This window comes from Pyxidicoccus caerfyrddinensis (assembly GCF_010894405.1).
GTDB lineage: Bacteria > Myxococcota > Myxococcia > Myxococcales > Myxococcaceae > Myxococcus > Myxococcus caerfyrddinensis.
Window position 1 is genome coordinate 1 of sequence record NZ_JAAIYA010000017.1, and the last position, 56,885, is coordinate 56,885.

Below are 56,885 nucleotides of genomic sequence, written 5' to 3' on the forward strand. Positions count from 1 at the left end.
CAGGGCTCGCTTCTTCTTCTGGTTCTTGCGCACACAAGGCCGAACGGAGCGGGTTCCTGCCGCTTCCCCGCTCGTCCTGCGCCTGCCTGCCCTCCGGGCCGATCGAGAATCACGCCCCGTCGTTTAGGTCCACGAAGAAGCTCCGGGCGGCCGCGAAGTCCTTCCCGGACGGGATGAATGGCTTGAGGGCGGTGATGGTCATGGCGCCCGGAACATAGAACCACTCCTGTCGCGATAGCATCTGGAGCCATGACTGCTCTCGCCACCAGCTCGGACTCACTCGCGCGCAAGGCCCTCGTCTCCGGCGGCGTCGCGATGGGGATGTTCGTGCTTGGATGGGTGTGGGTCTTCATTGCGATGGCCATTGATCTTGGCGATGCAGGGACGTTCCGGCCACTCGTACTCATCGCGACCATCCAGATGGTCGCGGGCTTCCGGGGCCTCATCCACATCGTGAAGGCGCGCAGCCAGGAAGCGCTGGGACTCGGGCCGGCCATCCTATGGGCGCTCGCCTCGCTCTTCTTCGGGCTGCTCGGGCTGACAGGTGTTCCGTTGTTCCTGCTGCTTCAGGGTGCAGTGAAAGTGGCCTTCAAGGGCTGAGAGTGCCCCTCCTCGCCCGTTGAAAGACGCTCTTCTCGGTGCCAGCCGTAAGGCGCGGCTGGTGCTTTCCGGCAATCCGATACCGAGCTGACGGCAGCGCCACGACTTCCTCTCGCCGAGTCAGGCCCGGCGGCAGCCTATGCAGAAGCAAGCAGCCTGCCTGATTACGACCAACTTGGTGTCTCAACAATCCGGCGTGGTACACCTGAGGGCTCGCGAGAGACGCTCAGCCAATCATCAGTACTAGCGATTCGCCTCCGCTGCCTGGGAAGACGGTGGTGAAGCCGTAACGAACTTGGAGGCTCTCAGACTGCCAGCGCAGCGCAGAGAGCGAAGCGGAGTTGAAGTGGAGCCTGACATCGCGCCTCTCATAGATGATCCGGGCGATAGCTTGGGCATCCGGGTGACGGAATCTCTTGCCGTCCGTGGAGATGAGGAAGTTGCTGCACTCCACTAAGTTGAGCCAATCGCGGGTGACGTTGCGCTTGCTGCCGTGGTGGGGCAGTTTAACTGCGCCAACAGGCAACCTGCGCAGTCCGCGCTCCCGAAGCAGCCGTTGGATCGTCGTGGCAAGAACGTTCGGCCAAGCATCTGCCGCAAGAAGGCACGCATGCGGCCCAACCTCAGCGAGCAATGCGATGCTGCTTCCATTCGCAGGTGCATCGTCACGATGCTCCGGCTCTGATGCCAAGGCCTTCACGTCCAGTCCGCCCAACAGATCCAGTTGCTCCCCTCCGGGCGAGACGGGCTGAGCTAGTTCTTCCTCTGCAGAACGAACCTCCCGCGCCCAGACAAGCGCCATCTTCTGAAGCGTGGCTGGCGTGGGCGACAGCACCGTCAGCGCTAGCCCCCCTTGCAGCTCGATGCGGGGCAGCACACCCACGTCCAGCGCGACGATGGGGCCACGATGGAACGCCTCATTCCAGCGCCCTGCCTTGGCGAGCACCGCCAGCGCCGCACCCTGTGCGGGGCCGAGCAAATCATCGTTGGCCCGCCCTTCTCGAGCGAAAGTGGCCACTCCCGCCGAGCCGAGGGCATCAGCCAGAAAGGGCTTCATGTGAAGAAACCCATTGAACCAAAGATCGTCATAGGTGACGCCCAGTGTGGTGTCCCTGAGCAACTCTAGAATGCCACCCATGTGGTCCACATCCACATGGGTGACGACAATCAAGTCAAAGTGCGGCCGTATCTCTCGGGAGAAACGAGCGCGGAGTGCTGGGTACGAAGCGGGAGTACCCCCATCGATGAGGATGCGCTGGGACCGCCCATCATGCAGATGCTCAAGAATCAGGCAGTCCCCGCATCCGGCGGGCAACATCTCCAGTTTCAGCATCGACGTCCTCCCTCGGCCCCGTAGGCGCAACCAGGAACCAGTCTACGTCCCCATATACGACGAGGCCGAGCATGAGCGGATCTCCTCCAGCGAAGAGTTTGCGCCGCAACCGAATAAATGCATCGCCCACGTTCACGGCCCCACTGCGCACCAACTCCCCCAGCCCAGTGAGCAACTCTGCGGTAGTGGGGCCGGCATGCCGTCCCAGCATGTCTGCGATGCTGCTGACCACCACGGCTGTGCCGCGGCCAGCCGACAGGAACTGGCCCACGACACTCTGGAACTTCACCGCTGGCAGTACGGGGCTGCATCCCAGCAACAGCACGAGGACGCCGCCACTGGAGTCCCGCTGCCGCACGTGGCGCTCGTGGAGGCGCGAGACCGCGAGCGCCTCGTCCGCTATCTCTATGGTGGGAACATCCGTGCTCTCCTCTATGCCCGCGTGGACGATGAGCACCAGAAGAGATGGTGCGTCCTGCTGGATCGCCTTCGCCCACTCCTTCCACCCCTTCACCTCCTGTGTGCAATCGGGCCACAGTGCTTGGAGCGTATGTCGCACCTTGTCCATGCTACCAACGTCGTGGCTGTCCACCAGGTGGCTGGCTCCAACGAGCCCCTTTAGCAAAAGCGGGATGGTCCGCCGTTCACGACTGGGCATGGACCTCAGCCCCACATCACCGCGCGCCTGCTCGGGGTCGACTACGCGCTGCCGCTCAAGGACGCGGGTGAGTCCCCAGAATCCAGCAGGGCATACGTAGTCTTCGGCCAGTTCCTCGTCCAAGTGACACGCGTGGTCACACCTACCGGTCTCAAGAGCCTGTCGAGCGTTGGGACAAAGTTGAGCCTTGGTATGTGGCGCGGGGAACTCATAGAAGAACTCAACGGGAAGGAAGGTACCCCTTCTGGCCTCCAGGAGTTGGATCCGCTTCCCCTGACGCAGACCGGGGCCAACCCCAGGTTGTTCGACCACCATTCTCCAGAGCAGCGCCCCTTGATTTGCCAGCGTCACCAGGAGAGTGACGAGGCGCACATCGTCTAGGCTTCCGGGACGGTCAGCACTCAGAGTCAGCTCATCCAGCCGGGCGCGGAGTTGACGGATGGACTCATCTAGGTCTGGTTGGTCGATATTGATCCAGCGTGCCTTTTCGTTTTCCACCACCATGGTACCCGCGACACCCGCTGCATCATGATTGAGCACCAGCGCAGCATCGAAGTGCGTCCGCTCATCCAGTGCATCGCTCGGAGAAACAGGTGGCAGCTCCATGTCCTGTTCCACGCCACGCCACACTCGCGCACGCGCTTCCACGGATGGCACAACAGGGGCAGAGACCAAAGCTGTCTGGAGGACTCGATTGCGGTATAAGACCGTAATACGCGCGGAGAAGCGCTCAGCGGACGGCCCTAATCCCACCAGCGCAGGTGTGGAGAACGTGAAAGAGCATGGAGCGCTATCCCCCTCGGTGGGGAAATGGATGCGAGCCAACTGCGGCGGCGGTGGCTTACGACCACCGGAGATGTCCGCGAAGACGACGGTGAGTTCATTACCGCCAGGAGATGAGGGCAGGTCTGTTTCAGGGAATGGCTTCCACACGAAGCGCGAGCCGAAATGCACCGGCCCAATGTGAACCTCCAATCGGTAGGTGTGGTCGGCCAGCAGTGCACCGGGCTCGTGCACAACATCCCCCTCGTCGGTGGAGAAAATGTTCGCTTGAAGATACCGAGGCAGTGGCTTTCGAGGCGGCTTCGGATCCAGCGCGGGGGGAATGCCGGGCGCCTGCGACTTCGGCACGTCCAAGCGCTCCTCCGCAGAACGTACGGCCCAGCGCAACTGCGCGAGTGCCGCTCCCAGCCCAGGCTGACTCCCGACGCTTTGCTCCGACAAGAACCGCTGGAGGGCAACCGCTAACGCAGGGGCGCTCAACTGCGAGCTTTCCACACCCAGAGAATGAGCCAGCGGGGCCGGAACCACGACGTCGACCAACTCGAAGCGGTCCCGCAACATTTCGGAAAACCGAAGGAGCTCGATGGCAGCGCCTTGGTCATCCCATGCCGCCAGCTTCGCCTTCGTGAGGAAACTCCAAGAAGAGAGCAGGAACGGCACGGCGAGCGAACGACTCGCAAGCAGGGCCGCCTCATCGAGTGCACGACCACTGCTCAGCGTGGCGAGTAGCGCGAGCCAGTAATCCTCACGCCTCTTCATGGGGGTGCGGACCACTAACACCGCGTCCGTGTCCAGCCGGTAGCGGAGTTTGAGCCCCAATGCCATCGCTTCCACCGCACTCTTGCGTTCTGAAACGAAGGCGATAGCGATGGCGCTAGACGGCATCTCCCGGGCTTGGGTCCCTGGCGTACCTGGTACGAAGGAGATGTCAGGGGGAACCAAGAGCACATGGCCGACGGCCGAGTTCTCTAAGGAAAGCCCGCGCACCAGCGCATCACCACCTGACACGTTCTCCCTTACAATCTCGATGAGGTGTCGTTCCGAGGACTGCGCCACTATCTCCAACGGCCACGCGAAGGGGCGCTCTATCCGCGGTTCACCAGCTTGAATATAAACGGACGCCGCTCCTACGGACGGGTCAGCAAGCAGTTCTGCGAAGTAGGCCAGCACCTCTGGGTTCTCATCGTCTTGAGCAATTACAATCCGGGGAGGACCGAGCTCTGAAACCAGATTCGCCCAGTTGGCAGCGAGTCCGTCCATCCACATGGGCCAGAATGCATAGAATTGCTCAAGCGTTGCACGGTCTCGCGAGGAGAACCCGAACCGGAGCGGCTCATCCGGAATAAGCCCACTGAAAGTGAGGCGCTCCCCAGGGTAAATGCGCTCAATACCCATTTCAGGGTGCGAGGCAAGCACTCCCAGCATGGCGAATGCAGGCGCAGTGCTTCGCCCGCTGCCCCCTCGCTCAAAGCGTTCGAAGAAGTGCTTGTTCACGTCGAATACATTCTCCTAGCCCCGCTTCAGGCGGCAGCCACAAGGCTGATCTTATCCCACCGAAACGGGCCAGGGCGTCATGTCCGCCCCTATTCGTCGCTCACAGCCGCTGCGGAAACGTCGACTGGGACACGCCCATCTCGGCGAGCGACTCTCGGACGAGCGCGACCTGAAGCTGATTGCCCCGCACCACCGAGAGCGCAGCAAGCCGCAGGATGGGATGGAACTGCGGCGCTACAGGCGGAGCTCGGAGGTGGAGCGCTTCTTCGCCTCGCTCCATTGCTTCCGGCGCCTCGTCATCCGCTACGAGCGCAAGGCCGAGAACTTCCTCGGCATCCTCCGCCTTCTTGCTCCCCATTCTCCTCCGCCAATTCTGAGATGGGCTCTACTTTCGCTTTTGAGCCTTGGCCTGCTGTCGCTCCGTGTAAACGGGGGTCTCGAACCTAAACTCCCATTCCGATCTATCAACCCCCACCTGTCGCTGAGTAAAACTAAGACTTGCGCCGTGATGTCGTGCAATTAATCCAGCAAGGTACAAGCCCTGACCTGATCCATCTGCAGATGCGGCGGCCATCTGCCCCCTCCCTCGCTGTCTAATCATTCGGGCCTCTTCGGCCTTACTGCTCGGAGGGCCAATGCTGGACACGCTGAATCCAACAGACGGAAGATTGTTCATGGCTCCCTCAAAGACCCGAACCTCAACCATCGTCTCCGGGGGCCCATACTTGATTGCATTATCGATCAAAACGCTTGGAATAATATAAAATGTTCGGTCGTCGGCTTTGATCGCAGAGAATGATTTTCCGGTCAACAGGAAACCAATCCTCCGTTCGTCAGCCCTGGGTTTGTATACGTGGCAAATCTTGTCAACAAGCTGATATAAGACAAACCCCCTCAGTGGCGCCTTTTCCAACAGGGATGGATTTGCAAGCAGGTCGAGCGCATCCATATGGAGTGACATCATCTCCGATGCCTTCTCGGCCCGCACGATGTCGCCCTGAAGAACAGGACGTCCCTCCTTGAGCGCCATCACAGATCGCTCCATTATTACCTTCACGGTCTGATTGAGACGCCTCACCTCGTGCAGCGCCTCGATATAGCTATTCCCCCCTTTTCTTGAAATCCTTACGAGCTGATTTGCGGCATCCGAGAAGCGTCTGATTTTCTCCTCAAGCAACTTCGCCGAGATGTTGGACGCGGGGGCATCCTTCTTGAGCTTCCTATACCCCTCTGCTTCGGGGGTGAGCAACGCAGTCAGTGCAATTTCGCAATCCCCGATCTGTGTCCTTTGGGTTAAAAAACCGTATGGGCATGTGCGCGTTCCTGTCTCCTTCGACGCTGCAAGGGACTTGTAGTGCTCTTGGCATTTCCCAAGAGGGAAGACTTTCCTGCAGTACGGCGGAGCCGGAACTAAGGCTCCATCGACCGGGAGTTGAACATCGGAGAGTCTGACTACTGGGTATGGGCTCAGTGTCAGAAGGAGGTCTTCGAAATTATCAGGATTCATATGGATGACGACGTTGACGCAACAACCAGATCAACCGCCTTACTCGCAAGGGACTCTACCGTCGAAGTGCCAGCTGTCGCAGCGAGCGACCGCACGGCTTCCAGTAGCTGCCCGCTCTTCTTGGGATGGTCCGCCGCTCGCAGGATAAGTCGGCCTATTCGCTTTGCGCTTTCCGATTCCGGCTCAATTCCCAGTGTTGTGCAAATGGCCTTGAAGTACGTTGCTGGCGTTAGTGACTGAGATAGATGGGTTTCGATTTGTTCCATCATCTCGCGAATGCCAGCATCCTTCCGAATTACGCCATCGCTCAACCTGAAGAAGTCGGCCTTCGATGCGTCAAATGTTCGTGATGAAAAGGCAAGAATCTTAAGCGCTGGATTCACGCGCTTCAGATGTCTCAGAACATCCAGTCCCTCATCGTGTCCGAAACTCCGCCCAATTCCTCCATAATCAAGCAGCAGGACATCGTAGAATCCCGTCTCCAGTCGCCCAAAGTTGCTATCGGACGTCGACACCCAGTGCTCGACAGCCAGCCCCTGTCGCTTGAGATCTGCTATCATTTCAGGCACTTCGTCGTCCAGAATAACAACCCTCCCTCGCCTTAGCACTTCGGATCGAGGTAGTTCTGTCGACATCTGCTCGAGCGAGAATCTCTTCTCGAAAAGCCAATCGAACATGAAGGCCTGCGCAATCTTGATAAGTATCAGTGTCAATCCCAAGACCCGTTCCTGCCCGAATCTCTGTCCAAAGTCGCCGCAGTCGTAGCGAGAGCCCAGCACTGAGCATCTCTTTTCCAGCCGTACGCATGCCCCAGACAGATCGAAAAGCGTTTGCGTCTCTCACTGCGAACTCTGCGCTCGCACTCTGCTTCTCGGCGATCCATTGCCCCTGACACTTACCCGCATGAGCGTGCTCGGGCGCATCATGGCGGACACCATGCTGCGCTCGCGCGACCACGAGCACGTGATGGTGAAGTTCATCGAGTTGCCCGAACCGGACGGCTCGCGTCCCTGGGCGCTCGTCCTCCACGAGTTCTCCAACTCCATCCCGCTGCCATACAAGATTGCCCGGCGGCTCACCGCGGGGCAGGTCGAAGTCGCGAAGGGATTGCTCAGGAACTTGTCCAACTAGCAGCTCGCCGAGGACGTCGGCCTGTCTCTGCACACGGTGAAGACGCACGTGCGCGACATCTACAAACGGTTGATGTGCGATGGCCGGGTCGACTTCCTCCACTAGGCCGCCCGCATCCTCAAGCCCATCTGAGCGGCCACGAGCGGGTCTGGCCCCTTCGTAGTTCCAGACCCGCTCGCGGCGCCCAGCAGTCGCACCCCTCGTCTGTACCGGCGCTCCGCCACCCTTGTGCTCGGGCCCGTGACGGCGCCCTCCCTCGAGCTGAACCCGGGTGATGAACCGCACGGCGCGTCCTCCACAGTCGGTGCAACTGTTCGAATGGGAGAATGAACTTCGGGTGCCGGGCTGTCCCTACCCCCGGGGAGGTATGGCTCCCCTCACCCCTCGCGGAATAAGACTGGGTACAGCGCCCGCGTGGGACGGGCCAACAGCAGCACGGCGGCCTGGTCCTCTCGGTCCGTCAGCGCCCGCAGCACCGCGGTCTGCTTTGCCACAGGTCCCCATCCACGTCCCCGAGGCTGCGCAGGAACGTCACCGCCTTGCGGATGTTCGGGATGGCGTCCACCTCAATCAGCCGCTCCACCGCCCTGCCCGCCCGCGTCACCGACAGGTACTCGATACTCCAGCACGTACGCCGTGTCCGGCAACGCCGGCGGCACTCCCGCCCTCGACGTGAAGACGCTTCAGCCCGTGTACGCGCACGGACCTCTCCTGTTCCGGGCGTCTTCAGGTCCCAGGTATTGCGAGTTGAAGGTGAAGGGGAAGTCGCAGCGCGTCAGGCAGCGCGGGAGGCGCGGGAGTCCAGCGCCTCGAACCGCGCGAGCGTACTGGCCGGAATCTCATCCAGCGCGGCCATCAGCGGCAGGGTGAAGCGGCGGAAGCCTGCCTCATAAATGGGCTCGGAGATGAACCTCGCCCCCATCTTCCTCGCGAACAGCGAGGGCGCTCGGGGCATTCGCAACCCGTCCAGCTGCCCCTGCCTCGCGCGCGCCCGCTCCTGCGCCGTGTACAGCGGGTCACTCGGAATCACGGGTGACTCCCCTGGCGCCGACACCTTCACCTTCCAGCGCGGGCTCAGCCAGCCCCGGTGCGCCGCCACCTGGTACACGAGGCGCGCGTCCTCCTCCGAGTCCGTGTCCAGGTTCGCCGCCGCAATCCAGTGCGTCACCCCGCGCCGCCGGCTCTCCTCGTAGATGCCCGCGTGCAACCTCGCCACCGCTTCCGAGTGGCGCCACCGCTCGAGCACACAGAAGCGCGCCGTCTCCGCGAACAGCCGGCTCTCAGCCACGACACCCGACAGGTCCAGCTTCTGCTCCAGCTCGATGCCCAGCCGCCCCCCGGTGTCGTGCGCCACCTCCGGGTTGGGCAGCAGGATGCGCACCGTCGCCACCGGCTCGCGGTCCGCGTAGACGACCAGGTGCACCGTCGTGTCCAGCGTGTCGAAGCAGCTCACCTCGCGCCGGGACGGCGGCGCCTTTCCGGAAATCAAACGCAGCTCTCCGCCAAAGACGGCCCAGCGGACGCGCAGCGCGTCATCGAGCTCGCGCTGGGTGGTGGCGACACGGCAGTGCATGGATGTCATGGGGTCCCCTCTCGGAAGCAGTCCGGCGTTGCGCCGTCCTCCCTCATTCCTTCGTCGCGGAAACCCGAAGTGCGAGCCGCGTCCTTTTTTCATGACATGTCCACCGCGAGCGCGGAGCGTTTGTCGAACTCCACCCGGCGTCTCCGAAAGAGGCCATGGGCAATCCATGGAAATACGCACAAAGGAGGATTCCGATGTCCACTCCCGCCTGGCTCGGAGCCGCGGTGCGACGCAGCCATGGAGAGGCCTGGATGCTGGGGTACGCCTTCGCTCGCTACCGCCAGCTCGAGAGTTGCTCCGAAGAGGCGCTCGCGGCCGGGCTCGGCTGCACCCTGGAAGCGCTTCAATGGCTGTCACTGTGCCGCCGTCCGCAAGGGGAGGCCTTCACGGCGCAGGCCTCCGCCATCGCCGAGCGCTTCTCGGTGGAATTGCTGCCCCTCGTCCAGGTGCTCCGACGCGTGGAGGTCCTGGAGGCGCTGTCGGCACGGCATGACTCCGCCGGTAACAGCGGCATGCAGATGGCAGCCAGGGACAGCACTGGCGACGACGAAATTCACTGACACGGCCGGGTGACTGTGCCCTGCCTGACAGGCGTCTCGTCCCTCGGGAGGGAGGCCGCCCTGTCATTCCAGACGGAGGGGATCATTCACAACCCAGAGTGAGGCAGAATTGACATACCCCCCAAGAGGTAGGGACAGGCTGGACTGCGAAGATCAACCTCTTGCATGATCATGCGCAGGCCCCTGCGTCGAACTCCGCTGGTTGGTACCGAAGGAGCAAGCGAGATGCGACGAAAACGAGGCGGGCTGGAGTGTCGCGGAGGGGTGTGGGGATGAGCTTTCCATCACAGTCGGAGGAGGAGACGCTGCACCAGCGTCTCCTGGACGGCGACCCGGTGGCCTCCCGTGATGTCATCGAAGCCTTCGTGGACCCCATCCTCGCGGTGCTCGGCGGCAGCAGGATGACGGGTCTCCAGCGCGACGAGGCCTATGACTCCATCATCGACGTCCTCTTCGCGTATGTGCAGGACCCGAAGCGGTTCATTCCTGGCAAGGCGCGCCTGCGCAAATACCTCACGGAAGCGGCCAAGAAGAAGCTGACGGACCGGCGCCGCTCCCGCGAGTCCCGCGAGCGGCGGGAGCAGAATTTCGGGGTCGCTGTCGAACTCGAGGCGAGGTCTCCGAAGGAGGTCATGGAGACATCCGTGGAGGCTCGCGAAGCCATGGAGTTGCTCGACAAGAGTCCGTTCCAGCCGAGGGACTTCATCCTGCTCAAGCTCATCCTCGAGGGCGAGGGGTCCACCCATGCTGTGAGCGAGGCCATGGGGCTGCCCCCGATGCCCGAGGCGGAGCTTCGACAGGTGGTGAAGCGGCACAAGGACCGTCTCCTGAAGACCCTGGCGCGTACCGGGGAGGAGTGGGCCGATGTCGACCCCTGAATGGCTGGCGCGGGCCGCCCAGCGAAGCCAGTCCGAACCCCGAATGATGGGACATGTCTTCGAGCAGTACCGGCAGCTCGAAGGCCACTCCGAGGAACAGCTTGCGAAGGAGTTGGGCTGCTCGCGAGACATGCTGCGCTGGATGGCCCTGTGCCGTCGTCCCGAGGAGTCGCACTTCGAGGAGCAGGCCACCGCCATCGCCACGCGCTTCCAGGTGGAATTGCTGCCGCTCGTCCAGGTGCTCCGGCGGGTCGAGGTGATGGGGGCCATCGTCCAGCATGCGAGGGATGTGTCCGAGGTGGGCCTGCCCACGATGCAGGTGGCCGCGAGGGACGACTCCGGGGACGAAGAGACGGGCTCATGACGGCACGCTGGCTGGAGGAAGCCTCCGCGGTGTTCAGCACGGGGGCGCCTCCCAGGTTCCCCCGGAACATGGCGTTGGAGATTCAGCTGCGACTCCACATCACCGTGGTGCCACTGGAGCGCCCGACGCCCGAGAGCATGAGTCAATGGATGCAACAGCGGGGCAGGACTCGCCGGCCGGAGGAGTTCCCCCGTGACGTCCATGGCTGCATGGTGTGGGACGTGGGCAATGGCATCCTCTTCTACGACAGCCAGAGGGACGCCGCCGAGCAGCGCTTCACCCTGGCCCATGAAGCGTCGCACTTCGTGCTCGAACACCTGCTCCCGCGCCGTCGGGCCGTGGAGGTCTTCGGAGAGTCCATCCTCGCGGTGTTCGACGGAGCGCGTGAGCCGACTCCCGAGGAGCGGGTGACTGCGCTGTTCGAGCGGGTGTCCTTGAAGCCCCGCTCGAACCTCATCGGCCGCAACGCCTCCGGCTACTACCCCAATGGCGAGGTGGCGGAGGCGGAGCGGCGCGCGGACCAGCTCGCGCTGGAGCTGCTGGCTCCGGCGGCGCTCGTGCGTCCCCTGGTGGAGGGCGCGTCCGAGCTGGAGGCCTCCAGGCACGTGCAGTTCCGCTTCGGCCTGCCTGAAAAGGTGGCCTGGACGTACGTCGCGTCGCTGCGCCGCCGCCTGCGCAAGCCTCGTTTCTCCAGCCAGAGCTTCTTTGGATTGGACGGAGGGTGACCATGTCGGAAGGGGTTCCGCCAGAAGAAGCCGAAGAGGAATTGTTTGGAGACGACGAGTTCGAGGCGGCCTTCGGTGAGCAACTGGCCGTCACGCTCGACCTCAACCGGTGGTCCACGGGGCTCGACCTGGACATCGTGATGGAGCGCTTCCGTCGGGAGATTGCCAACGCGGTGACGAAGGAGGACCGGCTGCGAGGCCTCGTCCGCACCGAGCTGTTTCCGCGGCTCCCCGGGCGCAGCAACGCCTTCCCCGAGGCCGGCGTCTACCACGTCACGCCCGAGGAGCTGAGCCTCGTCCACGAGCGATTGCTCTTCCAGGGCCGCGCCGACGCCGTGGCCAGCTCGTCCGTGTCTCACGACAGCATCCCCATCGGCATCTCCCAGATTGGGGTGGCCATCGTCGGCTACGGCGGCACGTCTGGCGCCTTCTCGCAGCGCCTCTACCGCAAGGAGGTCGCCCAGCGAAGCGGGGATGGCCTCCAGGAGGCGATGGACTACATCGCCATGCGGCAGAACCGCTTCAAGGACCGGCATGACGCACAGTCCCGGCTCGCCCGCCGCGGCATCCGCGCCTACGCGGAGCGGGCCGCGCTGCTGGACAAGTCCTCGGCCGAGTGGCGCATCGGACTGAACAACCCCTGCGCCCATGAGCTGCTCACCGGCTCCGGCTACATGAGCCTCCTGCAGAAGTCCCTTGGCCTGCTCGAGCGGCTCATCCACGAGCACAAGAAGTTCGTCTTCGTCTCCAACACGCTCCAGGACCGGGGCTTCCTCACCATGGGCTTCGCGCTCGACCCGGGCGAGTTCGTCCTGCTGGAGACCCTGGAGAACGACGGGAAGCACCTCGTCGACGGCTGGCAGTACGGGGACCGGAGCAAGCGCCTGGCGAGGCACTTCGTGAGGGAGTCCTGCCCCCACGTGGTGAAGGGGCTGTTCCGCGTGTCGGACCACTCCCCTCCCCGCATGTTCTATGCGCACCGGGAGCTCGTCCATGAGGCGGTCCGCGTCGCCATGGCCGACAGCGTCCTCCGGCAGGAGCGGGGCTTCCCCATGCTCCTCGACGTCGCGGAGATGTCCTGCCGCGCCGCCTTTGGCGAGGACGGCTTCCAGGGGCTCGTCCAGGACGCCTATGCCCATGCGGGCGCGAACCTCCAGTACTTCAGCGGGCGCGGGCTGCGCCGCTAGCCGGGGAAGGTGAACGATGGCCAATGATGGCAATGGACAGAGGCCTCCAGGGATGGAGGGGCTGAACGGCGGCAGGACGACTCCGCTTCACGTGGTGAATGGCTCGCGGGGGGAGGCGCAGCGCCCGGCGACACCTCCCGCGGGCAATGGCTATCGGCCCGCCGGTGCGCCCCAGTCCAACGGCGCCAAGACGGTGCCGCCCGTGGTGGCACGCGGAACGCCCGAGGACGTCGTCCGCCCCAATCCGCCCGAAGCAAAGGCCGCGATGGACGCGCTGCGGAGCGAGGCGAAGGCGGCGGCCCGACTCGACCCCGAGCTGGAGAAGGCCGTGGGCTTCACGCACTTCGACACCCCGTCCAGCCAGGACAACCTCATCACCGTCCTGATGACCCGGGATGATTTGCACCTGCTCGCGTCGCAGACGCTGGTGCGGGTGAAGTCGCGCGAGGACGGACGCGCGTACCTCGGCGTCGTCGTGCGCGGCCCCTTCGCGGAGCCCAATGCCGTCCCGGCCAACTCCACCATGGCCATTGGCGTGGTGACGCAGGGCAAGAAGCTCTCGTACACGTTCGACTACCACGGCCGCGCGGAGGTGGAGTTGCTCGGCGAGGAAGTGGAGGGCACGTTGAAGCCGCCCCGCTTCCGGCCGCAGCCGCAGAGCCCCGTCTTCGTGCTGGATGAACAGGAGAGTGAGCGCGTGCTCGGCGTGGGCGGAGACCTGTGCCTCGGCGTCGTGGTGGGCTACGAGAACATGGAGGCCCGCCTCCATGCCCGGGACAAGGCCATCCTCCCCCGCCACACCGGCATCATCGGAACGACGGGCGGCGGCAAGTCCACCTCCGTCGCCACCCTCATCCACCGCGCCCAGGCGGCGGGCATCGCCACCATCGTCTTCGACGTGGAGGGCGAGTACACGCACGTGGACCAGCCCACGGACCATGCGGCAATGCTCGAAGCGCTCAAGCGCCGCGGGCAGAAGGCTCAGGGCGTGCGCGACTTGCACATCCACCACCTCACCGGCCGCACCAGCCGCAACCCGCGCCACCGGAACCTGCGTGAGTTCGCGCTGAACTTCTCCAGCCTCTCGCCCTACGCGCTGGCCGAAATCCTGGACATGTCGGACGCGCAGCAGGAGCGGTTCCTCAAGGCGTACGACGTCACCAAGCTGCTGCTGGAAGACTTCGGCATCTTCCCGAAGACGGACGAGGAACGGCAGCAGGCGCTCGACGTGGACGAGCTCACCACCGGCTACCCCGGGATGACCATCCAGCACGTGCTGGACGTCGTGAATGCATACATCTACAGCCTCAGCGACGAGGGCCGAGCGGAGACCAAGACCCGCGCGCGTCCTGCCAGGGGCCGGCAGGCCTCCATCCTCGACGGGCTGGACCCCGATGAGCCGCAGCAGCCCGAAGCGCCGCCCATCGGGCCCTCGCTCTTCAGCGAGTTCCGGAGCAGCCCCGGCAAGGTGATGGCGCGGGTGATGCAGCAGAGCAGCCGGCTCGAGGTGAGCTGGAAGGCACTGGCCAGCAAGCTCCACCGGCTGCGCCGGCTCAACATCTTCGACGTGGGCCGGGTGCCCGGCGTGGCCTATGCCTCCATGCTCACACCGGGGCGCGTCTCCGTCATCGACCTGTCGGACACGGATTCACCCCAGCTCAACAACCTGGTCATCGCCGACATCCTCCGCGGGCTGCAGGAGACGCAGGAGGCGCGCTACCAGAAGGCGAATGACAACGAGCAGGCCGTCACACCCGTCCTCATCATCATCGAGGAGGCGCACGAGTTCCTCTCCGCCAGCCGCATCACCCAGATGCCGGTGCTCTTCGAGCAGGTGGCCCGCATCGCCAAGCGCGGCCGCAAGCGGTGGCTCGGGCTCGTCTTCGTGACGCAGTTGCCGCAGCACCTTCCCAACGAGGTGCTCGGCCTGCTCAACAACTTCATCATCCACAAAATCACCGACAGCACCGTCATCTCCCGGATGCAGCGCACCGTGGGAAACATCGACGAGGGGCTCTGGAACCGGGTGTCGCGGCTCGCGCCGGGACAGGCGCTGGTCTCCTTCAGCAACTTCACCCGCCCGCTGATGGTGGCCGTGGACCCCGCGCCCGTGAAGCGCCTGCTCGTGGAGTAGCGGAGCCTGTACCTATCCAGCTGTTCCAGACCTGAGCGCGGCGACAGGCGCGTCCAGCACGAGGCCGGACTCCAGGCGGACCACCCGGTCCGCCAGCGCGAAGTACCGGTCGTCGTGCGAGATGACCACCAGCGCCTTGCCCGCCGCCTTCAGCTCGGGCAGCAGCTCCTTGTAGAAGACGTCCTTGAACGTCGGGTCCTGGTCCGCCGCCCACTCGTCGAAGACGTAGATGGGCCGGTCCTCCAGGTACGCCGTCAGCAGCGCCAGGCGCTTGCGCTGCCCCTGCGACAGCTCCGTGGTGGAGAGCTTTCCGTCCTCGATCTTCACCTTGCGGTCCAGGTGCAGCCGGCGCAGCAGCTCCCCTGCCCTCGTCAGCAGCTCCGGCGAGCCGAGCCCGAGGAACTGCCCGAAGAGGTGGAAGTCCGAGAACACCGTCGTGAAGTGCTGCCGGTACCGGTTGCGCTCCTCGTCGGTGATGACCTGCCCGTTCAGGCGGATTTCGCCGGACTCCGGGCGGTACAGGCCGGTGAGCAGCTTGGCCAGCGTCGTCTTCCCGCTGCCGTTGCCGCCCACCAGGAAGACGCACTCACCGGGCACCAGCGACATGGAGATGGGGCCCAGGGTGAAGCGCGTGTCCTCGTTCTCCCGGTGGTAGGCGTGCGTGACGCCCACCAGCTCCAGGCGCTGGAAGGTGCGCGGCTCCTCGACCTCGGCGATGGACTCCTCCGCCCCCTGCTGGGTGATGGACAGCCCCAGCTGCTCGATGTTCCCCGCCGCCACGCCCACGCGCAGCAGCATGTGGACGAGGTTCATCACGCTGTCCAGCGGCTGCTGGAGGTACAGCACCACCAGCGTGTAGCCGATGAGCGTGCGCTGGTCGATGCCACCATAGGCGGGGTAGGCGAAGAGCAGCAGGCCGATGAGCGAGAAGAGCAGCAGGAAGCCCCAGGCCTGTCCGTACGCCCCGAAGTCCGCGCTGCGGGTGAACAGCGCGCGGATGTCCGACGCGGTGGGCTCCAGCGCCTCTTCCAGGAAGGCCACGCGACGGCGGCGGTGGAGCTTCAGCTCCTTGATGCCGCCCGTGAGGGCGCCGAAGTGCGCGAAGAGCGTATTGACCTTCTGCCTTGCGCGGAACAGCAGCGCACGCGCGCGGCGCTGGAGCAGCATGTACATCGTCAGCCCGAGCACCAGCACCGCCACCATCCCCAGGAAGACGTACCCGGACAGCCACGCCAGGTAGACGAGGCAGCCGATGATGGTCGCCGAGTCGATGACCAGGGTGGGCATCTGCACCAGCCCCTGGCTGACGGTGATGGCGTCCTCCTGGAGCGCGGACAGCAGCCGGGGGTTGCCCACCACCTCCAGGTTGCGCAGCGGGGCGGAGAGGATGCGACGGCTGAGCCGCATGCGCAGCTCATACAGCGTGCCGCTGTTCAGCCGGACGAGCAGCATCTGCGTGGCGGTCCGGGACGCCATCGCCAGGAGCCCTACTCCCACGAAGGTGAGCACCGTGCTCCGCTGCAGCGGCCCCTCCCCGGTGAGCACATGGTTGATGAGCGCGATGAGGCGCGCGCTGCTCGCGCCAGATGTGACACCGAGCAACACCGCGAGCACGAAGAGCCCACGCGAGGCCCGCATCAGCAGGGAGATGACCTTCATCCAGAGGCACCGAGGGAGACCCGGAGCCATGTCCAGGTGCAGAGCGAGGGGCCGCCACCATAACGAGCGACACTGCCCGGGCCAAGCCCGGTGCACCTGCTCCCCGAGTTACCCGGATTGCCGCGCCGTCACCGATGGCCCGCGTCGTCGGACGACCCGGGAGGGGGTGGGGGCCGCCCCTCCCGCTTCTTGAAGCCCCACGAGGAGCTCCACATGCCCGGCCCCGTGAAGAGCACCGTGACGAGGGTCATCACCGCGGCACCGATGAGGATTTCCACCAGCATGTCCACACCCGCTCCCTTGTGGCGATGACCCGCGTCGCGCGCTGCGAAGGACTCCCCGACCCCGCTCCACCCACCGGACGCCTGGAAGCCCACCGTGCAGGCAGCCTCCGGACGGCCGGCCATCCGTCATGCCGCAACGCTCTCCCGAGCGCAACGCGCCTCCGGATGGAAGCCCTCCATTGAACCTAACGTCTCCACGAAGCGCGGGGCATGACGGTGCCGGGCGCTCCACGTCTGCGGTGCTAGGCTTCCCGCCCCCATGTCCCTCCTCCTTGCTGGCGAGCCGCTCGCGCCGGGCCGCCCCCTCCGCCCCACCCTCCGCCGTGCGGCCACGCTGCTGGGGCTCGCCCTCTGCCTGCCAGGCTGCCAGGGGCGGGAGTCACCCCGTGCGGACGACGTCTGCCCCACCGGGGACTGTGGGACGCCCATCGTCGCCGAGAACCACCTGCGCATCGCCGCCTTCAACGTGCACCGCCTCTTCGACACGGTGTGCGACTCCGGCGCGTGCGGCGGCGCCAACTACGAGGCCCTCCCCACGTCCGACGCCTTCGGCTCCCAGGCCGACCGGCTCGCCCAGGGCATCTCCCGGCTCGAGGCGGACGTGGTGCTGCTCGGCGAGGTGGAGACGCAGGCCTCACTGGACGCGCTCGAGACGCGGCTCCCCGAGTTCGGCCATGCGGTGCTGGGGGAGATCAACACCCCGGCCTCCGTGGACGTGGCCGTCCTCTCCGCCTGGCCCATCCTCCTGACGCGCGGACACCGGGAGCAGGACCTCCCCCTTCCGGGCGGCGGGACGACCCGCTTCGCGCGCGAGCTGCTGGAGGTGCACCTGGACACGCCGGGCGGGCGGACGATTGTCTTCGCCGCGCACTTCCGCTCGAAGGTGAGTGACGACCCCGCGCGCCGGCTCGCCGAGGCGGAGGCGGCCCACGACATCATCGTCGCCACGGCGCGCGAGTTCCCCGACGCCCTCGTGGTGCTCGGCGGAGACCTCAACGACGTGCCCGGCTCGCCGCCGCTCGCGGCACTTGAGGACGGCGGGGAGTTGCTCCGCGTCTCCAGCGACCGCCCGGACACCGAGACATGGACGTACGCGTACTTCGGTGACTACCAGGCCATCGACCACCTCTACCTCGCCCGGGGCGGAGGCGCGTACGTGCCCGGCTCATTCCGGGCCGCGCGCGAGGCACGGGGTGGCTACGGCGGCTCGGACCATGCCGCGGTGTACGCGGACTTCCTGACGGCCCCCTGAGCCGCTCAGGCCGGGGCGGGCACGGCCTGGATGTCCAGCTCGACGTCCACCTTCTCGCCCACGAGCCAGCCGCCGTTGTCGAGCGACTTGTTCCAGCGGATGCCGTAGTCCGAGCGGCTGATGGTGGCGCGCGCGGTGTAGATGAGCCGCGTGTTGCCCCACGGGTCCCTGGACGTGGCGGTGTGGCGCGCCTCGAACACCACGGGATGGCTCACGTTGCGGATGGTCAACTCCCCCAGAAGCCGGAAGCCGGAGCCGCCGGTGGGCTCCACCTTCGTGCTCCGGAAGGTGAGCTTCGGCGCGTTCTCCGCGTCCAGGAAGTCCGCCGAGCGCAGGTGCGTGTCCCGCTCCGGAGACCCCGTGTAGATGCTGGCCGTGTCCGCGCTCACCTCCACCTCTCCTTGCGCGGGCTGCTCGGGGTCCACCTTCAGCGTGCCGGTGATGCGCTCGAAGCGGCCATGCACGCGTGCCACCACCATGTGGCGGGCGACGAACAGGAGGGAGGAGTGAGCCGGGTCGATGTTCCAGGTGGTCACAGCGGGCATGGATGAAGGCTCGAAGAAGAGGGCTCTGGGGCCGTTGCGGGTGGCCTCATCCTAGGAACAATCCGGCACCCCGCCACTTGATGGCGCGAGGGCGATTGACGACCCGACGACGCTTCACACTGCGTGACGGCGGCCTTCACGGGCATCCGGTTTTCACGAGGCGTCTCGCGCCTCTTCAGAGGCGCGCGGCAGGCGGTCCGCGAGCAGTGGAAGCTCCACGGTGAAGGTGGCGCCCCGGCCCGGCTCGCTCACCACCGAGACGGTGCCGCCGTGGGCCAGCACCACCTGCCGGGCAATCCACAGTCCCAGGCCGAAGCCGCCGTACCTGCGCGCGGACACCGCCCGCTCGAAGCGGCCGAAGATGCGCTCGGTGTCCGCCGCGGCGATGCCGATGCCGTCGTCCTTGACGGTGATGCGCGCCAGCGCGCCGGCACGCTCCACGCGCACCTCGATGGGCGTGCCCGCGCCATACTTGATGGCGTTCTGCAGGAGGTTCGTCACCACCTGGTCCATGCGCAGCCGGTCGAAGCGGCCCGGCAGCGGCGCCTCCAGGTGCAGCGTGAGCGTGGAGGCCGCGGCGTCTACCTCGTCGCGCACCCGCGCCACCGCGTCCGCCACCAGCGCGCTCAGGTCTCCGTCGTCCAGGGTGAGCGACAGCCGCCCCGACGTGATTTGCGACACGTCCAGCAGGTTCTCCACCAGCGCCGACAGCCGGCTCACCTGCCGCCCCGCGGAGAGGATGCGGTCCCCCACGTGCGTGCGCGCCTCCGGGCTCAGGTTGCGCTCGATGAGCTCCAGCTGCAGCCGGAAGGCGGTGAGCGGCGTCTTCAGCTCGTGGCTGGCCACCGAGAGGAAGTCGTCGCGCGCCCGGACAGCCTCGCGCAGGTGCGACTCCGTCACCTCGCGCCGCGTGACTTCGCCGCGCATCCGCGCCAGCTCCAGCGCCGAGCGCGTGCGCGCCACCAGCTCGCGCGCGGAGAAGGGCTTGACGAGGTAGTCGTCCGCGCCCGCCTCCAGCCCCTCCACGCTCGCCTCCTCGCCGGCGCGCGCGGACAACATGATGACTGGGAGCGAGCGCGTGCGCGGCTCCTCGCGCAGCGCCTTGAGCAGCCCGAAGCCGCCCAGCCGGGGCATCATCACGTCCGTCAGCACCAGGTCGAAGGGCCCCTGCCGGGCAATGGCCTCCAGCGCCGCCTCGCCGTCCTCCGCCGTGACGACGTCGAACACCGTGCCGAGCACGCGCGAGAGGTACACGCGCAGGTCCGCGTTGTCGTCCACCGCCAGCACGCGCCCGCGCCGCGCTTCGCCGGACGGGACTTCGGTGCGTGGCTCCGCGCGCGCGGCCCCGCCTTCTCCCCGGTCCGGCAGCCAGCGCAGGGCCTCCTCCACGAAGGCCCCCGCGCCGGTGGCCGTCGACTTCTGGGAGCGCGCGCCGTGGACGCGGTCGGCTCGAAGGTGGGCGTGCCCCAGGGGCAGCGCCACCGTGAAGGTGGTGCCATGTCCCTCGCGGCTGTCCACGCGCACGTCGCCGCCGTGCAGCCGGGCCAGCTCACGCACCAGCGACAGGCCAATGCCGCTGCCCTCGTGGGAGCGGCTGCGCGCGCCCTTCACGCGGAAGAAGCGGTCGAACAGGTGCGGCAGGTCCGCGGCGGGAATGCCGGTGCCCGTGTCCTCCACCGTCAGCAGGACTTGCCCACCCTCCTCGCGCAGGCGCACGGTGATGCCGCCCTCGAAGGTGAACTTCAGTGCGTTGGACAGGAGGTTGAGGACGACCTTCTCCCAGAGCTCCCGGTCTACGTAAACGGGCTCGGAGACGGGCTCGGCCAGGGGCGGGCAGTCCACCGTCAGCACCAGCCCGGCGCGCTCCACGGCGGAGCGGAAGCCGCTGGCCAGGTCCGCGGTGAGCGTCGCCAGGTCCACGGGCTCGAAGCTCGCCTCCAGGCGGCCCGCCTCCAGGCGCGAGAAGTCCAGCAGCGTGTTGACCAGCCTGAGCAGCCGCAGGGCATTGCGGTGCACCAGCTCCAACTCCCGACGCTCCGTCTCACCCAGGCGCCGCGACGCGAGCAGCTCCTCCACGGGCCCCAGCATCAGCGTGAGCGGCGTGCGGAACTCGTGCGAGACGTTGCTGAAGAACGCCGTCTTCACCCGGTCCAGCTCCGCCAGCGCCTCGGCGCGCTTGCGCTCCTCCTCGTAGGCGCGCGCGTTGCGCAGCGCCACCGAGACCTGCCCCGCCACCAGCTCGAAGTACGCGCGGTAGTCCTCATCGAGCGCGCGGTTGGGGCTCGCCCCGGCCACGAGGACACCCAGCGGCGCCCCCTGCCCTTCCGAGGCCAGCGGCAGCACCAGCGCCGAGCGCACCGCGTCCCCCCAGGGGCCCCCCGTGACGGTGACGCGGCGATCGACATCCTCCACCCGCACCGTCTCGCCCGCGGCGGCCCTGGCGAGCGGCCAGGGCGCATCGCCGTCCGCCGAGAGGTCCACGGTGGCGGGACTGGCGTCGCCACCTTCCGGAAGCCCGAAGGCGCCGTGGAGGTGAAGCCGCGAGCCATCCGCCGAGCGCAGGTAGAGCAGCGCGAAGGGCACCTCCAGCGGATGTCCGGCGATGGCCGTCGCCAGGTCCCCGCACGTCCGCTCGAGGCCGCGAAGCTCCCCGGTCCTGGCGGCGAGGTCCCTGAGCAACCGCAGGCGCCGCTCCGCGATGACCTGCTGCGTGACTTCCGTGCACACCGCGAGCATGCCCACCACCGCGCCCGAGTCGTCCTCCGCGGGGGCATGCGACACGTCGAAGTAGGACTCCTCGCGGTAGCCCGAGCGCTCCAGCAGGAGCAGCAACGCCGGCAGCCAGCTGGCGACGCCCGTCTCCATCACCTGCCAGATGACCGGCCCGAGCGTGCCCCAGGCCTCCGCCAGCGTGACGCGGATGTCGATGCCGAGCGCCGCCGGGTGCTTGTCGCCGATGAGCCGCGAGTAGCCGTCGTTGTAGAACTGGGTGAGCTGAGGGCCCCACGTGAGAATCATGGGGAAGCGCGAGGCCAGCATCGTCTTGACGAGCACCTTGAGGCTGTGCGGCCACGTCTCCGGTGGCCCCACCGGCGTCGACGCCCAGTCCCGCGCGCGGATGAGCTCGCGCAGCTCGCTGGGGCCACCCAGGGCCTCCAGCCATGCGTCCCGAGCGGGGCGCGTCGCCGCGTCCTCGGGCTGGAACTTGTCGCGCCTGGATTGCTCGGCCATCGCCCTCGGACTCCTCCTGTGACTGCGCTGACTCCGGTGCCCTGGCCCGGAGAGAACCGGGCCTACACACGCTCACCCACTCGAGGGCTTATCGGTAACCACTCCCGGCCAGGGCTGCCCTCCAGATGGGCGTCAGGCCGCGTACTCCGTGGAGCGGAATGAAAAGAGGTGTCATGTGCCTGACGCCCGGGGATGTCCACCCAGAAGCACCGGTGGGGCAGGCAAGGCACCAGGCCTCCGTCCGCGCCCTCAGGTTGACGCCGCGTGGGGGCCTGAATTCCCCGCGAAAGTACCGGAAGGTCTCCACCGTCGGACACCAGCTCAGGAATCACGGGCCGACTTCGTCGCTCACTCGCCTCATCCCCGGGGCCATCGTGGCTTCCGGGCGCTCCCTTGCCTCAAGCTTCCTCCCATGCGCCCCACCATCGCGGTCATCAACGGCGAGCAGTACTGGCAGAGCTACTTCCCGGACTGTGAGGTCATCTCGCAACGGCTTCAGGATGCGTCCTGGGTGCTGCGCGACGGCGAGCTGTGGTGCATCAGCCGCGAGGCGGGCACGCGGATTGACGGCGTCTTCTGGCGCGTGGGCGCGATTCGTCCGGACCCCCGGCACCGGACGGTGCTGGACGTGCTGCGCCTCAGCGGCGTGCCCTGCGTCAACCCGGCGTCGACGCTGGCCCGCTGCCAGGACCGACTGTCCATGCTCGCCGAGCTGCGCGGAGCGGGGCTGCCCGTCATCCACTTCGACGTGGCGCTGGGCGACGACATGGTCCGCCGCATCGCACGCCCCGCGCCCTTCGTCGTCAAGGTGGGCAACCACCACGGCGGCTACGGCAAGGCGCTGGTCCGCAGCGAGGACGAGTGGTTCGAGGTCGCCGACCTGCTCTTCGCCGCCAATGACTATGCCGTCGTCGAGCCGTACATCGACTACCGGCGCGACGTGCGCTGTCTGGCGATTCGGGACCGCTTCTGGGCCATGTCGCGCGCGGGCGCGGGGTGGAAGGCCAACGTGCAGACGCGCAAGCACCAGGTCATCGACCCGCCGGAGGAGCTGGTCGGGTACACGCGGCGCGCCCGGGAGCACCTGGGCGCGGACATCGTGGCGCTCGACTTCCTGGAGACCCAGGGGGGCGACTACATCCTGCTCGAGTGCAACGACACGCCGGGACTGTCTGGCTTCCCGGAAGCACTCCGGGAGGAGCTGGCGGAGTGCCTGCGCGAGCGGATGCGCCGCTGAGTCGGCGGGCCGCTCCGGCTATGCGGCGAGGAAGCCGCCGTCGACGGGCAGCGGCACGCCGGTGACGAAGCCAGCGCCGTCCGAGCACAGCCAGAGCACGGCGCTGGCCATCTCGTCCTCGGTGGCCATCCGCCCCATCGGGTGCTCGGCGACGAGCGCCCGGACGAGGTCGGGCACGTACGTCTCCGCCTGACGCATGGTGGACGTCCGGGTGGCTCCGGCGCAGAGGGCATTCACGCGGATGCCGCGCGTCGCGTACTCGAGCGCCACCGACTTCGTCATGCCCACCACCGCGTGCTTCGAGGCCACGTAGGCGTGATGCGCGGCCCGTCCGGCGAGGCCGTAGATGGAGCTGATGTTGACGATGGCCCCCCCGCCGGTGGCGAGCATCGCCGGGATTTCATGGCGCATGGCCAACCAGACGCCCCGGGCATTGCTGGCCATGACGTCGTCCCACACGTCCTGGTCCGTGCTCTCCAGCGGGGCCATGTCACCGCCATGCCCCGCGCTGTTGACCGCGAAGTCGAGCCGGCCGAAGTGCATCACTGTGCCTTCCACCGCGCGTGCCACGGAGGCGCCTTCGCGCACGTCGGTGGGGAGGTAGATGACGCGTGCGCCCTCGGCTTCCAGGGCCGCGCGGGCCTCGCGTCCCTTCTCCTCACCCCGTGCGGCGAGCACGACGCTGGCGCCCGCCCTGGCGAAGGCTCGCGCCGAGGCGAGGCCGATTCCAGAGGTGCCACCGATGATGAGTGCGACGCGTCCGGTGAAGTCGTGGCGAGTCATCGTGATTTCCTTTCCGAGCCCAGCCCGTTGCGGATGAAGAGGACCGCCTGACGGGAGAGGGCCCGCCGGCGTTTGAGGTTGAGTCGCTTGCGCAGGGAGTCCGAGGCGAGGACCTCGTGGAGCTCGGCGCCGAGCTCCTGGAGGATCACGTCCGTCAGGCCGGGACCGATGACGGTGGCGACGAAGCGGGTGGCGATGTCGAGGTCGGAGGCCTGGAGGGCACCAGCGCGGGCACCCTCCTCCAGGACGCCACGGAGCTCCACGATGCCAGCCTCGCAGATGGCCTTGTAGAGGCCGCGGACCTCCGCCACCGCCGTCGGCGTGGCTGCGGCCGCGGAGAGCCGGGCGAGACGTGGGTGCTCGACGAGGAAGGCCATGCCTCGCTCGATGAAGGTCTCGAGGCGGGCCCAGAAGTCGCCCTCCGGCGGCGCCGCGCCGATGAACTCACGCTTGCGGCGCGGAGCCTCGTCGGTGAGGAGCCAACGGTACAGGTCGAGCTTGTCCTCGAAGTACTGGTAGACGCTGCCCTTGGGGATGCTCGCGCGGCGCGCAATCTGCGAGAGCGAGGCCTCGGCGTAGCTCCGGTCGGAGAACTCGACGATGGCCTCGTTCACGAGGCGGTCCCTGCGCTCGTCGGGGAGGTTGAAGAAAGTGGAAGTTGGCATGCGACCGGTCGGTCATATGACCGACCGGTCACATTGGCAAGAGTCCTTTTTCGCGCCGCCCCGGGGCCCGGCGCCACCACTACTCCGCGAGGAACCGCCTCATCGCATCCGGCATCCAGCGGAACACCGTCTTCTCCCGGGAGATGGCGCCGATGCGCCCGTAGAAGGCGCGCGCGGACGCGTTCTCCGGCCGCATCTCCCAGCGCACGGGCAACTCCTCCGCGGTGCCGACCTCCGCCAGGTGCCGCATCAGCGCGCGTCCCAACCCCGCGCCGCGCACGCTCTCGCGCACGTACAGGTCATCCAGCCGGAGCACCCTCGAGTTCGCCCAGGTCATGAAGTCCACGGTGTACGTCGCGAAGCCCACCGCACCCTCTGGCCCCTCCACCAGCGCCGCCCGGAGCAGCGGCGGCGTGGCCCCCAGCGCCTCTCGCAGCCGGGGCTCCGTGGCGAGCATGAACTGCGCGCTCTCCTCGTGCGCGGCGAACTCCCGCAGCAGTGCCAGGAGCACCGGCGCGTCCGCCTCGGTGGCGACGCGGACCCGGTACGTGGTGGGTTGGGTCAATTTCTCGGGGGACATGTTCCTCGCATCCCACGCGGTTGTCATTTTGCCAAGTCGCTGCATGCGGGTGATTCTGTCGCCCACGGTCAGGCCGGAGGGGGCACCGTACCGTGTCGTGCGCTCCTCGTCCGCGCTGCCGCCGCGCCGTCCCATCCCGGAGCCACGACCCGCATGCGGATCGCCGTCATTGCCACGTATACGCACCCCACCCGGCTGCGCATCAAAGAACCCTCCATCATGCAGTCCTCGGTGCCGGAGCTCATCGCCGGGCTGTGTCCCGCGCATGCGGAGGTGGAGATCTTCAACGAGAAGGAGACGGACATCCCGATGGACCGCCACTGGGACCTCGTATTCTTCTCGTACCTGCACTCGTACTACGAGCACACCAAGGTGCTCTCCACCCTGTTCCGCCAGCGGGGCATGAAGACCGTCGCGGGCGGCCGGCACGCCAGCTACTTCCCCGACGACGCGAAGGCTCACTTCGACGCCGTCATCACCGGCGAGCCCGAGGCCAACGTCCCCGCCCTCATCGAGGACTTCGAGAAGGGCCAGCTCCAGCCGCTCTACAACCGCCCCTCGCTCGGCCCCAGCGCCATCCAGCCCTACCGCTACGAACTCATCGACTTCACCCACAACAAGCTGCGCCTGCCCGGCATCGAGGCGTCGCGCGGCTGCCCCTTCACCTGCAACTTCTGCGTCCTCACCGGCAACGAGCGCTACCGCTACCGCCCCGTTGCCCACGTCATCGACGAAATCCAGACGCGCATGCAGTGGAACCCCAACTACCTGGGGCTCATGGATGATGCGTTCGTCTTCCTCGACAACAACCTGGGCGGCTCACCCAAGTACCTGCGCGAGCTGTGCGAGGCGCTCATCCCCCTGAAGAAGACCTGGGGCTGCGCCCTCACCTTCAACGTCCTCAAGGACGAGGCGCTGGTGAAGCTGATGGCGAAGGCCGGGTGCCGGTACGTGTACACCGGCCTGGAGTCGCTCAACCCCGACTCCATCAAGGCCATGAACAAGGGCCAGAACAAGCTGAGCGAGGTGGACGCCGTCATCCGCCGCGTGTTCTCCGCCGGCATCCTCCTGTCCTTCGGGCTCATCGTCGGCTCGGACGGAGATACCAACGAGTACCTGCAGAAGCTGCCCATGTACCTCGCGGACCTGAAGTACTTCTCCGTGACGTTCCTCGGCATCGTCTGCCCGTACCCGGAGACGCCGTTCTTCCGAGAGCTGCAGTCGGAAGGGCGACTGCTGCCCGGCACCGTCAGCCGCGACTACGACGGCTACACGCTGTGCCACCAGCCCAAGAATCTGCACCCGTCCGAGGTGGTGGAGCACTTCCACCGGCTGTGCATGGAGTTGGGCAGCCTGCCCAACATCGCGAAGCACTACTGGTCCAAGCTCACCATGAGCGACATGCCCCGGTACAAGCAGACGATTCTCTTCTCCGGGCCGGAGATCCTGAGCATCCGCAACCCGGTGAAGAACAAGGCCCGGCGCTACATCGCCGGTCAGGATGCGCTGGAGGCGTGGGACGTGGCGCAGATGCAGACCCTGGGACTGCAGCCGCAGCGGCTGACCTGACGCCTGCTACGACGCCATCGCCGGCGCGGCGACGATGGCCTCCGCCGCCAGCCGGTCCACGCGTCGCAATTCCGCCTGCGCGTCGATGGAGACGAACACCTCCCTCGCGCGGGTCAGCAACTCCCCGCGGCGGTGCGGCAGCGCCACCGCCGCGTCCAGGTAGGCCACGCCCGTCTCCCAGCGGTTGGGCGTGGCCTCCAGCACCTTCAGCGCGCGCTCGAACAGCGGCTCCGCCGCCTTCGCGCCGCGCTTCAGCGCCTTCGCCCGCGCCGTCACCCGCATGGCCGGGCCCCGCAGGTACGGGTAGAGCTTCCCCAGCGCCCGCGCCTTGAAGGCACAGCGGCGGACAATCGCCCAGAGCTGCTCCTTCGGCACCAAGACGGCGCCCTGCTCCAGCGCGAAGAGCGCACCTTCCGCCGCGTCCACCAGGCCAATCTGCAGGAAGGGCACCAGCACGTGGTAGCGCCAGAGCGCCTCGTCCGCGCGCACCGCCATCAGCGCCGCCTCCTCCACCTGGTGCTCCCGCACCGCCACGTTCACCAGGTGGTTGAGGCTCGCGCACTGGTTGGCCAGGTCCTGCACCTCGATGCTGATGCGCAGCCCTTCCTCCAGCTCCGCGCACAGCTCCCCCACGTCCCCGTCCCCTCGCAGGTAGCGGCACATGGGCACCCACGCGTGCGCCCAGCCCTGGTGCATCAGCGCGTTCAGCTCCACGCCCATCCGCCCCATCTCCCGGTAGGTGCGCTCCGCGCTCTCGAAGCGCGCGGCGAGGAACTGGCTCGTCGCCAGCATCATCAGCCCCGTCTGCACCTCCCACATGTCACCGACCTGCCGCAGCAGCGCCACCGCCTCCTCGCCGTACTGCATGCCCCGCGCCTGCTCGTTGGTGAAGATGTTCAGCGTCGCCAGCCGGCTCAGGGCAATGCCCTCCGCCGCCGAGTCCCGCGAGCGCCTCGCGTGCTCCAGCGCCCGGTGGCACCACGTCCCGGAGCGCTTGAGGAGCCCCGAGCCGAACAGCAGCGAGCCGTAGTAGCTGCTCGCCAGGCTCAGTCCGTACTCGCTGCGCGAGCGCTCGGCCATCGTCGCGGCCACCATCGTCGCCCACGTCAGCTTCCCGATGTCCGCGAAGTAGTAGATCTTGATGAGCGAGATGAGCGTCGACAGCTGCTTCAGGTACAGCGGCAGCCGGGAGCCCAGGGGTCGCACCAGCCACGGGAAGACGCCGTAGAGCAGGTGCAGCCCCAGCGCGAGCACCGTGCGCACTCCGAGCGCCACCAGGTTGCGCGGCATGGTGCGGCCCATCAGCACCAGCGCCGTCTCCAGTTCCTGGATGGCCCGCTTCGACTCGCCCTTCTCCTGGTGCGCCCGCCCCAGGCCCAGGTGGATTTCCGCCCGGCGCGACTCCTGCTCCTCGTCCGCCAGGCACTGCTCGAACATGTGGATGGCGCCCGCGTAGTTGCCCGCCTGCAGGAGCGTCTCCGCCAATTCCTGCATCACCGTGCGCGTCTTGAGGAGGACCTCGTCCGGGTCCAACGCCTGCGTGCCGCCGAGAATCTCCAGCGCGCGGTTGTAGTGGTGGATGGCGTCGTCGTTGGCGTACTGCTCGCGCGCGCTGCGCGCCGCCATCAGCGTGTACTCCAGCCCCTTCAGCTCGTCGTTTCCGGCAAGCGCGTGGTAGGCCAGGATGCCCGCGGACTTCACGGGGTTGTCCCCCGCGCGTGTCTCGATGAAGCGCGCCATCCTCCGGTGCAGGTCCTCGCGCGCGGACACCAGCAGCGTGTTGTACGCCACGTCGCGGATGACGATGTGCTTGAAGATACAGGTGAAGGGCTCCTCCACCTCCAGCAGGATGAGCCCCAGCTTCGTCAGCGTGTCGATGGCCTCGCGGATGCGCCGCCGCGGCACCGAGCCCGGCGCCAGCTCCGCCACCGCTTCCAGCGTGAAGATGCGCCCCACCACCGAGGCCACCTTCACCACCAGCTTCTCCGTCTCGCTCAAGAGGTCGATGCGCGCCAGCACCACGTCCTGGATGCTGTCCGGCAGCTCCAATGCCTGGAGGCTCCGCTTGCGCTCCATCCGCTCCGAGCCCGGCGACACCGGCCCCAGGTAGCCGCCTTCCACCAGCCCCTGGACGATGGACTCGGTGAAGAACGGGTTGCCCTGCACCTTCGCCAGCAGCATGTCCTCCAGCGCCGTGTCCGGCGGCTCCATGCGCAGGTGCAGCCGCAAGAGCGCCCGCGTGTCCTCGTCGTCCAGGTTGGACAGGTCCAACCGGTGCAGGCCGGGCAGCCCCTTGAGGTTCTTCAGGTGCTCGCCCGGCCGCATCGTCACCAGCAGCGTCACGCGCAGCGAGGCCACCCGCGCCGCCACGTATTCGATGAGGTCGACGGAGATGTTGTCCGCCCAGTGCAGGTCCTCGAAGAACAGCAGCACCGGCGTCTGCCGCGCATGCTTCTCCAGCAGCTGGAGGATGATCTGGAAGAGCTTCTGGTTCTTGCGCCGCGCGTCCAGCTCGCGCGTGACGGGCTCCTCCTCCACCGGCATGCCGAGGATGCCCGCGAGCACCGGTATCCACTCCGGGCCCGTGTCCTCCAGCCCCTCGAAACCCAGGCGCAGCTGGACCAACTGCGTCTCCAGGTCGTCTCCGTCATGCAGCCCGAAGACCTGGACCAGCACCTCCTTCCACGGGAAGAAGGGGGTGAACATCTCGTACGAATAGCAGATGCCGTAGAGGCTCCGCGCGCCGCGCTCCTCGGCCTCCTCCACCACCTTCGCGCCCAGCCGTGACTTGCCGATGCCCGCCTCGCCGGACACCACGCAGATGCGGCCACTGCCCTCGAAGGACTCGCCCACCGCGGTGCGCAGCGCGTCCAGCTCGGTGCGCCGGCCGACGATGTCGCCCTTGCCCTTGATGAACAGGCTGCGGCGCACCTCCGCCTGCAGCCGGTACACCGGGACTTCGCGCGTCACGCCCTTGAGCTTCGCGTTCTCCACGAAGTCGGTGGCGAAGCCGTTCTGCTGGAGCTTGCGCTCCGTGTTCGCATCGACGTGGATGCCCGTGCCCCGCCCGTGCGTCATCAGCCGGGCGGCCATGTTCACCACCTCGCCCAGCGCCGAGTAGCCCTTGCGCCACGGCGAGCCCATGTCGCCGAAGTACGCGTGCCCCGTGGCGATGCCAATCTGCAGCTCCTGCACGAAGGGGAAGTTCTCCCGCTCGCGGAGGATCTTGCAGGCCAGCCGGCTGGCCAGCACCTCCTTGCTCTGCAGCGCGGTGGGTGCGCCGAAGATGACGTAGAGGACGTTGCCCTTGTCCGTGAAGTCCGTCATCAGGAGCACGCCGCCGTGGTGCGCGCTCTCACGCTGGACGTACTCGTAGAAGGCGTTCAGCTCGCGGGTGAAGTCCTCCGCCTGCCCGGGCTTGCTGGTGTTGGTGAAGCGCAGGAAGAAGCAGGTGACGTCGCGGAAGTCGCCGCTGAACTCCTGGTGCGCCGTGGTGATCTTCGTGAAGAGCACCGGGTGCAAAAGCAGCGCGCACCGCCCCACCAGGTCGTCGCCTCCCGACAGCGTGAAGGACGGCGCCGGCCAGGCCTGCAAGGGCGCGGAGGGCTCCAGGCGCCAGGCGCCGTCGCGCGGCTCGCCCTTTCGCGCGGCGTCCGGCAGCAGCGCCCACGCCTCGGGGCTGAGCAGCACCTCGCCCACCGTGGCGCGCTTCTCCGCCCTCACCGCCTGCTCCAGCGGCTGGCCGATGAGCGCCGGGTGCATCCACATGCCCGTGGAGCCCAGCACGATGCGGTGCGACTCACCGAAGCCGATGCCGATGCGCGAGGACACGGTGAAGCGCTGGCCCAGCAACTCCAGCTGCGCGAAGCGCATCAGCCGCCGCTGCACGCCCAGCGCGCACCGGGCCGTGCGCTGCACCACGCCCGCGTCACCCTCGCCCGGCGCGGGCTCGAAGCAGGCGAGGATGGAGTCTCCGGCGAACTGGTAGATGTCGCCGCCGTGGTCCTTCACGACGTCGATCATCTCCGTGTAGTAGCTCGTCAAGAGGCGCTGGAGCGCGTCTATGCCGCGCGGCCCCGCGTTGCTCAGGCTGACGACGATGGGCGTGAAGCCGGCGATGTCCAGCAGGAGGATGGCGCCGCGCACCGACTCCACCGGCGGCAGCGCGTGCGGCTCCGTGTGCTCCAGCTTGCGGAGCACGGCGCCGGGAATGTACGGCGCCAGCGAGGTGAGGATGGGGTCTGTGTCCGCCGGCAGCATGGGCGCTCCCTCAGGTCAGCATCCCGAAGCGGATCCACACCGCCACCACACCCACCACCGCGTAGAAGAAGATCTCCACCGTCTCCGACAGCGGCTGGGCCTTCCTCAGGGCGCCCCAGACGTGCACCACCACCATGCCCACGCACACCATCCCGATGAGGTCGAACAGCACCGGCTGGCTCCCCGGGTCCGGGATGTAGCGCACCACCGTGCTGATGATGGCCAGCGCCACCGCGCCCAGGCACCGCGCGAAGTACACCGTCAGGTCGGTGTTCCCCTCTTGCGGCTTCCACCCGAACCAGCGCGCCCACGTCAGCGGTATCAGCAGCAGCGGCAGCGCGTAGACCAGCAGGAAGAAGGCCACCGAGACCACGAGGAACCAGCTGGCGAGCGGATGTTGGGCACTGATCATGTGAGCGCACGAGAAACGGTGTGGCCGCCCGTTCCTTCAGCGGTTCCACCCGTCTCCCCCCTGTGTACCATTCTAGACGGTTCGGAAACGCCGTTGGCATGCGTCGCGTCAAACCGGGAACTCCATGGAATCCCGTCGCTAGTGGGCAGACAGGCGGCCCGGCTCCCGGACGGCCTCCCGGATGAACTCGGCCACGCGCTCCAGGGAGTCGGTGCGCTCCAGCTCGGAGTGGAAGCGGCGGAAGGCCTCCGGGGGGCCGTAGAGGATGACGGGCTTGCCGTAGCGCAGGGCCAGGGCGGCCTCCGCGGCGGTGCCCGCGCCGCCCGGCAGCGCCACCAGGGCGTGGGGGGTGAGGACGTTGATGTGGTTGCGGGACAGCAAGTCGGTGCCCTGCTCGCCGCTGAGCGGCAGGTGGGTGTAGATGGCCAGCTCCACGCCGGGGTTGGGGTAGCCGGAGCGGGGCCGGTATTCACCGCCGTCCACCGTGCCCGGGACGATGCCGATGGAGATGCCCCGCCGGCCCTCCACCTGGACGAAGGCATCCGCCGCCACGCGCATGACGCCGCTGCCTGCTCCGGTGAGCAGGTCGAACCCCGCCTCGGCGATCCACCGGACGAGCGGGATGACCCGTTCCTCGTGGTCCTCCTTGCCTGATCCGAAGACGCCGATGATCCGCCGTTCCCTGCGCATGGCCTCCACACCTCCGCCTCTTTGACCGCCGGGACCCCAGCTTCTTCCATGCCGCCCACTTGCACCCGCCGCAACAGGTTCACTTCCCCACAGTCAGCCCGTAGGGCGTTCACCGATGGAAGGATCCACCCCCGGACAGAGGCCACTTTGACGCTTGCAGGACGGCTGGCGGGACGGCCCCATCCGCCACCACGGGGCGCCCTCCTGTCAGACCCCCTCTCTACCTTGACGCTCGTGAGCCTGGAGGTCGGCCATGTTCGACGAGTTTGGGGGCTGTGAGCGCATCGAGGACTTCGTGGAGCCGCTGCTGCTGCCCGAGCCTCCTCCGGACGAGGATGCCGTTGCGCTGCCGGAGCACTTTGGCGGCCGCTGCTGTACGCGCGCCCGCGCCGTGGCGTGCTCCTGCGCCTTCCACTGGGTCTGCGACGCCCACGGCGACCAGCACATCGGCACCCACGACTGAGGGCCTTGAGCCCCCCGTGAGGGAAGAAAATCCGCGAAGCCCGTTCAATCCGTGTGTGCTCGATCGGGTCTCCAGGCGAGTCCCCATCCCACGGGTAGGACGATGAAAGTCACGACCTTCTCCGACATTTCGAGACATGCTGTTTTCTTGAAGGAGTCTGGAAGGTCGGTAGCGTTCGGGTGTCGCGGGGGGGCTCGCACATGATCACCATCCTGGGACGCAGTCCGGTCCATCTCCGTCTGCTGGCGCTGGTCGCCGCAGCAGCGGCCAATGACGCGGAAGTCCTCATCCAGGGGCCGAGCGGGGTCGGCAAGGAGCTGTACGCGCGGCGCATCCACGAGCAGAGCCCGCGCGCGCCCCACCCCTTCATCCCCGTCAACTGCGGCGCACTGCCCTCGGACCTCTTCGAGAACGAGCTGTTCGGTCACGTGGGCGGGGCCTTCACCGGGGCGCGCACGCGCAACCGGGGGCTGGTGGCGGAGGCGGAAGGCGGGACGCTGTTCCTGGACGAGGTGGACGCGCTGCCGCTGGCGAACCAGGTGAAGCTGCTGCGGCTCATCCAGCAGAAGGAGTACCGGCCGCTGGGGGACTCGAAGCTGCACCGCTCGAACGTGCGCATCGTTGCCGCCACCAACGCGGACCTGCTCACGGAGACGCAGGCGGGCAACTTCCGGTTCGACTTGTTCTTCCGGCTGCGGGTGCTGCCCATTGAAGTGCCGCCGCTGCGGGAGCGGCCGGAGGACATCCCTCCCCTGCTGGAGCACTTCCTGGAGCACTACGCGGCGGAGTATGGCCAGGCGCCGGTGTCCTTCACCGCGGAGGCGCTGGAGCGGCTGCTCACGTATTCATGGCCGGGCAACGTGCGCGAGGTGGAGAACTGCGCGCGCTTCCTGCTGTGCACCCGGCCGGGGAGGCGGGTGGAGGTGGAGCACCTGCCGCTGCTCTCGGAGGTGATGCCCTCCTCAGCCGCGCGGCTGGAGGCGCAGCGGCAGTCGCGCGAGTCCTTCCAGGCGGCGAAGCGGCGGGTGGTGGAGGCCTTCGAGAAGGCGTGGGTGGAGGAGTCCCTCACCGAGCACGAGGGCAACATCGCCGCGGCGGCGCGGGCCAGCGGGAAGCACCGGCGCGCGTTCTTCGAGTTGATGCGCCGGCATGGACTGAAGGCGCGCTCGCGCTAGCAACGGCCGGCCTTCAGGCGTGGGCCACCGGCTCCGGAGCCTCCCCCGGAGCCGGGCGTACATCAGGAGGCCCCGTCCTGGGCAGCTCCACGGTGAAGCGCGAGCCCTGCCCCTCCGTGCTCTCCACCGACACCCGCCCGCCCAGCGCGGAGACAATCTCCCGCACGATGAAGAGGCCCAGGCCCAGGCCTCCGTACTCCCGCGACGAGACGGCCCGCTCGAAGCGACCGAAGATGAAGGGCAGCCGCGCCGGAGGGATGCCGATGCCCTGGTCCACCACGTCCAGCCTGGCGTGGGCGTCCACCTCCTCCAGCCGCACCTCGATGGGCCGGCCGGCGCCGAACTTGAGCGCGTTGGACAGGAGGTTCGTCACCACCTGCTCCAGCCGGACGCGGTCCCAACGTCCCGCGCAGCAGGCGTCCACGTGGAGGTTCAGGGGACTCTGGGCCCGCGTGAAGGCATCCTTCATTCCCTCCACCACGTCCTGTACGACGGCGGCGAGGTCCACCGGCTCCAGGTGCAGATGCAGGCGGCCCGTTTCGATGCGGGACACGTCCAGCAGCTCGTCGACGAGGTGGGCCAGCCGACGCGTCTGCGCCTGCGTGGTCCTCGCGGTGCGCAGCACCGTCTCCGGTGACGGCGCCGCCCCACCCCGCGCCAGCCCCTGCACGGAGAGCTGGAGCGCGGTGATGGGCGTGTAGAGCTCGTGCGCGGCGATGGAGAGGAACTCGTCGCGCAGGTGGATGGCCTGCTGGGACTCGCGGTACAGCCGCGCGTTGTCCAGGGAGATGGCGGCCCGGCGCGCCAGGTCCTGCGCCAGCGCCAGGTCCGAGCAATTGTAGCGCCGCCCCGGACTGGCACAGACGAAGGTGATGGCCCCCAGCGTCCGCCCTCGGGCGAGGAGCGGCACCGCCATCAACGTCCGGGCTCGAAGGGAGCGGATGAGCCGGGCGTGCCGCGCGTCCCGGCACAGCGGCGCGAGGATGGTGTCGGTCAGCTCCGGCAGCAGCAGCGGCTGCTTCGTCTTCATCACCCACACGGACGGCTGGGGTGAATTCCAGTCGGGCGGGTAGTCCCGCTGCAGCTCCCGGGACACCGACTCCAGCGTCGGGTCCGAGTGCGTCGTGACGACGCGCCGCAGGCTTCCGTCCTCGTCCACCACGTCGATGGCGCAGCCGTCCCCCAGGACGGGCGACGCGAGGCGGGCCACGCGCATCAGCGTCGCCTCGAAGTCCAGCGATTCGGCGAGCACCATGCTGCACTCCGCCAGGAAGCGGACCGACGCCTCCGCCCGCTTCCGCTCCTCGAAGAGGAAGCTGTTCTCCAGGGAGATGGCCATCTGAGAGGACAGCAACTGAAGCACCTGCACGCGGTCCGGCTTGAAGGCATGTGTGGCCAGGTTGTTCTCCAGGTACAGCACCCCCACCGTCCTCGCATGCCGGCGGATGGGCACCGCCAGCGCCGACTTCACCCGCTCGCGCGCCACGTAGGCGTCCGACACGAAGCGCCCCTGGTGCGCCGCGTCCCCGAGGACGACCAGGTCCCCCGTGCGGTACGCGTGGCGAATGAGCGAGCCCGGCACCTGGCGCGCCTCCGCGAGCGGCTCGCGGACCAGCTCCACCGGCTCCGACACCATCCCCACCGCGTGCAACACGAGCGCCCCCTGGGACTCCAGCACCAGCGCGCCCCGCTGCGCGCCCGCCGCCTCCAGGCACACTGCCATCAGCTTCTCCAGCAGCCGCTCCAGCGCCATCTCTCCCGACAGCATCTGCGCTGCCTTCATGATGCTCAGCAGGTCCAGCGCCGCCCCGCGCGGCTCTTCGCCCGTCGGCGTCACCGGCCGCTCCCAGGAGCCCGCCTCCGGAGCCTGGACGTCCGGGAACTCCTCCTGAAGCATGGCCACCACGTCCTTCGCGCCCCAGCGGGCGAAGCCCTCCCGCGCGGCGCGCAGGTAGAGCGCGGCCACCCTGCGGCGGCCCAGCGAATGGTAGAGGCGGCCGGCCAGCGCGTTGGCGAGCGCCTCGTCCTGCGGGAAGCCCTCCTCGCGCGCCAGGTCGATGGCCTCGTCGTAGAGCGTCATCGCCTCGTTGTGGCGCACCTTCACCCGCGCCAGCTCCGCGGACACCAGGAGGTGGCGGTGGCGGAAGTTGCCCGGGTTGGACTCCGCCCACGCGCCGAGCCTCCGGTGGTGGTGCTCCAGCCGCTCGACGAGCGACTCGCGCTCCGCGGCGGGGGCGTCCTCCTCGCTCGCCGCCAGCGTCAGCGCCGCGTAGAAGGCGTGCTCGGTGGCGGTGAAGAGCCAGCGCACGAAGGGCAGGTGCGCCTCCGCCACCCGCGCCCACTCCCGCGCCCCCGCCAGGTCCCCCACCAGGTACGACGTCTGGAGGCGGAGGACCTCGTACTGGCAGAGGATGGTGGGGTCCCTCCGCGCGGAGTCCTCGAAGGCCCGCGCGTCGAAGCCGTCGTCGTCGAAGCCCGCGCGCTCGCGCGTCCTCCCCTGAAGGCACCGCACCGCCTGGCGTATCGCGAGGTGCACGTCGGCCATGGCGTGCTGCCCGCTCTTCCGGTCGAAGGCCAGGCCGGACTCCACCTCCGTCCGCACGCGGCCCAGCTCCGTGCCCATGCGCAGCCGCGTGAAGGCCGTGCTCGCCAGGAGGTAGGCGACGAACTGCGGCTCCCCGCTCTCCAGCCCGGCGTCGATGCCCCGGCGCAACAGTGGCAGGGCGGAGCGGAGCGGCTCGCGCCAGTGGTGCATGTAGAACAGGAACGCGGAGAGGACCCGGCACTCCTCGCGCGGATTCGCCGAGCGCCGGCTCAGCTCCACCCCCAGCCGGCTGAACGGGTGGCCCGACGCGAAGTCGCCCCGCACTTCTCCGAAGATGATGCCGAAGCACACGTAGGCATAGGCCGAGTACACCGAGTTGCCATGCTCCAGCGAGAGGTTGAGCATGCGCGTGTAGATGAAGGAGAACAGCGGTGGGTCGGAGAACCACGCCGCCACCCCCGCGTGCATCAGCAATCGCATGCACGCCAGCGGCGCCGGGTCCGTCATGGGCGGCGCCGCGAGCAGCTCCCCATCCGAGCGGCCCCGCCGGAACTCCTCCATCTTCGCGAACTCCGCCCGGAAGGCCTCTGTGGCGTCGCCCTCCGGCAGCGCCACTCCGAGCAGCCGCAGGCCCTCCCTCCCCCAGTGGAGGGCCTCCGCGTGCGCGCGCCGCAGCGTGCACGCGCTCATCCTCAGCCCGAAGAGGTCCGCCTTCTCCACGGGCGTCGCCGCGTGCGCCATCGCCGTCTCGAGGAGGGACTCGGCCAGGGCGCCGTCCCCCGTGAGCTGTGCGCACTCCGCCGCGTCCCGGTGCAGGTGGAACATCCGCTCACGCTGGGAGTGCCAGGCCTCCGGCGTCAGCAACTCCCGCGCGCGCAGGAAGTATGCGAGCGCGGCGTCGAAGGCCGACGCGTCCCGGGACTTGCGGCCCGCGCGCAGGTTGAGGCCAGCGAGCCAGTGACGCTCCGCCTCCGCGTCCCCGCGCTCCGCGCCCTGGTTGAGGTGGTCCACCACCTCGAACAGCCGCTGCTCCTCTTCGGGCTCGGAGGCCTCCGCCCAGAGCTGCAGCCCGATGTCCCGGTGCAACCGCCGGCGCTCGTCCTCCGCCAGCAGTGAGTACGCGGCCTGCTGGATGCGGCCATGCACGAAGCGGTAGGCGGCGTGCAGGGACGCCTGCGGGCCGGCGGCGTCTTCATGCGTGGGGTGGAAGTGGGGGACCTCACCCACCGGGACGAGAAGCCCCTCACGAATGGCGCTCCAGAGGTCCGAGGCCGTGTCCTCGACGGGCGCACCCACCACCGCGGCGAGCAGCCACAGGTCCACCGGGCCCCGCATGCAGGCCGCCGCCTTCAGCAGGCGCTGGGTACGCTCCGGGAGGCGGAAGATGGCGGCCAGCATCAGCTCCAGCACGTTCTCCGTGACTTCCGCCTGCTCGATGCGGTCCAGGTCCCACTCCCACGTGCCCCGCTCCACGTCGAAGGCCAGCAGCCCCGTGCGGTGCAGGTGCCGGAGGAAGGAATGGACGAAGAAGGGGTTGCCCGCGGTCTTCTCCAGCACGCACCTGGCCAGGGGGCTCGCGCGCTCAGGGCCGCAGCGGAGCGTGTCGCCGCAGAGCGACTCCAGCGCGGACAGGTCCAGCGGCCCCAGCTCCAGTGACTGAAAGTGCACGCCCGCCGCCTGGAGGGACTCCAGCGTGCGCGCGAGGGGATGGGCGGGGTCCGCCTCCTCGGGGCGGTACGCACCCAGCAACAGCAGGTGGTGCAGGTCCGGGTCCAGCACGACGCGTTCGAGCAGCGCGAGCGAGGCCGCGTCCGCCCACTGGAGGTCATCCAGCCACAGCACGAGCGGGCGCTCCCGCGTGGCGAGGGCGTGGAGGAAGGACTGGAAGACGAGGTGGAAGCGGCTCTCCGCCTCCTTCGGCCCGAGCGCGACCACCGGGGGCTGCTCGCCGGTGAGCGCCTCCAGTCCGGGGAGCAGCGCGGTGAGGACGCGTCCTCGCGTGCCCAGCGCCTGCTGGACGCGACCGCGCAATGCGGAGACGTCCTGTGGCGCTTCCTCCTGGAGCCCGGCGACGAGGCCCCGGAAGGCCTCCACCCAGGGCGCATAGGGCACATGGCCCCGGAGCGGAGCGCAGCCGCCGCAGAGGAACCTGCCCCCCCCCTCCACCCGTCCATGCAACGCCCGCGCGAGCGAGGACTTGCCGCTTCCCGCGGGACCCTTCACCAGCACCCGCGCGCTTGCGCCCGCGCGGACTCGGGCCAGGGCGGCTTCCATGGCCTCCAGCTCGCGCTCGCGCCCGAAGAGCGTGTCGGGAATCACCAGCTCCCGCGCCACGTCGCGCCGCCCCAGCTCGAAGGGGGCGATGGCGCCAGACTCGTGCCACCGCCGCGCGGCCTCGCGAAGGTCCGCCGCCAGCGTCCGGGCGCTCTGGTAGCGCTCCTCGGGCACCTTCGCGAGCAGCTTCATCACCAGGTCAGAGAGCACTGCCGGGAGCTGGGGCGCCCTTTCGGCCGGAGGCACGGGCGGCTTCGCGAGGAGCGCGTGGACGAGCTCCCCGGGGTCCGCCGACAGGAAGGGCGCCTCGCCGGTGAGCATCTCGTAGAACGTCGCGCCCAGCGCGTACAGGTCCGCGCGGTGGTCCACCAGGCGGTTCATCCGTCCCGTCTGCTCGGGAGCGATGTACTGGAGCGTCCCCTCGAGGCCCCCGGGGATGCCCATCGCCTGGACGAGGCCGGGGACGCGCGTGGACAGGTCGAAGTCGATGAGGACCAGGCGCCGTGCGTCCGGTGCCACGACGAGGTTGGCGGGGTTGAGGTCGCGATGGATGACGTGCTTGCGGTGCAGCGCGCCGAGCACGTCCGCGATACAGATGGCCAGCTCCAGGAAGGTCTCCACGCTCGGCGGGCCCCGGCGCAGCCAGTCCTGGAGGGAGCACGGCCCCGCGTCTTCGAGAACGAGCGCCGGGAGCCCCGCCAGGTCCACGAGCCCGAGGGCGCGCGAGACGCCCGGGACATCGCGCAGCTCCAGGAGCATCGCGTGCTCGTGGCGGAGCATGTCGGCGCTGGCTTCCGCGAGGGGACCGGGACGTACGGTCTTCACGACATGGGACGCACCGCTGTCCGTCCGCACGCGGAAGACCTCGTAGCGGGGCCCGCTGTAGACCGAATGGACTTCCTGGTAGCCCGGAAGCTCCAGCATCTCTCCCCCGAGGGCGGACCCCTTGGGAATCTGGGCACCGGGGAAGCTCGTGGCGCAGGGCTTCGGCGAAGGCGGGAGCGTGCGCTCGATGGGTGGCCTGGGCGCGAGAGGCGGCGTGGGGGAGAGCGCCCGGAGCCTGGTCCGCCACAACCTTCCTGGGCCACCTGGAAGGACTTCTCGAACGGGATGAAGCTCAGCTCATCGAGTCGGCAGGCGGACAGCGCTCCGGCCGCCGCCGCGTTCGCTTCTCCGCCGCCTCGAAGAGTGCATCCAGGTCCACGTGGTTCACCTTCTTGCTCCACTCTTGCACGTGGAATTCGCATTCTCCCACGATGTCGACCGGATACCCCTCGATGAGCTCTGGCGGGTTGGATGTCATGTACTGACGTGCTGCCGCCAGACAGCTTGAACACAACAGGTACGACTGGCCAAAGTCGTCAAAAACGTAATCCACATCACACGCTGCGCCTGCACCCATGGCGCTTGCGACATGAGGACAAGAATACACAGACGGTGCCGCGCCATGAGTCTCACAGTAGAACACGGTAAATCCGGATCTTCGACCAGCGAAAACATAGTGTAGGCGAGCTTTCGCCACTCTGCCATGTGCTTCGGAGCCTGACCGCCTCCTGCTTGGATTCGCTGGCTGCCTGTTCTCGAATCATGGAACCTTGAAGCCGGCATCTCTTCGGGACCGATCGATGCAGCAGCCCAGCTCAAGTAGGCCCCATGACCGAGTAGAGTATCAAGCACCGCGCTCTTGCTCGATTTCCAGGCGGTCTTCGCGTGCTCTTCGCACTGCAATACTGAGGTCGCCCAAGCCGGTAGCCCTGTACCACTCACGCATACACTCAACGCATCTGCCAGTCATGGAGTAGTCCGGCTCAGGCGTTGATTGAGCGCCCCGCCGATACGCAGAAAGCCACGCTTCGATCGGCTCGACGCAGGCTGGACAGAGATGATGGGGATCTGTCATTCCGTCCACAAACACTCTCGCGGCCAGTGGCAGACCTTCGTCTATGGCCACTGCAACATGGTCGCAGCAGCGGCTCCCAAAGCCAAGCCCGTGGCGTTCGCACTCGACCATCATGGCGCTCCTTTCAGAGGAATGCCGAATCGGAAGGATGTCAGCGTTCCGGACGCCGTCGCGTTCGCTTCTCCGCTGCCTCGAGGAGCGCATTCAGGTCCACGTGGTTCACCTTCTCGCTCCACTCTTGGAGATGGTCGATGCATCCCCCCTTGAGGCCTATCGGATAGTTCTCGATGGATTCGGACTGATTTGCCCTGACGTACTCACGCGCCACCGCCAGACAAGTCGAGCACAACAGGCAGGCGTCGCCCAAGTCATCGAAAACGAAATCCATCTCGCACGCAACGCCCTCCTTCAGGCCAATTGAGACATGGGGACAGTAAAACGCGGCCTCCACCAATCCATGGGCTGGACAGTCAACCATGGGCATGAGTCACTCCGGGTCTCCGAACGAAGTGCGGGGCGGATCAATCATGACCGGAGTCCAGTCGAATCCGCTGGCCACAGGTGACGTGGCGCGAGCCATCCCATCGAGCTGAATCAGTCAGGCTGAATGCCTTGCCACAGGAGGGGCAGACGACGAAACGGTCTGGCCGAACCGTCGCTGTCATCTCGGGGTGCTCCCGCATGGACGACAGGCGAGGTTCCCGCGTCTGTGACGTGGGACGCCCCTCGAAGATACGAAAGTCGGGCTGATGGACTCCTGGACGATTCACCCGCAGGTAGAATCCGGACGTGACGCCGTCCTCGTCAACCGAGTCAAGCAGTTGAAGCATCACTTGAACTCCGCGAACCATCCAGCATTGCCGCTTTGAGTCGGTGATGGGTCCAAAGCCGAAGCGCTGCGCGAGTGCACGTACACACGGCCGGACATCGACGTCGTCCGTGTCGGAGCTCTCGCTGAGGACGACGTACTGCACCCTCTCCTGGCTGAAGAAGAAATAGCCCTTCACCTTGATGACATCGAGCCCCTCGACGAACTCCGGAACGATGAGAGGAGCTCCAACCCCTGGCATGGCCCGGACATACGCCTCAGGGTAGAGCATTCGGATGCTCGTCGGGTCGTCGTCCCACCGTGCTGTGCCGAGTCCCTCATTCAAGTCGTCCGTCACTGTCCGGTTGGACACCATCCCTCCCAATGTTCTCGCGTCACAGAACAGCACGTCCTCCAAGGCGCGGCACTCTCAATATCCGTCGGGGACGTCGTCCCGCCCAAGCATGCGCATGTCTGCCTCTGGATTTTCGTCCGTGAGAGCAAACAGGAGCGCATGATTCGCGTCAGCAAAGACACACATCACGGTCCAGCCATTGTGGAGCGCGACCCACCGGCCGTCCTCGGCAACCAGATAGATCATCCCGGCCCCCTCGCCCACCGGACACAACCGCGAAGGCAGGAGCGCTCGTAGGTACAGCAACTCGTCCCGCTCGAACGCCGCCGCGACCTGGGCGCCATCCATCCGCACCGTCCGGCCCGCGTCATCCTCGAGCGTCAGTCCCTGGAAGGCCTCGAGAACGCGCGCCGCCTCTGGATGCACGGGGTGGCCCGCGGACTCGAGGCGGGCCCGAACATCCCGGATGTCAACGCGACGCGCAGAGGACCCACCTGCCTGCGCCAGGCGCGAAACAACCTTCGGAGAAAATTCCAGGCCCGGCCCCGTCATCACCATCCCTCTGGAAGCTCCAGATAGTCCCAGGACCGCGCACAAGTGGGTGGAGCTTTTTGTCCACCCTCCTTCCGCTGTGATCTCCCGGGGTTGCTCGCGGGGGTGGATGTTTCCCTCCCGCTCCCTCCGCTGACAGCCCCCGGCCGCTCCCTTCAAGTGTGCGGGATCACTCCGATCCGCACGTCCGGATGCGTGGGCACGCCCGTTGCTGTCCGCACTCCGACGATTCCACCGCACCCAGGGGTGTGGGTGGACAGGGGGCTCGGCCTGGCCCGGGGGAGCGGCTGTTGGCGACGTACGCGGCGATTTCGGCGGTGGGACAGGGGGTGCTCGCCCTGCTGGAGCAGTCCTGCCCCAAGCCGGAGTTCGAGGGCGCCAAGTTCCGCCTCTACCAGGCCTCCGACTTCAAGGCCCCCATGGACGAGGGCGTCTCCCTCTTCCTCTACCGCGTCATGCCCAGCACCGTCCGCCGCAACCTCCCCGGCCGCGTGGACTCTCAGGGCCGCCGCACCCGCCGGCCCCTGCCGCTGGACCTCTATTACCTCCTCACGCCGTGGGCGAAGACGGCCGTGAAGCAGCACCGGCTCCTCGGCTGGGCCATGCGCCAGCTCGAGGACACGCCCACCCTCACCGCCAGCTTCCTCAACCACTACGGCACGCCCGAGACGGACACCTTCCTCCCCGAGGAGACGGTGACGCTCGTCTTCGACCCGCTGTCCATCCAGGACATGCTCAACATCTGGAAGCCGGGCGAGCCCAACATCCAGGTCTCCGCCACGTACATCGCTCGCATGGTGGGAATCGAATCCGCCATCGCCGACGAAGAGGCCGGCCCCGTGCAGACGCGTGTCCTCGCGCCGGGGAGGTTGACCGAGCCATGAGGCCGCCCATCCACGTCATGGAGCGGCTGTCGCGCATCGCCCCGCTCGGCGTGCGCTTCCACGACGAGGCCACCGGCGCCCTCGTCGGTGACGGCCTGCAAGTCAGCGCCTTCCCCGAGCACCTGCCCGCCGCGCGCAAGCCCTCCGTCGTCAACCGCTCCGGCGTCCACGTCCTCATGGACCTGCCCGGCCTGAGGGACCTCGAGTACGGCGACGGCGACGCGGGCACCGACGCGTGGTGGGCCGCCCTCCCCGCCCGCCGGCCCTACATCGTCGAGGTCCAGGACACGCTGGGACGCTTCCTCCCCTGCGCCTTCCGCGCGCAGCTGCCCCACCGCGGCCTCTTCGCGCCGGACTGCATCTCCTCGCCCCTGTCCCCGCTGTCGCCGCTGTCCCCCGGGGACGGCCCTTCCGTGCCGCTGTTCTCCGCGCCCGCGCGCCAGTCCGCCGTGCCACTGGCCGTGCTGCGCGCCGAGCTGTGGGACATCCACGCGCGCATCCCCGCGGCGTGGGCGTACGTGGAGGCCACCGTCACCGGGGGCGTCACCGTGCGCGGCATCGCGGACGAAGGTGGCCGGCTCGCCCTCTTCTTCCAGTACCCGGAGCCCGTGGACTTCGCGCCGGGCTCGGCGATGGACGCGTCCAGCCTCCCCGCGGGCCCGCCGCTGCTGGAGCAGTCGTGGGCGCTGCAGGTGCGCGTCCACTACGCCCGCCACACGCCCGTGCCCGAGCTGCCGGACGTGTGCCTCACGCTGTCCCAGCCCCCGGTGGGGGTGTGGGCCGACACGGGCAGCCCGCTGGAGCTGCTCGAGCCAACGCTGCGCTACGGCCAGGAGCTCGTCCTGCGGACCCAGGACGCACCGGGCTCTCGACTGTGGATCACCCCCACGGGTCCAACTCCCTAGGAAAGACCGATGCCCGAATATCTTGCCCCTGGCGTATTCATCGAAGAGACCAGCTTCCGCGCCAAGTCCATCGAGGGCGTGAGCACCACCACTACGGGCTTCATCGGACCCACGCGGTACGGGCCGGTGGACCTGGAGCCGGAGCTCATCACCAGCGTGGTGGAGTTCGAGCGCATCTACGGCAACCGCCGGCAGCTCGCCTTCAAGACGATCGGCTCGCTCCACAACTACACCTGGCACGCCGTGCGCGCCTTCTTCGAGGAAGGTGGCAAGCGCCTCTACGTGAGCCGCGTGTACCGCAAGCCGGATGGCAGCGGCGGCTCGGCCTATACGGGCATCGACCCCAGCATCGACCTGGGCGGCGGCACCGCGGTGGCCACCGAGTACAAGGACGGCCACGCCCGCACGCTGCTGGACCTCACCGCCACCGACAAGCAGAAGACGCTCGCGCTGACGGCCCGCTACCCGGGCTCGGCCGGCAACCTGCGCGTGCGCTTCACGCTGCGGGTGGGACAGAACGTCCTCTCCTTCGACGCCGGCACCCCGCGCGTGGGCGCGCTGCTCGAGCGCGACGTGGTGATGATTCGCGACATCCGCTCGCCCATCGTCGCGCCCGCGGGCACCGGCTCGCTGTACCTGGCCGACTGGGACCAGGACGCGCAGGACTGGAAGTTCACCCAGGGCGCCACCTCCATCTTCCTCAACACCATCCACGAGAGCGACGGCTACGACATCCGCGTCGTCACCGTGGCGGTGACGGTGATTCCCACCGATGACCCGGCCTCCGCGCAGACGTGGGACGGGCTCGCGTTGGACCCGCAGCACTCGCGCGCCGGAGCGGAGGACTCGGTGTCCGCGCGCTTCGGCTACGACGCGGCGGACACGGCGAAGAACCGCGACCTCCCCATCATCATCTCCGTGCAGGAAATCACGGACGGCCTCGGCGTGGCGCAGGCCTTCATGGACGCCAGCCTCGCCAGCCCGGTCATGAGCCCGCCGCTGGACGACGCGCTGGAGAACACGGACTCGCCCGAGTCCCAGCGCTCGCTGGAGGTGCTGCTCAAGGGCGGTAGCGACGGCGAGCGGCCCAACTCGGACGACTACAAGGGCCAGCAGATCGTCAACACCACCCGCAAGACGGGCCTGGTGCAGTTCGAGGACCTGGAGGACATCTCCATCGTCGCCGCGCCGGGCTCCACCTTCGGGTACGAGAACGGCTACGCGAACGACGCCGCCAGCATCATCAACCTGCTCATCTCCCACGCGGGGCGGATGAAGTACCGCATCGCCGTGCTGGACAGCGGCAACGGGCAGACGCTGTCGCAGGTGCGCGCGCTGCGCGCGAAGATCGACTCCAGCTACGCGGCGCTCTACTACCCGTGGGTGAAGGTGCTGGACCCCGTCACGCGCCAGCCCATCTTCCTGCCGCCCAGCGGCTTCGTGGCCGGCATCTACGCGCGCAACGACGTCAACCGCGCCGTCTACAAGGCCCCCGCCAACGAAGTCGTCAACCTGGCGCTGGGCTTCGAGTCCAACCTGAGCAAGGCGCAGCAGGAGGTGCTCAACCCCGAGGGCATCAACGCCTTCCGCTTCTTCGAGGGCCGCGGCAACCGGCTGTGGGGCGCGCGCACCACGTCGTCCGACCCCGAGTGGAAGTACGTCAACCTGCGCCGCTACTTCGCCTACCTGGAGCGCTCCATCGACAAGGGCACCCAGTGGGCGGTGTTCGAGCCGAACGGCGAGCAGCTGTGGGCGAACGTCCGGCGGACGATTGAGGACTTCATGCTCAACGAGTGGCAGTCGGGCGCGCTGCTCGGGGATAAGCCGGACAAGGCGTACTTCGTGAAGTGCGACCGCAGCACCATGAGCCAGAACGACCTGGATAACGGCCGTCTGGTCTGCCTCATCGGCGTGGCGCCGCTGCGCCCGGCCGAGTTCGTCATCTTCCGCATCGGCCAGTGGACCGGCGACCGGAAGTAACCCTCCTGGAGACCAACCATGGCCGTCTTTCGTGATCGCCCCTATGTGCAGTTCAACTTCCTGGTCGACCTGGGCACCGGCACCACCGATGGGCCGGACGCGGGCTTCCAGGAAATCTCCAACGTGGGCATGGAGGTCACCGTCGCGGAGTACCGCAACGGCAACGAGAAGGAGAACAGCGTCCGCAAGATTACGGGCCTGAACAAGGCCACGGACGTCACCATGAAGCGCGGGGTGATTGGCTCGCTCAGCCTCTACAAGTGGCTGGACCAGCTGCGCAACGGCGACGCCAACGCCATGCGCACCGTCACCATCCAGCTCCAGAACGAGGACCACACCGCGGTGGTGCAGACGTGGAAGCTCTTGCGCGCCCGCATCATCAAGCACGTGTCCGGACCCTTCAACGCGAAGGGCACGGACGTGGCGATTGAAGAGCTCACCATCGCCTACGAGCGGCTGGAGATGGAGTGACGTGAGCCGCCCCGCCGCCAGACGCCTTCCCGGCCTCCGCTTCGAGATACAGGCTCCGCCCGTGGCGGACGCGCTGCCTCGGATGGACGTGGCCGCCTTCGTCGGCTTCGCGGCCTCCGGCCCGCTGCATGCGCCGGTGGCGGTGGAGGACGTGGCGGACTTCGCGGCGGTGTTTGGCGCGGCGCCCCTGCTGGCCTGGGACACCGAGCGGGGCGAGCCCGTGTACGCGCAGCTCGAGTCCGCGGTGCGGGCCTTCTTCCGCAACGGCGGCCAGCGCTGCTGGGTGGTGCGCGTGGCGGGGCCCCAGGCACGCACCAACACCTTCCCCGTGCCGGGCCTCCTGCGGTGCACGGAGGGCGGCGCGGCGACGCCCGCACTCGCACGGGCCCGCTCCGAGGGGAGCTGGTCCGACGCGGCGACGGTGGCCACGTCCCTCCACCGCGAGCCGGTGGAGCTGCTGGACTGGGACAGCGTGGACGGCGCGGGCGCCGAGCTGTTGGTGACGGCGCCTGGCGGCGTGGCCGTGGGCGATTTGCTGCGGGTGAGCTTCGACGGCACCGGCTGCACGCTGCTGGTGCCGGTGGAGTCGGTGGAGCCCGTGGCGCAGGAGACGGCGCTGACGTGGTCCGGCCCGGTGTCGCGGCGGGTGACGGCGCGGGTGCGTGCGCCTCGCGCGGTGTGGCAGCAGACGGACGTGGCCCCCGTGGACACCACGCCCTTCGTGTCGTGGATGCGCGGCGAGGGCGACGAGGTGTCGTTGGACGTCACCGCCATGGAGGACCCGGGGCCCACGGTGTCGCCTCGCGTGCTCACGCTGACGCTGGACCTGCCCCCGGAAGCAGCGCCTCCGCCGGGCACGCTGCTGCGCATCGTGGACGCCGCCACCGGCGAGCACTGGCTGCCGGTGGACTCCGTGCAATTGGGCCAGGTGGCCGGCGGCGGGGTGCAGGTGTCCGGTGTGGCGACGCGGGTCGTGACGTCCGTGCCGGTGGATGTGACTTCCGCGCCTGCCTGGTGCGAGCGGCTGACGCTCAGCCTGTGGACGCGGCGGGGCGAGGAGCAGCCCGCGCAACTGGAGCGGCTCGGCTTCTGCCCCGCGCACCCGCGCCACTGGGCCGCGCTGCCCACCGATGTGGAGCGGGCGCGGCACGAGGACGCCGACACGCTGCCCTCGCGGCTCCCCGAGGAGCGGCTGCCGCAGGACTGGCGCCAGGGCGTACCCACCGAGCGCTTCCCGCTGGCGGGCCCCGGCCCCGCGGGCGAGGCCTTCTCCCTGCCCCTGGGGCTGACGGACCAGCCCACCGCGTACCTGGGCTGCACGCCTCCGGCCGGAGACTCGCTGGTGCGCGACGGGCTGGCGACGTTTGGCGCGGACCTCTTCCTGGACGTGGACGTGAAGTCGCTGGGCACGGAGGCGCTGCTCGCGCAGGCGGACTTCCTCCGCTACCAGAGCAGCCAGCCCCGGACGCTCAAGGGCATCCACGCCGTGTTGGACAGGCTGGACGCCACGCTGGTGGCCGTGCCGGACGCGGTACACCGACCGTGGGTGCTCGCCGGCCGTCCCGACGTGCCTCCGCCCGAGCCGGGTGAGCCGCTGCCGGAGCCGGCGTGGGGCTCGTTCCTGGACTGCGCCTTCCAGCCGCCTCCCGCGCCCGAGCCGTTGGTGACGCAGCCGGAGGAGCCGGACTCCGGACAGGCCTTCACCCTGGACTGGGCAAAGGTGCCCGGTGCGGACGTCGTCTACGTGCTGGAGGAGGCCACCCTCCCCGACTTCAGCGATGCCGCCGAGTTGTACCGGGGGCCGCTGACCGAGCGCACGCTGTACGGGCGCACGACCGGCACGCGCTACTACCGGGTGCGCGCGGAGCGCGGCGGCGTCACCGGGCCCTGGGCTCCGGGCGTGGCCGTCACCGTGGCGCCCCAGTCGAAGTGGCACCTGGTGCCAGTGACCCAGTACGACGTGGGCCCCCTGCTGGCCGTGCAGCGCGCGCTGATGCGGATGTCGTGCGCCCGGGGTGACTTCCTGGCCGTGCTGTCCCTGCCCGAGCACTACCGGGAAGAGGAGGCCATGGGCCACGCGGCCACGCTCCAGTCCCCGTTGGGCGCGGAGGAGGACGGCGTGCCGCCCATCGGCTTCGCCGAGGAGAACGCCCTGTCCTACGGCGCGCTCTACCACCCGTGGACCTTCGTCTCCGAGGAGGGCCAGCCGGGCGCGCCCCGGCGCATGACTCCGGACGGCACCGCGTGCGGCGTGCTGGCGCGGCGGGCGGTGGAGCGCGGGGTGTGGGTGGCTCCGGCCAACGAGCGGTGGGAGGGCGTGGTGGCGCTGGACCCGGCCCTGAGCCGCGACCGGTGGCTGGACCTCCAGGAGGCGCAGGTGAACGTGGTGCGCCAGGAGCCTCGCGCCTTCCTCACGCTGTCCGCGGACACGCTGGCCACGGACCCGGACCTGCGCCCCATTCACGTGCGGCGGCTGCTCTCGCTGCTGCGCCGGGCGGCGCTGCAGCTGGGCGCCACCTACGTCTTCGAGCCCAACGACGCCAGCTTCCGGCGCCGCGTGCAGCGTGGCTTCGAGGCGCTGCTGGGCAGCCTCTTCACGCGCGGCGCCTTCGCGGGGAAGACGCCCGAGAGCGCCTTCCAGGTGGTGACGGGCGATGCGCTCAACACCCCCAGCCAGATGGAGCAGGGCCGCTTCTTCGTGGACCTGAAGGTGGCGCCGTCGCAGCCCCTCACCTTCCTCAACGTGCGGCTCGTGCAGAGCGGCGAGCGCGGCACCGTCACGGAGGCGCGCTAGCGCATGGCCACCCCGACAGACGAGACGGTCATCGCCCCGTTCACCGCGTTCGCCTTCGCGGTGGAAATCGACATCCCCGGCGTCAGCCCCAAGGCGTGCAGCGCGGCCTTCTCCGAGTGCGACGGCCTGGAGATGACCATGGACGTGAAGACCATCCGCGAGGGTGGCAACAACGGCCGGCAAATCCGTCTCACCGGCGCGTTCAGCTTCGGCCAGCTCACGCTCAAGCGCGGCATGACGGCCAACGACGAGCTGTGGAAGTGGTTCGAGGCCATGCGCACGCGCCCCCGGCTGCGCGCCAGCGCGGAGGTGGTGGTGTTCGCCCCCGGCCCCCAGCAGAAGGAGCGCGCGCGCTTCATCCTCACGCGATGCCTGCCCGTGAAGCTCAAGGCCCCGCCGCTCAACGCCAAGGACGGCATGGTGGCCATCGAAGAGCTGCAGATTGCCTACGAGTCGCTCACCCGCAAGGCCGTGTCCGAGGGAGGCACCTAGCCCATGGCCACCGACGCTCCGAAGCTGGCGAAGGCGAAGCTCATCCAGCTCGACGACAAGTTCAAGGACCCCATCGACGAGAAGGAGACGTCGGTGGAGGTGCAGTTCAATCCGGAGACGCTGAAAGTCACGTACGCCAACCAGGTCCAGCAGCCGCAGGGCGGCGGCGACCAGCGCGGCACGGCGGCGCAGCAGTTCGTGGGCACCGGCTCCACCAAGCTGGCCGTGCAACTCTGGTTCGACGTGACGGGCCAGCCGGAAGGCCCGGGCGAGCCCGCCGGCGTGGACGACGTCCGCAAGCTCACGGAGAAGGTGACGTTCTTCATCACCCCGAAGAAGAAGTCGGAGACGCAGTACATCCCGCCCGCGGTGCGCTTCCAGTGGGGCAGCTTCCGCTTCGACGGAATCATGGAGGGGATGGAGGAGTCACTGGAGCTGTTCTCCGAGGACGGCGTGCCGCTGCGCGCCAGCGTCTCCTTCACGCTGACGCAGCAGAAGATTGGAACGCTGCGCTTCGAGGACCCGGACAAGAAGCCCGCGGGCGCGAAGACGACGCCCAGCGGCAAGCCCGCGGGCACCGCGCCGATGACGTCCGCGCCGTCGGGCTCGACGATGCAGGGCATCGCGGCGGGCCAGGGCAAGGGGGCCAGCTGGCAGGCCATCGCCTCGGCGAACGGAATCGAGAACCCGCGAATGCTGGCGCCCGGCCAGCTCGTGGACCTGCAGGCGGGGCTCAACATCGGTGTGAAGCGGTAGCGGGGGCAGGCACATGGCCGTGGTCATCAACGAGATGGAAGTCGTCAGCGAGCCACCACCGTCCGCGTCGTCGGGCGGCGCCAAGGGGGGCGAGTCGTCCACCGGCTCCGAGGTGCAGAAGAACCACGACCTGGAGCGCAGCCTGAAGCGTCACCGCGAGCGGATGGAGCGCGTGCGCGCGCACTGAGCCGGAACTCCCCATGGCCGACGGAAACAGCACCGACAGCAAGCTGAAGTCCTCCCGCCCCACCCTGCGTGTGGGCGGAGAGGAGAAGGCCTCGCTCGGACTGGCCCTGCTGGAGCTGTGCATCGCCGAGACGGCCCACGGGCTGTACCGGTGCGAGGCCACCTTCGGCAACTGGGGCCCCAAGGACGGGGACACCGGCTTCCTCTACTTCGACCGCACGGAGCTGGACTTCGGCAAGCCCTTCGAGGTGCGGCTGGGCACCTCGGACATCCTCTTCGAGGGCCGCATCACCGGCCTGGAGGCGGGCTTCCCGGAGGCCTCGCCGCCCACGCTGACGGTGCTGGCGGAGGACCGGCTCCAGGACTTGCGCATGACGCGGCGGACGGCGACGTACGCGGACGTCACCGACGCGGACGTGCTGAAGCAGATTGCCAGCAAGCACGGGCTGACGCCGGAGGTGGACGTCCAGGGGCCGAAGCACAAGGTGCTGGCGCAGCTCAACCAGAGCGACCTGGCCTTCCTGCGCGAGCGCTGCCGCGCGGTGGACGTGGAGCTGTGGGTGGAGGGGCGCACGCTGAAGGCGAAGAAGCGCGGCGCGCGCTCCAGCGGCGAGGCACCCAAGCTGGGCCGCGGCAATGAGCTGCTGGCCTTCACCGTGCTCGCGGACCTGGCCAACCAGCGCTCCGCCGTGACGGTGAGCGGCTGGAGCGTGCAGGACAAGGACGCGGTGACGCACGAGGCGGGCCCGTCCGTGCTGGGCGCGGAGCTGGGCAACGACGAGAGCGGCGCGAGCCTGCTGTCCTCCAAGCTGGCCGAGCGCAAGGAGGCCGTGGTCCACGCCGTGCCCATGGGCAGCCAGGAGGCCCAGGCGCGGGCGGAAGGGCTGTTCCGGCAGATGGCGCGGCGCTTCGTGGTGGGCCGGGGCACGGCGCAGACGGACGCGAAGCTGCGCGTGGGCGCCCGCGTGGAGCTGACCGGACTGGGGCCGATGTTCAGCGGCAAGTACCACCTGGCGGAGGTGAAGCACCTGTTCGACGCCGAGCGCGGCCTGCGCACGGAGTTCGTCGCGGAGCGGGCGGGCCTGGGGAGGGCGTCATGATGGACGGCTCGGCGTGGGAGATGGTGGCGGACGAGCGCGTGGCCGGAGGCCTGGGCGGCCGCTTCTATGGGCTGTACCCGGCGCGCGTCATCGACATCAAGGACCCGGACAACCAGGGCCGCGTGAAGGTGGCGCTGCCGTGGGCCGCGGACGCGGCGGGCGGCGGGCGCTACGAGGCCTGGGCCCGGCTGGCGACGTTGATGGGCGGCAACAACCGCGGCTCGTGGTTCGTCCCCGACGTGGAGGACGAGGTGCTGGTGGGCTTCGAGGCCGGAGACCCGCGCCGGCCCTACGTGGTGGGCGCGCTGTGGAACGGCAAGGACGCGCCGCCGGAGAGCATGGACGGCGCGGGGAAGAACGCGAAGAAGGTGCTGCGCTCGCGCAACGGCGTGGTGATTACGCTCGACGACACGGACGGCCAGGAGACGCTGAGCCTGGAGACGCCCGGCGGCCAGAAGGTGACGCTCAAGGACGGGCCCGGCTCCATCGAGGTGGCGGACAGCAACGGCAACTCGGTGAAGCTGGAGTCCAGCGGCATCACCGTGACGGCCTCCGCGAAGGTCACCATCAACGCCAGCACCGCGGAGATCTCCGCCGGCATGCTCACCGTCAACGCGGGCATGTCCAAGTTCAGCGGCGTGGTGCAGGCGGACACCGTCATCACCAACAGCGTCGTCAGTGCCTCCTATACGCCGGGCGCGGGGAACGTATGGTGATGATGACCACCACGCTCCCCCATGCCGTGCAGTGGGTGGCGGCCTCGCCGCTGTGGGCGGGCACGGACAAGCTGGCGCGCATCCAGGCGCCGGGCATCCTCCAGTTCGAATCGGACCGCTTCATGGAGGAGCTGGCCGAGCGGCTCCAGCAGGTGCCCCGGCCGGACCTGACGGACCTGCTGGTGACGAAGTTCGAGAGCTTCGGTGAGCGCTTCCCCGGCGAGGGTCCGGTCGACTCGACGCGCACGCCCAAGCTGTACCAGCCGGCGCACGGGCGCTTCTACCTGGTGGCCTCGAGCCTCGTGTGCCGCCTGCCCGGCATGCCGGACCACGTGGTGGACCTGCCCAAGGGCGAGAAGGCCGCCTTCGTGCTGCGCAAGGAGCTGGGCAGTGGCAAGGAGGGCGCGTGGGTGCCCGACGCCACGGACCCGAGGGGCAAGCGTCGCATCTGGAAGGAGCTCACCGCCGCGCAGGTGGGCACGCTGACGAAGGGCGAGGACCTGCTGCCCCTCTTCCCGGTGAACTTCACGGCGGACGGCAAGCGCCGGCGGATGCTGGTGGGGCTGGTGCCCACGTCCAGCCGCGACACCTTCGAGTCCGCCGACGCCTTCCAGGCTCCGGCCTCCGAGCAGAACCCCCAGGAGATGATGATGGACGAGGCCGAGGGCCAGGTCCTCGTCCCGTTCGAGCAACTGCTCGCCTGGAACAAGAGCACGGCGGAGGCGGTGGCGACGCAGAAGGAGTCCTCGCGCTTCCTGCTGGTGGACTTCGCCACCTTCCTGGAGACCCGGCTCAAGACACTGTGGGACCAGCTCTTCAATGCCAGCTCGACAGGGCCGGCGGCGGGCCACGTCACCCGCGGCCTGTTCGACCTGCTGAACAACAGGCGCGTGGAGGGAAACTCCGGGACCAACACCTGGAGGAAGGCGCTGCGCGAGGCGATGCAACAGCGCACGGTCATCTTCACCGGGGCCACGGGGGGACTCGAGTACAACCTGCACAACTGCACGGAGCTGTCCGTGGCGGAGCTGCGGGCGGCGCTGACGGAGGCCGTGAAGGCGGGCACGTACACCCTGCCCTCGCAGCCGGAGCCGGTGTCCAGGCTGGAGGAGCCGGGCGTCACCCGCTACGTGCTGCGCTGCGTGTACCTGAAGCCGGCGTGCGGCGCGCTGTGCCCGCCGCTGGTGAGCGCGCCGTCGCGGACCTTCACGCTGGCGCCCTTCTTCGACCCGGACGCGCCCGCGCGGCCGGTGCGCATCGAACTGCCCGTGGACACCAGCATCCGCGGGCTGCGCAGGTTCAAGAAGAACGTCGGCTTCACGCTGTCCAAGGGCCTGCGCAAGCAGATGTCCCGCGTGGCCGGCCTGGAGAAGACGATGAAGGGCGAGCTCGACGACGGGTTGAGCTTCGACCTGGGAGAGCTGTGCATGTTCTCCATTCCCATCATCACGCTCTGCGCGTTCATCGTCCTGATGATCTTCCTCGCGCTGCTCAACATCATCTTCTGGTGGATGCCCTTCCTGAAGATCTGCCTCCCGAAGCCCAGGGTGGGGTGAGTCCATGGACGCCGGAAAGCTCATAGGCCGAGGCATCAGCTTCCCCCCACGCGTGGGCCCGGACGGGCGCATGCAGTGGTCCGAAGGCGAGCGCAACGTGCGCGAGGCCATCCAGGTCATCCTGGCCACGGAGCCGCGCGAGCGCACCCTCCTGCCGGAGTTCGGCGCGGGGCTGTCGCGCTACCTCTTCGAACCGAACACCGTGACGACGCGGCACCAGATTGCCGAGCAGATTTCCCGCTCGCTGGCGGAGTGGGAGCCGCGCATCGCGGTGGAGTCGGTGAGCGTGGATGCGGACCCGCAGGACGCCCGGGCCGCCACCGCCACCATTACCTACAAGCTCGTCGCCACCGGGGCGCGCGAGCGGCTCGGCCTGAACATCACGCTCGCGGGGTAACACCACCTTGCCACTCACCCTGCCCACCATCGACGACCGGAAGTACCAGCAGCTGCTGGACGAGGCGCTGTCGCGCATTCCCGTCCACAACCCCGAGTGGACCAACTTCAACAAGGCCGACCCGGGCGTCACGCTGCTGGAGCTCTTCGCCTTCCTGACGGAGAGCCTCCTCTACCGCGCCAACCAGATTCCGGAGCGCAACCGGCTCAAGTTCCTCCAGCTGCTGGGTGTCCCGTTGCAGCCGGCGTCGTCCGCGAAGGGCATGGTGGCCTTCAGCAACGCGCGCGGCGGCCCGCCGCAGGCCCTCACGCTGACGGACGGCGTGGAGGTGCGCGCCGGCAACGTGCCCTTCCGCACCGAGCGCGGGCTGGACGTGCTGCCCGTGGAGGCCGCCTTCTTCTACAAGCGGAGCGTGGCGCCCGAGGCGCGCGTGAAGGAGTACTACCAGGAGCTCTACGCCTCCTTCACCGCCACCCAGCCGCCGCCCGCGCCACCGAGCGATCTCCAGTTCTACGAGACGACGCCCTTCTCCCCGCGCGGCACCGAGCCGCTGGACCTCAACACCCAGGCGCTGGACCGCGCGCTGTGGGTGGCGCTGCTGCTCAGGCCCGCGGACCGGAAGCTGCCGGACGCGCTGAAGCGCGCCCGCGAGGAGTTGAAGGGCAAGGTGCTGACGGTGGGCATTGCACCGGCCGGTGACACGGGCGGGCGCAACCTGGTGCCCAACGGGCAGGCGCGACCGGAGGGCTCGTCGGTGCTCCAGTTCCAGCTCCCGCGGCTGCCGCCCGAGGGCAAGCTGCCGGAGACCGCCGCCGACCGCAACGCGAGCTGGCGCACCCTGGCCACGGCGGAAGTCCCCGCGGAGCCCGTGGTGGTGGACGTGCCCCTGCCCTCCACCGTGGCCGAGCTGGAGCTGTGGACGAACCTGGACCCGCTGGAGGCGGGCACCCGCGACTTCCCTCCCGCGCTGGACGACGAGGAGCTGGATGCGCGCGTGATTACGTGGCTGCGCATCACCTCGTCCGCGCCCGTCACCACGAAGCTGTTGTGGGCGGGCATCAATGCCGCGCCGGTGACGCAGCGCGAGCGCGTGACGGGTGAGCTGCTGCCCGCGGGCACCGGCGAGCCGGACCAGGTGGCGAAGCTGGCGCGCGCGCCGGTGCTGCCGGGCACCGTGAAGCTGACCGTCACCACCGACGGCAAGTCCGAGCCGTGGGAGGAGATTGACGACCTGATGAGCGCGGGGCCGGAGGTGGCGGTGGCCGACCCGCGCCTGCCGCCGGGCACGCCCGCGTCCACCAACACGCGGGTGAAGGTGTTCCGCCTGGACGCAGAGGCCGGCGAGCTGCGCTTCGGCGACGGCGCGCACGGCGCACGGCCGCCTCCCGGCGCCACCCTGCGCGTGGACTACGACCACGGCGTGGGCCGCGCCGGCAACGTGGGGCCGGGCACGGTGACGAGCGGCCCGGCGCTGCCTCCGGGGCTCCAGGTGGAGAACCCGCTGCCCACGTGGGGCGGCGCGGACGCGGAGGGCGTGACGGAGGGAGAGCGGCACATCACCCGCTTCCTCCAGCACCGAGACAGGCTGGTGACGACGCAGGACTTCGAGGCCCTCACCCTGCGCACCCCCGGCGTGGCCGTGGGACGCGTGGAGGTGCTGCCCGCCTTCCACCCCGCCCTCTCGCCCAACGAGCCCGGGGACGCGCCGGGCGCGGTGACGGTGATGGCCATTCCGCGCTTCGAGCCGGACCCGGCGGAGACGCAGGGCCAGGACGCCTTCCTGGACGCCATCGCCTGCTGGCTGGCGCCCCGGCGGCTGGTGACGACGGAAATCTTCGTGCGCCGCGCCGTGTACAAGCCCGTCTGGGTGACGGTGGGCCTGGAGGTGGTGGCCGGCGTGTCGCAGGCCACGGTGCGCGAGGCGGTGAAGGCCGCGCTCACCGCCTTCCTCTCGCCGCTGCCGCCCGAGGACGTGGACCTGCTGGAGCCCACGGTGTCGCTGGCCGGCGCGCCGCAGGCCACGGTGCTCCAGCGCGGCTGGCCGCTGCGCAAGGCCGTGGTGTCGCTGGAGCTGGCCGCCGTCGCCAGCCGCGTCGCGGGCGTGGCCCTGGTGCGCGGCGTGCGGCTGGGGCTTGCCACCGGCGCCGCGCAGGACCAGGTGCCGCTGACGGGGCTGCAGCTTCCCCGGCTCGCCGGCATCTCCGTGGCCGTGGGGGACCCGCCGTCCCTGGACGAGCTGCGCGGCACCGGCACCGTGGCCACCGGGGCGCAGCGCCCCTTCGTGTCCGTGCCCGTCGTCCCGGAGGAGTGCCAGTAGATGGACGCCAACGGGACACGCTTCCACCTGCTGCTTGGCCGCGCCGACTGGGGCCGCTGCTCCTCCGAGGGGCGGCCCCTGGCCGAGGCGTGGGCCGACCCGTCCGGCACCGGCGCGGACGTGGCCTGGGATGCCATCCGCGCCGAGGTGTCCCTG

Annotated in this window: 49 protein-coding genes and 1 pseudogene (1 of these 50 running past the window's edge); 28 read left to right on the forward strand and 22 right to left on the reverse strand. The window is 68.5% G+C overall.

Annotated features, from left to right (window positions below):
- Positions 1-109: 109 nt before the first annotated feature.
- Positions 110-241: a hypothetical protein gene (locus G4D86_RS53940; RefSeq protein ID WP_275899171.1), complete on the reverse strand. Its 132-nt coding sequence runs from the start codon at positions 239-241 to the stop codon at positions 110-112.
- Positions 242-249: 8 nt separating this feature from the next.
- Here G4D86_RS53940 and G4D86_RS33510 point away from each other — a divergent pair, with 8 nt between their 5' ends.
- Positions 250-600 carry a hypothetical protein gene (locus G4D86_RS33510; protein ID WP_163998180.1) on the forward strand — a complete coding sequence of 117 codons (351 nt, stop codon included), beginning with the start codon at positions 250-252 and terminating at the stop codon, positions 598-600.
- 226 nt (positions 601-826) lie between these two features.
- Here the strand turns inward: G4D86_RS33510 and G4D86_RS33515 are convergent, their stop codons facing one another.
- From G4D86_RS33515 to G4D86_RS33530, 5 genes are all read right to left on the reverse strand, one after another.
- Positions 827-1,933, reverse strand: coding sequence for an MBL fold metallo-hydrolase (locus tag G4D86_RS33515; protein ID WP_163998181.1), 1,107 nt, complete (start codon positions 1,931-1,933; stop codon positions 827-829).
- Complete coding sequence (locus G4D86_RS33520) at positions 1,881-4,868, reverse strand: hypothetical protein (protein ID WP_163998182.1); 2,988 nt, start codon at positions 4,866-4,868, stop codon at positions 1,881-1,883. Before G4D86_RS33520 ends, G4D86_RS33515 begins: the two co-directional genes overlap by 53 nt.
- 100 nt (positions 4,869-4,968) lie before the next feature.
- Positions 4,969-5,226 carry a hypothetical protein gene (locus G4D86_RS53185; RefSeq protein WP_240360611.1) on the reverse strand — a complete coding sequence of 86 codons (258 nt, stop codon included), beginning with the start codon at positions 5,224-5,226 and terminating at the stop codon, positions 4,969-4,971.
- Between the two features lie 27 nt (positions 5,227-5,253).
- Entirely contained in the window at positions 5,254-6,375 is a 1,122-nt protein-coding gene (locus G4D86_RS53190) for a sensor histidine kinase (RefSeq protein WP_240360612.1), read from the reverse strand.
- Positions 6,372-7,154: a DNA-binding transcriptional response regulator gene (locus tag G4D86_RS33530; protein WP_163998184.1), complete on the reverse strand. Its 783-nt coding sequence runs from the start codon at positions 7,152-7,154 to the stop codon at positions 6,372-6,374. The genes G4D86_RS53190 and G4D86_RS33530 overlap by 4 nt, the downstream gene beginning before the upstream one ends.
- 124 nt (positions 7,155-7,278) lie before the next feature.
- Between G4D86_RS33530 and G4D86_RS33535 the strand changes: the two genes are divergently transcribed.
- Together G4D86_RS33535 and G4D86_RS54320 are read left to right on the forward strand one after the other, a co-directional pair.
- Positions 7,279-7,506 carry a hypothetical protein gene (locus G4D86_RS33535; protein ID WP_163998185.1) on the forward strand — a complete coding sequence of 76 codons (228 nt, stop codon included), beginning with the start codon at positions 7,279-7,281 and terminating at the stop codon, positions 7,504-7,506.
- 12 nt (positions 7,507-7,518) lie between these two features.
- Positions 7,519-7,611 (forward strand): annotated as a pseudogene (locus tag G4D86_RS54320) (hypothetical protein); the annotation flags it as partial.
- A 355-nt stretch (positions 7,612-7,966) separates the two neighbouring features.
- On the opposite strand, the gene G4D86_RS53945 reads toward G4D86_RS54320, so the two are convergent.
- Together G4D86_RS53945 and G4D86_RS33540 are read right to left on the reverse strand one after the other, a co-directional pair.
- Positions 7,967-8,110, reverse strand: coding sequence for a hypothetical protein (locus tag G4D86_RS53945; protein ID WP_205519940.1), 144 nt, complete (start codon positions 8,108-8,110; stop codon positions 7,967-7,969).
- Positions 8,111-8,281: 171 nt separating this feature from the next.
- Positions 8,282-9,088: a GNAT family N-acetyltransferase gene (locus tag G4D86_RS33540; RefSeq protein WP_163998186.1), complete on the reverse strand. Its 807-nt coding sequence runs from the start codon at positions 9,086-9,088 to the stop codon at positions 8,282-8,284.
- 194 nt (positions 9,089-9,282) lie between these two features.
- On the opposite strand from G4D86_RS33540, the gene G4D86_RS33545 reads away from it, so the two are divergent.
- The 6 genes from G4D86_RS33545 to G4D86_RS33570 all read left to right on the forward strand — a co-directional run bounded on the left by G4D86_RS33545 (position 9,283) and on the right by G4D86_RS33570 (position 14,936).
- A complete protein-coding gene (locus tag G4D86_RS33545) occupies positions 9,283-9,648 on the forward strand; it encodes a hypothetical protein (protein WP_240360613.1) in 366 nt (121 codons plus the stop codon).
- A 272-nt stretch (positions 9,649-9,920) separates the two neighbouring features.
- Positions 9,921-10,526 (forward strand): sigma-70 family RNA polymerase sigma factor, encoded by a 606-nt coding sequence (locus G4D86_RS33550; RefSeq protein ID WP_163998187.1) that lies wholly within the window; start codon positions 9,921-9,923, stop codon positions 10,524-10,526.
- The gene (locus G4D86_RS33555; protein ID WP_163998188.1) at positions 10,513-10,890 is read left to right on the forward strand and encodes a hypothetical protein; all 378 of its coding nucleotides are present in this window, start codon (positions 10,513-10,515) and stop codon (positions 10,888-10,890) included. Before G4D86_RS33550 ends, G4D86_RS33555 begins: the two co-directional genes overlap by 14 nt.
- Complete coding sequence (locus tag G4D86_RS33560) at positions 10,887-11,615, forward strand: ImmA/IrrE family metallo-endopeptidase (protein ID WP_163998189.1); 729 nt, start codon at positions 10,887-10,889, stop codon at positions 11,613-11,615. Before G4D86_RS33555 ends, G4D86_RS33560 begins: the two co-directional genes overlap by 4 nt.
- Before the next feature lie 2 nt (positions 11,616-11,617).
- Positions 11,618-12,802: a hypothetical protein gene (locus G4D86_RS33565; RefSeq protein WP_163998190.1), complete on the forward strand. Its 1,185-nt coding sequence runs from the start codon at positions 11,618-11,620 to the stop codon at positions 12,800-12,802.
- A 52-nt stretch (positions 12,803-12,854) separates the two neighbouring features.
- A complete protein-coding gene (locus tag G4D86_RS33570; RefSeq protein ID WP_163998191.1) occupies positions 12,855-14,936 on the forward strand; it encodes an ATP-binding protein in 2,082 nt (693 codons plus the stop codon).
- 12 nt (positions 14,937-14,948) lie between these two features.
- Here G4D86_RS33570 and G4D86_RS33575 read toward each other — a convergent pair whose 3' ends face one another.
- Together G4D86_RS33575 and G4D86_RS52285 are read right to left on the reverse strand one after the other, a co-directional pair.
- Positions 14,949-16,595: a cyclic peptide export ABC transporter gene (locus G4D86_RS33575; protein WP_163998192.1), complete on the reverse strand. Its 1,647-nt coding sequence runs from the start codon at positions 16,593-16,595 to the stop codon at positions 14,949-14,951.
- 128 nt (positions 16,596-16,723) lie between these two features.
- Complete coding sequence (locus G4D86_RS52285; protein WP_205519974.1) at positions 16,724-17,002, reverse strand: hypothetical protein; 279 nt, start codon at positions 17,000-17,002, stop codon at positions 16,724-16,726.
- Between the two features lie 136 nt (positions 17,003-17,138).
- Between G4D86_RS52285 and G4D86_RS33580 the strand changes: the two genes are divergently transcribed.
- The gene (locus G4D86_RS33580) at positions 17,139-18,131 is read left to right on the forward strand and encodes an endonuclease/exonuclease/phosphatase family protein (RefSeq protein ID WP_163998193.1); all 993 of its coding nucleotides are present in this window, start codon (positions 17,139-17,141) and stop codon (positions 18,129-18,131) included.
- Positions 18,132-18,136: 5 nt separating this feature from the next.
- Here G4D86_RS33580 and G4D86_RS33585 read toward each other — a convergent pair whose 3' ends face one another.
- Both G4D86_RS33585 and G4D86_RS33590 read right to left on the reverse strand, forming a co-directional pair.
- The gene (locus G4D86_RS33585; RefSeq protein ID WP_163998194.1) at positions 18,137-18,676 is read right to left on the reverse strand and encodes a YceI family protein; all 540 of its coding nucleotides are present in this window, start codon (positions 18,674-18,676) and stop codon (positions 18,137-18,139) included.
- A 153-nt stretch (positions 18,677-18,829) separates the two neighbouring features.
- The gene (locus tag G4D86_RS33590; RefSeq protein WP_163998195.1) at positions 18,830-21,907 is read right to left on the reverse strand and encodes an ATP-binding protein; all 3,078 of its coding nucleotides are present in this window, start codon (positions 21,905-21,907) and stop codon (positions 18,830-18,832) included.
- 412 nt (positions 21,908-22,319) lie between these two features.
- Between G4D86_RS33590 and G4D86_RS33595 the strand changes: the two genes are divergently transcribed.
- Entirely contained in the window at positions 22,320-23,144 is an 825-nt protein-coding gene (locus G4D86_RS33595) for an ATP-grasp domain-containing protein (RefSeq protein ID WP_163998196.1), read from the forward strand.
- A gap of 18 nt (positions 23,145-23,162) precedes the next feature.
- On the opposite strand, the gene G4D86_RS33600 is transcribed toward G4D86_RS33595, so the two are convergent.
- The 3 genes from G4D86_RS33600 to G4D86_RS33610 form a co-directional block, all read right to left on the reverse strand.
- Entirely contained in the window at positions 23,163-23,927 is a 765-nt protein-coding gene (locus tag G4D86_RS33600) for an SDR family NAD(P)-dependent oxidoreductase (RefSeq protein ID WP_163998197.1), read from the reverse strand.
- The gene (locus G4D86_RS33605; RefSeq protein ID WP_163998198.1) at positions 23,924-24,592 is read right to left on the reverse strand and encodes a TetR/AcrR family transcriptional regulator; all 669 of its coding nucleotides are present in this window, start codon (positions 24,590-24,592) and stop codon (positions 23,924-23,926) included. Before G4D86_RS33605 ends, G4D86_RS33600 begins: the two co-directional genes overlap by 4 nt.
- 79 nt (positions 24,593-24,671) lie before the next feature.
- Complete coding sequence (locus G4D86_RS33610) at positions 24,672-25,172, reverse strand: GNAT family N-acetyltransferase (RefSeq protein WP_163998199.1); 501 nt, start codon at positions 25,170-25,172, stop codon at positions 24,672-24,674.
- A 153-nt stretch (positions 25,173-25,325) separates the two neighbouring features.
- Here G4D86_RS33610 and G4D86_RS33615 point away from each other — a divergent pair, with 153 nt between their 5' ends.
- A complete protein-coding gene (locus G4D86_RS33615; RefSeq protein ID WP_163998200.1) occupies positions 25,326-26,741 on the forward strand; it encodes a B12-binding domain-containing radical SAM protein in 1,416 nt (471 codons plus the stop codon).
- 6 nt (positions 26,742-26,747) lie between these two features.
- Here G4D86_RS33615 and G4D86_RS33620 read toward each other — a convergent pair whose 3' ends face one another.
- The 3 genes from G4D86_RS33620 to G4D86_RS33630 form a co-directional block, all read right to left on the reverse strand.
- Positions 26,748-31,001 (reverse strand): AAA family ATPase, encoded by a 4,254-nt coding sequence (locus G4D86_RS33620; RefSeq protein WP_163998201.1) that lies wholly within the window; start codon positions 30,999-31,001, stop codon positions 26,748-26,750.
- Between the two features lie 10 nt (positions 31,002-31,011).
- On the reverse strand, positions 31,012-31,413 hold the full coding sequence (locus G4D86_RS33625; RefSeq protein ID WP_163998202.1) for a hypothetical protein: 402 nt from the start codon (positions 31,411-31,413) through the stop codon (positions 31,012-31,014).
- 138 nt (positions 31,414-31,551) lie between these two features.
- Positions 31,552-32,103, reverse strand: coding sequence for an SLOG cluster 4 domain-containing protein (locus G4D86_RS33630; RefSeq protein ID WP_163998203.1), 552 nt, complete (start codon positions 32,101-32,103; stop codon positions 31,552-31,554).
- A 253-nt stretch (positions 32,104-32,356) separates the two neighbouring features.
- On the opposite strand from G4D86_RS33630, the gene G4D86_RS33635 reads away from it, so the two are divergent.
- Positions 32,357-32,566 carry a hypothetical protein gene (locus G4D86_RS33635; RefSeq protein ID WP_163998178.1) on the forward strand — a complete coding sequence of 70 codons (210 nt, stop codon included), beginning with the start codon at positions 32,357-32,359 and terminating at the stop codon, positions 32,564-32,566.
- Positions 32,567-32,766: 200 nt separating this feature from the next.
- The gene (locus G4D86_RS33640; RefSeq protein ID WP_163998204.1) at positions 32,767-33,741 is read left to right on the forward strand and encodes a sigma 54-interacting transcriptional regulator; all 975 of its coding nucleotides are present in this window, start codon (positions 32,767-32,769) and stop codon (positions 33,739-33,741) included.
- Positions 33,742-33,754: 13 nt separating this feature from the next.
- Here G4D86_RS33640 and G4D86_RS33645 read toward each other — a convergent pair whose 3' ends face one another.
- The 4 genes from G4D86_RS33645 to G4D86_RS33660 all read right to left on the reverse strand — a co-directional run bounded on the left by G4D86_RS33645 (position 33,755) and on the right by G4D86_RS33660 (position 42,181).
- Positions 33,755-39,484, reverse strand: coding sequence for an AAA family ATPase (locus tag G4D86_RS33645; protein ID WP_163998205.1), 5,730 nt, complete (start codon positions 39,482-39,484; stop codon positions 33,755-33,757).
- Positions 39,485-40,611: 1,127 nt separating this feature from the next.
- Positions 40,612-40,944, reverse strand: coding sequence for a hypothetical protein (locus G4D86_RS33650; protein WP_163998206.1), 333 nt, complete (start codon positions 40,942-40,944; stop codon positions 40,612-40,614).
- A gap of 37 nt (positions 40,945-40,981) precedes the next feature.
- Positions 40,982-41,560 carry a hypothetical protein gene (locus G4D86_RS33655; protein ID WP_163998207.1) on the reverse strand — a complete coding sequence of 193 codons (579 nt, stop codon included), beginning with the start codon at positions 41,558-41,560 and terminating at the stop codon, positions 40,982-40,984.
- 138 nt (positions 41,561-41,698) lie between these two features.
- Positions 41,699-42,181 (reverse strand): SUKH-3 domain-containing protein, encoded by a 483-nt coding sequence (locus tag G4D86_RS33660; RefSeq protein WP_163998208.1) that lies wholly within the window; start codon positions 42,179-42,181, stop codon positions 41,699-41,701.
- 284 nt (positions 42,182-42,465) lie between these two features.
- Between G4D86_RS33660 and G4D86_RS33665 the strand changes: the two genes are divergently transcribed.
- The 14 genes from G4D86_RS33665 to G4D86_RS33730 form a co-directional block, all read left to right on the forward strand.
- Positions 42,466-43,059 (forward strand): Pvc16 family protein, encoded by a 594-nt coding sequence (locus G4D86_RS33665; RefSeq protein ID WP_163998209.1) that lies wholly within the window; start codon positions 42,466-42,468, stop codon positions 43,057-43,059.
- Positions 43,056-43,964, forward strand: a complete 909-nt coding sequence (locus G4D86_RS33670; protein WP_163998210.1) for a hypothetical protein — start codon at positions 43,056-43,058, stop codon at positions 43,962-43,964. The genes G4D86_RS33665 and G4D86_RS33670 overlap by 4 nt, the downstream gene beginning before the upstream one ends.
- A gap of 9 nt (positions 43,965-43,973) precedes the next feature.
- Positions 43,974-45,944 (forward strand): phage tail sheath family protein, encoded by a 1,971-nt coding sequence (locus tag G4D86_RS53200; RefSeq protein WP_163998211.1) that lies wholly within the window; start codon positions 43,974-43,976, stop codon positions 45,942-45,944.
- An 18-nt stretch (positions 45,945-45,962) separates the two neighbouring features.
- Positions 45,963-46,415 (forward strand): phage tail protein, encoded by a 453-nt coding sequence (locus tag G4D86_RS33680; RefSeq protein WP_163998212.1) that lies wholly within the window; start codon positions 45,963-45,965, stop codon positions 46,413-46,415.
- 1 nt (position 46,416) lies between these two features.
- Entirely contained in the window at positions 46,417-49,209 is a 2,793-nt protein-coding gene (locus G4D86_RS33685; protein ID WP_163998213.1) for a phage tail sheath family protein, read from the forward strand.
- A 3-nt stretch (positions 49,210-49,212) separates the two neighbouring features.
- Positions 49,213-49,701, forward strand: a complete 489-nt coding sequence (locus tag G4D86_RS33690; RefSeq protein ID WP_163998214.1) for a phage tail protein — start codon at positions 49,213-49,215, stop codon at positions 49,699-49,701.
- 3 nt (positions 49,702-49,704) lie between these two features.
- On the forward strand, positions 49,705-50,457 hold the full coding sequence (locus G4D86_RS33695) for a CIS tube protein (protein WP_163998215.1): 753 nt from the start codon (positions 49,705-49,707) through the stop codon (positions 50,455-50,457).
- Positions 50,458-50,470: 13 nt separating this feature from the next.
- Entirely contained in the window at positions 50,471-50,644 is a 174-nt protein-coding gene (locus tag G4D86_RS33700; RefSeq protein ID WP_163998216.1) for a hypothetical protein, read from the forward strand.
- A gap of 13 nt (positions 50,645-50,657) precedes the next feature.
- Positions 50,658-51,743: a phage late control D family protein gene (locus G4D86_RS33705; protein WP_163998217.1), complete on the forward strand. Its 1,086-nt coding sequence runs from the start codon at positions 50,658-50,660 to the stop codon at positions 51,741-51,743.
- Positions 51,740-52,459: a phage baseplate assembly protein V gene (locus tag G4D86_RS33710; RefSeq protein ID WP_163998218.1), complete on the forward strand. Its 720-nt coding sequence runs from the start codon at positions 51,740-51,742 to the stop codon at positions 52,457-52,459. The genes G4D86_RS33705 and G4D86_RS33710 overlap by 4 nt, the downstream gene beginning before the upstream one ends.
- Positions 52,459-54,015: a hypothetical protein gene (locus tag G4D86_RS33715; RefSeq protein WP_163998219.1), complete on the forward strand. Its 1,557-nt coding sequence runs from the start codon at positions 52,459-52,461 to the stop codon at positions 54,013-54,015. The genes G4D86_RS33710 and G4D86_RS33715 overlap by 1 nt, the downstream gene beginning before the upstream one ends.
- 70 nt (positions 54,016-54,085) lie before the next feature.
- Positions 54,086-54,412, forward strand: coding sequence for a GPW/gp25 family protein (locus G4D86_RS33720; protein ID WP_240360614.1), 327 nt, complete (start codon positions 54,086-54,088; stop codon positions 54,410-54,412).
- 7 nt (positions 54,413-54,419) lie between these two features.
- On the forward strand, positions 54,420-56,729 hold the full coding sequence (locus G4D86_RS33725; protein WP_163998221.1) for a baseplate J/gp47 family protein: 2,310 nt from the start codon (positions 54,420-54,422) through the stop codon (positions 56,727-56,729).
- Positions 56,730-56,885 carry the start of a phage tail protein gene (locus G4D86_RS33730; RefSeq protein ID WP_163998222.1) on the forward strand. Its footprint extends 2,616 nt past the window's final position, so the window shows 156 of its 2,772 coding nt (coding positions 1-156); it begins with the start codon at positions 56,730-56,732; its stop codon lies beyond the right edge, outside the window.

Coding starts and splice junctions, on each gene's coding strand:
- G4D86_RS33545 (WP_240360613.1), top strand. CDS start 9,283: ATGTCCACTCCCGCCTGGCTCGGAGCCGCGGTGCGACGCAGCCATGGA.
- G4D86_RS33715 (WP_163998219.1), top strand. CDS start 52,459: ATGATGACCACCACGCTCCCCCATGCCGTGCAGTGGGTGGCGGCCTCG.
- G4D86_RS33610 (WP_163998199.1), bottom strand. CDS start 25,172: ATGTCCCCCGAGAAATTGACCCAACCCACCACGTACCGGGTCCGCGTC.
- G4D86_RS33650 (WP_163998206.1), bottom strand. CDS start 40,944: ATGCCCATGGTTGACTGTCCAGCCCATGGATTGGTGGAGGCCGCGTTT.
- G4D86_RS33570 (WP_163998191.1), top strand. CDS start 12,855: ATGGAGGGGCTGAACGGCGGCAGGACGACTCCGCTTCACGTGGTGAAT.
- G4D86_RS33560 (WP_163998189.1), top strand. CDS start 10,887: ATGACGGCACGCTGGCTGGAGGAAGCCTCCGCGGTGTTCAGCACGGGG.
- G4D86_RS33720 (WP_240360614.1), top strand. CDS start 54,086: ATGCAGTGGTCCGAAGGCGAGCGCAACGTGCGCGAGGCCATCCAGGTC.
- G4D86_RS33630 (WP_163998203.1), bottom strand. CDS start 32,103: ATGCGCAGGGAACGGCGGATCATCGGCGTCTTCGGATCAGGCAAGGAG.
- G4D86_RS33645 (WP_163998205.1), bottom strand. CDS start 39,484: ATGCTGGAGCTTCCGGGCTACCAGGAAGTCCATTCGGTCTACAGCGGG.
- G4D86_RS53190 (WP_240360612.1), bottom strand. CDS start 6,375: ATGAATCCTGATAATTTCGAAGACCTCCTTCTGACACTGAGCCCATAC.
- G4D86_RS33550 (WP_163998187.1), top strand. CDS start 9,921: ATGAGCTTTCCATCACAGTCGGAGGAGGAGACGCTGCACCAGCGTCTC.
- G4D86_RS33565 (WP_163998190.1), top strand. CDS start 11,618: ATGTCGGAAGGGGTTCCGCCAGAAGAAGCCGAAGAGGAATTGTTTGGA.
- G4D86_RS33600 (WP_163998197.1), bottom strand. CDS start 23,927: ATGACTCGCCACGACTTCACCGGACGCGTCGCACTCATCATCGGTGGC.
- G4D86_RS33585 (WP_163998194.1), bottom strand. CDS start 18,676: ATGCCCGCTGTGACCACCTGGAACATCGACCCGGCTCACTCCTCCCTC.
- G4D86_RS33690 (WP_163998214.1), top strand. CDS start 49,213: ATGGCCACCCCGACAGACGAGACGGTCATCGCCCCGTTCACCGCGTTC.
- G4D86_RS53940 (WP_275899171.1), bottom strand. CDS start 241: ATGCTATCGCGACAGGAGTGGTTCTATGTTCCGGGCGCCATGACCATC.
- G4D86_RS33580 (WP_163998193.1), top strand. CDS start 17,139: ATGTCCCTCCTCCTTGCTGGCGAGCCGCTCGCGCCGGGCCGCCCCCTC.
- G4D86_RS33660 (WP_163998208.1), bottom strand. CDS start 42,181: ATGGTGATGACGGGGCCGGGCCTGGAATTTTCTCCGAAGGTTGTTTCG.
- G4D86_RS52285 (WP_205519974.1), bottom strand. CDS start 17,002: ATGGCCGGCCGTCCGGAGGCTGCCTGCACGGTGGGCTTCCAGGCGTCC.
- G4D86_RS33695 (WP_163998215.1), top strand. CDS start 49,705: ATGGCCACCGACGCTCCGAAGCTGGCGAAGGCGAAGCTCATCCAGCTC.
- G4D86_RS33605 (WP_163998198.1), bottom strand. CDS start 24,592: ATGCCAACTTCCACTTTCTTCAACCTCCCCGACGAGCGCAGGGACCGC.
- G4D86_RS33710 (WP_163998218.1), top strand. CDS start 51,740: ATGATGGACGGCTCGGCGTGGGAGATGGTGGCGGACGAGCGCGTGGCC.
- G4D86_RS33670 (WP_163998210.1), top strand. CDS start 43,056: ATGAGGCCGCCCATCCACGTCATGGAGCGGCTGTCGCGCATCGCCCCG.
- G4D86_RS33680 (WP_163998212.1), top strand. CDS start 45,963: ATGGCCGTCTTTCGTGATCGCCCCTATGTGCAGTTCAACTTCCTGGTC.
- G4D86_RS33555 (WP_163998188.1), top strand. CDS start 10,513: ATGTCGACCCCTGAATGGCTGGCGCGGGCCGCCCAGCGAAGCCAGTCC.
- G4D86_RS53185 (WP_240360611.1), bottom strand. CDS start 5,226: ATGGGGAGCAAGAAGGCGGAGGATGCCGAGGAAGTTCTCGGCCTTGCG.
- G4D86_RS33540 (WP_163998186.1), bottom strand. CDS start 9,088: ATGACATCCATGCACTGCCGTGTCGCCACCACCCAGCGCGAGCTCGAT.
- G4D86_RS33590 (WP_163998195.1), bottom strand. CDS start 21,907: ATGGCCGAGCAATCCAGGCGCGACAAGTTCCAGCCCGAGGACGCGGCG.
- G4D86_RS33625 (WP_163998202.1), bottom strand. CDS start 31,413: ATGATCAGTGCCCAACATCCGCTCGCCAGCTGGTTCCTCGTGGTCTCG.
- G4D86_RS33620 (WP_163998201.1), bottom strand. CDS start 31,001: ATGCTGCCGGCGGACACAGACCCCATCCTCACCTCGCTGGCGCCGTAC.
- G4D86_RS33640 (WP_163998204.1), top strand. CDS start 32,767: ATGATCACCATCCTGGGACGCAGTCCGGTCCATCTCCGTCTGCTGGCG.
- G4D86_RS33635 (WP_163998178.1), top strand. CDS start 32,357: ATGTTCGACGAGTTTGGGGGCTGTGAGCGCATCGAGGACTTCGTGGAG.
- G4D86_RS33575 (WP_163998192.1), bottom strand. CDS start 16,595: ATGAAGGTCATCTCCCTGCTGATGCGGGCCTCGCGTGGGCTCTTCGTG.
- G4D86_RS53200 (WP_163998211.1), top strand. CDS start 43,974: ATGCCCGAATATCTTGCCCCTGGCGTATTCATCGAAGAGACCAGCTTC.
- G4D86_RS33510 (WP_163998180.1), top strand. CDS start 250: ATGACTGCTCTCGCCACCAGCTCGGACTCACTCGCGCGCAAGGCCCTC.
- G4D86_RS33615 (WP_163998200.1), top strand. CDS start 25,326: ATGCGGATCGCCGTCATTGCCACGTATACGCACCCCACCCGGCTGCGC.
- G4D86_RS33595 (WP_163998196.1), top strand. CDS start 22,320: ATGCGCCCCACCATCGCGGTCATCAACGGCGAGCAGTACTGGCAGAGC.
- G4D86_RS33655 (WP_163998207.1), bottom strand. CDS start 41,560: ATGCTCTACCCTGAGGCGTATGTCCGGGCCATGCCAGGGGTTGGAGCT.
- G4D86_RS33705 (WP_163998217.1), top strand. CDS start 50,658: ATGGCCGACGGAAACAGCACCGACAGCAAGCTGAAGTCCTCCCGCCCC.
- G4D86_RS33515 (WP_163998181.1), bottom strand. CDS start 1,933: ATGCTGAAACTGGAGATGTTGCCCGCCGGATGCGGGGACTGCCTGATT.
- G4D86_RS33535 (WP_163998185.1), top strand. CDS start 7,279: ATGAGCGTGCTCGGGCGCATCATGGCGGACACCATGCTGCGCTCGCGC.
- G4D86_RS33700 (WP_163998216.1), top strand. CDS start 50,471: ATGGCCGTGGTCATCAACGAGATGGAAGTCGTCAGCGAGCCACCACCG.